The 56,370-nt window shown below is 72.7% G+C and carries 50 protein-coding genes and 1 pseudogene (1 of these 51 only partly in view); 29 read left to right on the forward strand and 22 right to left on the reverse strand.

What is annotated here, in order from left to right:
• Window positions 1–213: 213 nt before the first annotated feature.
• The gene (locus EMA17_RS39595; RefSeq protein ID WP_126642074.1) at window positions 214–852 is read right to left on the reverse strand and encodes a TetR/AcrR family transcriptional regulator; all 639 of its coding nucleotides are present in this window, start codon (window positions 850–852) and stop codon (window positions 214–216) included.
• A gap of 155 nt (window positions 853–1,007) precedes the next feature.
• Here EMA17_RS39595 and EMA17_RS39600 point away from each other — a divergent pair, with 155 nt between their 5' ends.
• The 7 genes from EMA17_RS39600 to EMA17_RS39630 all read left to right on the forward strand — a co-directional run bounded on the left by EMA17_RS39600 (window position 1,008) and on the right by EMA17_RS39630 (window position 9,417).
• Window positions 1,008–1,667, forward strand: a complete 660-nt coding sequence (locus tag EMA17_RS39600; protein ID WP_126642075.1) for an FMN-dependent NADH-azoreductase — start codon at window positions 1,008–1,010, stop codon at window positions 1,665–1,667.
• On the forward strand, window positions 1,667–1,987 hold the full coding sequence (locus EMA17_RS39605; protein WP_126642076.1) for a DMT family transporter: 321 nt from the start codon (window positions 1,667–1,669) through the stop codon (window positions 1,985–1,987). Before EMA17_RS39600 ends, EMA17_RS39605 begins: the two co-directional genes overlap by 1 nt.
• A gap of 142 nt (window positions 1,988–2,129) precedes the next feature.
• Window positions 2,130–2,966, forward strand: a complete 837-nt coding sequence (locus EMA17_RS39610) for an ABC transporter ATP-binding protein (protein ID WP_246127201.1) — start codon at window positions 2,130–2,132, stop codon at window positions 2,964–2,966.
• A gap of 9 nt (window positions 2,967–2,975) precedes the next feature.
• Window positions 2,976–5,540 (forward strand): ABC transporter permease, encoded by a 2,565-nt coding sequence (locus EMA17_RS39615; RefSeq protein ID WP_126642077.1) that lies wholly within the window; start codon window positions 2,976–2,978, stop codon window positions 5,538–5,540.
• Window positions 5,541–5,655: 115 nt separating this feature from the next.
• The gene (locus EMA17_RS39620) at window positions 5,656–6,792 is read left to right on the forward strand and encodes a sensor histidine kinase (protein ID WP_160161728.1); all 1,137 of its coding nucleotides are present in this window, start codon (window positions 5,656–5,658) and stop codon (window positions 6,790–6,792) included.
• Complete coding sequence (locus EMA17_RS39625) at window positions 6,789–7,439, forward strand: response regulator (RefSeq protein WP_126642079.1); 651 nt, start codon at window positions 6,789–6,791, stop codon at window positions 7,437–7,439. The genes EMA17_RS39620 and EMA17_RS39625 overlap by 4 nt, the downstream gene beginning before the upstream one ends.
• A 568-nt stretch (window positions 7,440–8,007) precedes the next feature.
• Window positions 8,008–9,417, forward strand: coding sequence for a TerD family protein (locus EMA17_RS39630; RefSeq protein WP_126642080.1), 1,410 nt, complete (start codon window positions 8,008–8,010; stop codon window positions 9,415–9,417).
• Window positions 9,418–9,439: 22 nt separating this feature from the next.
• Here the strand turns inward: EMA17_RS39630 and EMA17_RS39635 are convergent, their stop codons facing one another.
• On the reverse strand, window positions 9,440–10,165 hold the full coding sequence (locus tag EMA17_RS39635) for a hypothetical protein (protein WP_126642081.1): 726 nt from the start codon (window positions 10,163–10,165) through the stop codon (window positions 9,440–9,442).
• A 51-nt stretch (window positions 10,166–10,216) separates the two neighbouring features.
• Window positions 10,217–10,855 (reverse strand): TetR/AcrR family transcriptional regulator, encoded by a 639-nt coding sequence (locus tag EMA17_RS39640; RefSeq protein WP_126642082.1) that lies wholly within the window; start codon window positions 10,853–10,855, stop codon window positions 10,217–10,219.
• 179 nt (window positions 10,856–11,034) lie between these two features.
• On the opposite strand from EMA17_RS39640, the gene EMA17_RS39645 reads away from it, so the two are divergent.
• Complete coding sequence (locus EMA17_RS39645) at window positions 11,035–11,346, forward strand: 4a-hydroxytetrahydrobiopterin dehydratase (protein WP_126642083.1); 312 nt, start codon at window positions 11,035–11,037, stop codon at window positions 11,344–11,346.
• Window positions 11,347–11,575: 229 nt separating this feature from the next.
• On the forward strand, window positions 11,576–12,103 hold the full coding sequence (locus EMA17_RS39650) for a hypothetical protein (RefSeq protein ID WP_126642084.1): 528 nt from the start codon (window positions 11,576–11,578) through the stop codon (window positions 12,101–12,103).
• Between the two features lie 45 nt (window positions 12,104–12,148).
• On the opposite strand, the gene EMA17_RS39655 is transcribed toward EMA17_RS39650, so the two are convergent.
• The 4 genes from EMA17_RS39655 to EMA17_RS39670 all read right to left on the reverse strand — a co-directional run bounded on the left by EMA17_RS39655 (window position 12,149) and on the right by EMA17_RS39670 (window position 16,600).
• The gene (locus EMA17_RS39655) at window positions 12,149–13,183 is read right to left on the reverse strand and encodes an agmatine deiminase family protein (protein WP_126642085.1); all 1,035 of its coding nucleotides are present in this window, start codon (window positions 13,181–13,183) and stop codon (window positions 12,149–12,151) included.
• Window positions 13,184–13,269: 86 nt separating this feature from the next.
• On the reverse strand, window positions 13,270–14,943 hold the full coding sequence (locus EMA17_RS39660) for an urease subunit alpha (protein WP_126642086.1): 1,674 nt from the start codon (window positions 14,941–14,943) through the stop codon (window positions 13,270–13,272).
• 17 nt (window positions 14,944–14,960) lie between these two features.
• A complete protein-coding gene (gene ureA / locus EMA17_RS39665) occupies window positions 14,961–15,854 on the reverse strand; it encodes an urease subunit gamma (protein ID WP_126642087.1) in 894 nt (297 codons plus the stop codon).
• Window positions 15,855–15,982: 128 nt separating this feature from the next.
• Window positions 15,983–16,600, reverse strand: a complete 618-nt coding sequence (locus EMA17_RS39670; protein WP_126642088.1) for a TetR/AcrR family transcriptional regulator C-terminal domain-containing protein — start codon at window positions 16,598–16,600, stop codon at window positions 15,983–15,985.
• A gap of 153 nt (window positions 16,601–16,753) precedes the next feature.
• Here EMA17_RS39670 and EMA17_RS39675 point away from each other — a divergent pair, with 153 nt between their 5' ends.
• Together EMA17_RS39675 and EMA17_RS39680 are read left to right on the forward strand one after the other, a co-directional pair.
• Window positions 16,754–18,343 carry an APC family permease gene (locus EMA17_RS39675; protein WP_126642089.1) on the forward strand — a complete coding sequence of 530 codons (1,590 nt, stop codon included), beginning with the start codon at window positions 16,754–16,756 and terminating at the stop codon, window positions 18,341–18,343.
• Window positions 18,340–19,941: an amidohydrolase gene (locus EMA17_RS39680; RefSeq protein ID WP_126642090.1), complete on the forward strand. Its 1,602-nt coding sequence runs from the start codon at window positions 18,340–18,342 to the stop codon at window positions 19,939–19,941. The genes EMA17_RS39675 and EMA17_RS39680 overlap by 4 nt, the downstream gene beginning before the upstream one ends.
• Before the next feature lie 161 nt (window positions 19,942–20,102).
• Here EMA17_RS39680 and EMA17_RS39685 read toward each other — a convergent pair whose 3' ends face one another.
• Complete coding sequence (locus EMA17_RS39685) at window positions 20,103–20,612, reverse strand: inorganic diphosphatase (protein ID WP_126642091.1); 510 nt, start codon at window positions 20,610–20,612, stop codon at window positions 20,103–20,105.
• Window positions 20,613–20,854: 242 nt separating this feature from the next.
• Between EMA17_RS39685 and EMA17_RS39690 the strand changes: the two genes are divergently transcribed.
• Window positions 20,855–21,637 carry an enoyl-CoA hydratase/isomerase family protein gene (locus tag EMA17_RS39690; protein ID WP_126642092.1) on the forward strand — a complete coding sequence of 261 codons (783 nt, stop codon included), beginning with the start codon at window positions 20,855–20,857 and terminating at the stop codon, window positions 21,635–21,637.
• 125 nt (window positions 21,638–21,762) lie between these two features.
• Window positions 21,763–23,241 carry an amino acid permease gene (locus tag EMA17_RS39695; protein ID WP_126642093.1) on the forward strand — a complete coding sequence of 493 codons (1,479 nt, stop codon included), beginning with the start codon at window positions 21,763–21,765 and terminating at the stop codon, window positions 23,239–23,241.
• A 49-nt stretch (window positions 23,242–23,290) separates the two neighbouring features.
• On the opposite strand, the gene EMA17_RS39700 is transcribed toward EMA17_RS39695, so the two are convergent.
• Window positions 23,291–24,286 (reverse strand): DUF5996 family protein, encoded by a 996-nt coding sequence (locus tag EMA17_RS39700; RefSeq protein ID WP_126642094.1) that lies wholly within the window; start codon window positions 24,284–24,286, stop codon window positions 23,291–23,293.
• A 156-nt stretch (window positions 24,287–24,442) separates the two neighbouring features.
• On the opposite strand from EMA17_RS39700, the gene EMA17_RS39705 reads away from it, so the two are divergent.
• Window positions 24,443–25,669 carry an FAD-dependent monooxygenase gene (locus EMA17_RS39705; RefSeq protein ID WP_126642095.1) on the forward strand — a complete coding sequence of 409 codons (1,227 nt, stop codon included), beginning with the start codon at window positions 24,443–24,445 and terminating at the stop codon, window positions 25,667–25,669.
• 127 nt (window positions 25,670–25,796) lie between these two features.
• Here the strand turns inward: EMA17_RS39705 and EMA17_RS39710 are convergent, their stop codons facing one another.
• Window positions 25,797–26,777, reverse strand: a complete 981-nt coding sequence (locus tag EMA17_RS39710) for a zinc-binding dehydrogenase (RefSeq protein WP_126642096.1) — start codon at window positions 26,775–26,777, stop codon at window positions 25,797–25,799.
• Between the two features lie 193 nt (window positions 26,778–26,970).
• Here EMA17_RS39710 and EMA17_RS39715 point away from each other — a divergent pair, with 193 nt between their 5' ends.
• The 4 genes and pseudogenes from EMA17_RS39715 (at window position 26,971) to EMA17_RS53035 (ending at window position 29,452) form a co-directional block, all read left to right on the forward strand.
• Window positions 26,971–27,687, forward strand: a complete 717-nt coding sequence (locus EMA17_RS39715; RefSeq protein WP_160161729.1) for a DNA alkylation repair protein — start codon at window positions 26,971–26,973, stop codon at window positions 27,685–27,687.
• Between the two features lie 74 nt (window positions 27,688–27,761).
• A complete protein-coding gene (locus tag EMA17_RS39720; RefSeq protein WP_246127202.1) occupies window positions 27,762–28,463 on the forward strand; it encodes a Type 1 glutamine amidotransferase-like domain-containing protein in 702 nt (233 codons plus the stop codon).
• A gap of 154 nt (window positions 28,464–28,617) precedes the next feature.
• Window positions 28,618–28,665, forward strand: a pseudogene (locus EMA17_RS56150) (hypothetical protein); the annotation flags it as partial.
• Window positions 28,666–28,981: 316 nt separating this feature from the next.
• Window positions 28,982–29,452: an imine reductase family protein gene (locus EMA17_RS53035; protein ID WP_174861503.1), complete on the forward strand. Its 471-nt coding sequence runs from the start codon at window positions 28,982–28,984 to the stop codon at window positions 29,450–29,452.
• On the opposite strand, the gene lysA is transcribed toward EMA17_RS53035, so the two are convergent.
• The 4 genes from lysA to EMA17_RS39745 form a co-directional block, all read right to left on the reverse strand.
• Window positions 29,341–30,660, reverse strand: a complete 1,320-nt coding sequence (gene lysA / locus EMA17_RS39730; protein WP_126642098.1) for a diaminopimelate decarboxylase — start codon at window positions 30,658–30,660, stop codon at window positions 29,341–29,343. The two genes, EMA17_RS53035 and lysA, sit on opposite strands and share 112 nt — an antisense overlap.
• A 37-nt stretch (window positions 30,661–30,697) precedes the next feature.
• The gene (locus EMA17_RS53040) at window positions 30,698–31,444 is read right to left on the reverse strand and encodes an SAV_915 family protein (RefSeq protein ID WP_174861504.1); all 747 of its coding nucleotides are present in this window, start codon (window positions 31,442–31,444) and stop codon (window positions 30,698–30,700) included.
• Between the two features lie 164 nt (window positions 31,445–31,608).
• Window positions 31,609–32,421 (reverse strand): aldose epimerase family protein, encoded by an 813-nt coding sequence (locus EMA17_RS39740; RefSeq protein WP_126642099.1) that lies wholly within the window; start codon window positions 32,419–32,421, stop codon window positions 31,609–31,611.
• A gap of 57 nt (window positions 32,422–32,478) precedes the next feature.
• Complete coding sequence (locus tag EMA17_RS39745) at window positions 32,479–33,438, reverse strand: M48 family metalloprotease (RefSeq protein WP_126642100.1); 960 nt, start codon at window positions 33,436–33,438, stop codon at window positions 32,479–32,481.
• A gap of 260 nt (window positions 33,439–33,698) precedes the next feature.
• Between EMA17_RS39745 and EMA17_RS39750 the strand changes: the two genes are divergently transcribed.
• From EMA17_RS39750 to EMA17_RS39760, 3 genes are all read left to right on the forward strand, one after another.
• On the forward strand, window positions 33,699–34,127 hold the full coding sequence (locus EMA17_RS39750) for an SRPBCC family protein (protein WP_126642101.1): 429 nt from the start codon (window positions 33,699–33,701) through the stop codon (window positions 34,125–34,127).
• Window positions 34,128–34,298: 171 nt separating this feature from the next.
• On the forward strand, window positions 34,299–36,674 hold the full coding sequence (locus tag EMA17_RS39755) for a thiamine pyrophosphate-binding protein (protein WP_126642102.1): 2,376 nt from the start codon (window positions 34,299–34,301) through the stop codon (window positions 36,672–36,674).
• 103 nt (window positions 36,675–36,777) lie between these two features.
• Window positions 36,778–37,773 (forward strand): hypothetical protein, encoded by a 996-nt coding sequence (locus EMA17_RS39760; RefSeq protein WP_126642103.1) that lies wholly within the window; start codon window positions 36,778–36,780, stop codon window positions 37,771–37,773.
• Between the two features lie 72 nt (window positions 37,774–37,845).
• Here EMA17_RS39760 and idi read toward each other — a convergent pair whose 3' ends face one another.
• Window positions 37,846–38,397, reverse strand: coding sequence for an isopentenyl-diphosphate Delta-isomerase (gene idi, locus EMA17_RS39765; protein WP_126642187.1), 552 nt, complete (start codon window positions 38,395–38,397; stop codon window positions 37,846–37,848).
• Between the two features lie 250 nt (window positions 38,398–38,647).
• On the opposite strand from idi, the gene EMA17_RS39770 reads away from it, so the two are divergent.
• Complete coding sequence (locus EMA17_RS39770; RefSeq protein WP_126642104.1) at window positions 38,648–39,247, forward strand: hypothetical protein; 600 nt, start codon at window positions 38,648–38,650, stop codon at window positions 39,245–39,247.
• A 91-nt stretch (window positions 39,248–39,338) separates the two neighbouring features.
• Here EMA17_RS39770 and EMA17_RS56155 read toward each other — a convergent pair whose 3' ends face one another.
• Together EMA17_RS56155 and EMA17_RS39780 are read right to left on the reverse strand one after the other, a co-directional pair.
• Window positions 39,339–39,761 (reverse strand): chaplin, encoded by a 423-nt coding sequence (locus EMA17_RS56155; protein ID WP_126642105.1) that lies wholly within the window; start codon window positions 39,759–39,761, stop codon window positions 39,339–39,341.
• 204 nt (window positions 39,762–39,965) lie between these two features.
• The gene (locus EMA17_RS39780; RefSeq protein ID WP_126642106.1) at window positions 39,966–40,289 is read right to left on the reverse strand and encodes a chorismate mutase; all 324 of its coding nucleotides are present in this window, start codon (window positions 40,287–40,289) and stop codon (window positions 39,966–39,968) included.
• Window positions 40,290–40,561: 272 nt separating this feature from the next.
• Between EMA17_RS39780 and EMA17_RS39785 the strand changes: the two genes are divergently transcribed.
• Window positions 40,562–40,963, forward strand: a complete 402-nt coding sequence (locus EMA17_RS39785; protein WP_126642107.1) for a hypothetical protein — start codon at window positions 40,562–40,564, stop codon at window positions 40,961–40,963.
• An 18-nt stretch (window positions 40,964–40,981) separates the two neighbouring features.
• Here the strand turns inward: EMA17_RS39785 and EMA17_RS39790 are convergent, their stop codons facing one another.
• Window positions 40,982–41,269 carry a hypothetical protein gene (locus EMA17_RS39790; RefSeq protein ID WP_126642108.1) on the reverse strand — a complete coding sequence of 96 codons (288 nt, stop codon included), beginning with the start codon at window positions 41,267–41,269 and terminating at the stop codon, window positions 40,982–40,984.
• A gap of 134 nt (window positions 41,270–41,403) precedes the next feature.
• Between EMA17_RS39790 and EMA17_RS55615 the strand changes: the two genes are divergently transcribed.
• Window positions 41,404–41,535, forward strand: a complete 132-nt coding sequence (locus tag EMA17_RS55615; protein ID WP_281290587.1) for a hypothetical protein — start codon at window positions 41,404–41,406, stop codon at window positions 41,533–41,535.
• 234 nt (window positions 41,536–41,769) lie between these two features.
• Window positions 41,770–42,933, forward strand: a complete 1,164-nt coding sequence (locus EMA17_RS39795; RefSeq protein WP_126642109.1) for an NAD(P)/FAD-dependent oxidoreductase — start codon at window positions 41,770–41,772, stop codon at window positions 42,931–42,933.
• Here the strand turns inward: EMA17_RS39795 and EMA17_RS39800 are convergent.
• Window positions 42,914–43,342: a Zn-ribbon domain-containing OB-fold protein gene (locus tag EMA17_RS39800; RefSeq protein WP_246127203.1), complete on the reverse strand. Its 429-nt coding sequence runs from the start codon at window positions 43,340–43,342 to the stop codon at window positions 42,914–42,916. The genes EMA17_RS39795 and EMA17_RS39800 overlap by 20 nt on opposite strands.
• Window positions 43,343–43,698: 356 nt before the next feature.
• On the opposite strand from EMA17_RS39800, the gene EMA17_RS39805 reads away from it, so the two are divergent.
• Entirely contained in the window at window positions 43,699–46,575 is a 2,877-nt protein-coding gene (locus EMA17_RS39805) for an ATP-binding protein (protein WP_126642110.1), read from the forward strand.
• Window positions 46,576–46,761: 186 nt separating this feature from the next.
• On the forward strand, window positions 46,762–47,757 hold the full coding sequence (dapD, locus tag EMA17_RS39810; RefSeq protein WP_126642111.1) for a 2,3,4,5-tetrahydropyridine-2,6-dicarboxylate N-succinyltransferase: 996 nt from the start codon (window positions 46,762–46,764) through the stop codon (window positions 47,755–47,757).
• Between the two features lie 76 nt (window positions 47,758–47,833).
• Here dapD and casG read toward each other — a convergent pair whose 3' ends face one another.
• Both casG and EMA17_RS39820 read right to left on the reverse strand, forming a co-directional pair.
• A complete protein-coding gene (casG, locus tag EMA17_RS39815) occupies window positions 47,834–49,540 on the reverse strand; it encodes a steroid-24-oyl-CoA synthetase (protein ID WP_126642112.1) in 1,707 nt (568 codons plus the stop codon).
• 194 nt (window positions 49,541–49,734) lie between these two features.
• Window positions 49,735–50,634, reverse strand: a complete 900-nt coding sequence (locus EMA17_RS39820) for a hypothetical protein (protein ID WP_126642113.1) — start codon at window positions 50,632–50,634, stop codon at window positions 49,735–49,737.
• A gap of 236 nt (window positions 50,635–50,870) precedes the next feature.
• Between EMA17_RS39820 and EMA17_RS39825 the strand changes: the two genes are divergently transcribed.
• Window positions 50,871–52,817 (forward strand): N-6 DNA methylase, encoded by a 1,947-nt coding sequence (locus tag EMA17_RS39825; RefSeq protein WP_126642114.1) that lies wholly within the window; start codon window positions 50,871–50,873, stop codon window positions 52,815–52,817.
• Window positions 52,818–52,832: 15 nt separating this feature from the next.
• Here EMA17_RS39825 and EMA17_RS55620 read toward each other — a convergent pair whose 3' ends face one another.
• Window positions 52,833–54,806, reverse strand: a complete 1,974-nt coding sequence (locus tag EMA17_RS55620; protein WP_281290588.1) for a serine/threonine-protein kinase — start codon at window positions 54,804–54,806, stop codon at window positions 52,833–52,835.
• A 305-nt stretch (window positions 54,807–55,111) separates the two neighbouring features.
• Here EMA17_RS55620 and EMA17_RS39835 point away from each other — a divergent pair, with 305 nt between their 5' ends.
• Window positions 55,112–56,370, forward strand: the 5' portion of a protein-coding gene (locus tag EMA17_RS39835) for a citrate synthase (protein WP_126642115.1). The gene runs 31 nt beyond the window's last position; the window shows 1,259 of its 1,290 coding nt (coding positions 1–1,259); its start codon is at window positions 55,112–55,114; its stop codon lies beyond the right edge, outside the window.

The following is a 56,370-nucleotide window of genomic DNA, read 5'->3' on the forward strand; positions in this document are numbered from 1 at the left end:
ACCACTCTCCCTCCACGACTCCGGCTACCCAACTGGCCCGCACTCCGACTCCGACTCCCCCACACCCGCACCTTGCGACCCTGCTGCTCCACCCCGCTCACCTCGCTCCCCCGACGCCCGGGCCTGCCCCACCCACCTCCCTCACCTCACGACCCCACCACCCCCACCCAACCCCCTCGACCAACTCACCGCATCAGGCCCGGCCTCACCCCGTCACTCCCCCACCACCCCCTCCCCCACAGCCGCCGGCAACATCGCATACGCCAAGCCCGCCAGTGTCGCCGTGATTCGCCCCGGGTCGATGCCCTGGTCGCGTTGTCGCCGGTACAACTCCGGGGCCAGTGGGGCCAGAAGCACGTCGGCCAGGGTGGTCGGGTCGGCCGTGCCGGCGGCCAGGATCCGCACGTGCGTGTGCCAGAACGCGTACGCGCCGGTCCGGTAGCGGGCGCTGCCCGTCTCGGCGCCCAGGAGCAGGTGTACGTGCCGCTCCAGGAGGTCGACCATCGCCGCGTAGAAGGCCGCCAGGCGGGCCGCGGGATCCGGCTCGTCCGGGCCCAACGGCGGTGCGCCGCGCAGGATTTCGTGTTGCAGCGCGCGCTCGTGTTCGTCGAGGAGGGCGCGGGCGATGGAGGCCCGGTCCGGATAGCGGCGGTAGAGCGTGCCGCGGCCGATGCCGGCCGCCTTGGCGATGTCCTCCATCGTGACCTCGGCCGGATCGCCGGTCGCGAACAGCTCCTCGGCCGCGGCCAGCACGCGGGCCCGGTTGCGGGCGGCGTCCGCACGTTCCCGTGGCGGCGCCGCACCGTCCGCGGCGACCGGGAGACCGGTGAGCAAGTCGGTGCGTTTCGTCATGATCCCCACCCTAACCAGCAAGTGGACGGTGCGTCCATTTAATCCCGAGCAGTTCCGGACCGGCGCGATCGATTAAGTGGACGACCCGTCCGCTTACCTGTTACGGTCTCACCGATGAAGCGGACAGCCCGTCCACTTAGATCTCGGGAGTGACCATGCCTCGCCTGCTCCACCTCGACTCCAGCGCCCGCGCCGACTCGTTCTCGCGAACCCTGGGCGCCGCCTTCGCCGATGCCTGGCGCTCCTCGCGCTCGGACGCCGAGTACACCTACCGGGACCTCACCGCGCGGCCGGTCCCGCCGATCGACCAGGCGTGGACCGAGATCTGCGACACGATGTTGCGCGAGGGGATCACCGCGATCGCCGACTATCCGCAGGCCGTGCGTACGCCCGAGCAGCGCAAGGCGTGGGCCACGGTCGAGCCGCTGTTGGCCGAACTGGTCGCCGCCGACGTCGTGTTGATCGGCGCACCGATGTACAACTTCGGCGTGTCCGCGCAACTCAAGGCGTGGATCGACCAGGTCACCTTCCCGAAGATGTCGCTCGCGCCGCGTCGTTTCGTGGTCGCCTCCGCACGCGGCGGGTCCTACCTGCCGGGCACCCCTCGGGCGCCGTTCGACCACCAGACGCGCTATCTCCTGGACTTCTTCACCGGGCACTACGCCGTCACGGACGCGATCGTGCTCGGTACCGAACTGACCAACTCGCTCGTCGACCCGGCGCTGTCCGAGCGACTCGAGCAGCACCGTTCCTCGCACGCGGAGGCGCTGGAGCGCGCCGCGGAGCTGGGACGCTCACTCGTGGAGGGGTACTGATGGCCTGGTTGATCCTGCTCGCGGCGGGCCTCGTCGAGGTCGTGTGGTCGCAGAGCATCAAGCCGACCGAGGGATTCACCAAGCCGCTGCCGACCGTGATCTGCTTCCTGCTCGGCGCGACGGCGGTCTATCTGCTGTCCGTGGCCATGCGGGACCTGCCGGTGGGCACCGCGTACGCCGCGTTCACCGGGATCGGCACGGTCGGCGCGATCACCCTCGGCATCACGATCCAGCACGACGCGCCGAGCGCGGGACGGATCGCGGCGCTGGCGCTGATCGTGGGCGGGTTGGTGCTGGCCCGGCTGACGTCGACGGCGTGAGGGCGGGCGACTGTTCGACAACAAAGGCAATCTCGGATGCAACTTTAGTGACAGCGGTGGCCACGTTCGCGGCTATCGGGGGTACCCGCCCGGGGCGAAGGCTGGGGAGGTATCAGGACCCCCATCGCAAGGAGCACCCCGCATGTCTCCCGGAAACCGCCGGCGCCCCCCGACCCCGACCTCCCCGTCGGGTGGGCCCGCCGAACCCGACGCGTACCGGCGCATCGATCACGAGGATCGGGCCAAGGGCAGTGCGGCCAGTGCCCGAGGGCTGACCAAGTGGTACGGCGAGGGCGAGACCCGCGTGGTCGCGCTCGACGAGGTCGACGTGGAGATCGGTCGCGGCCGGTTCACCGCGATCATGGGCCCGTCCGGGTCCGGCAAGTCCACCCTCATGCACTGCCTGGCCGGCCTCGACTCGGTGACCTTCGGCCACAGCTGGATCGGGGACACCGAGATCACCGGGCTCAAGGACCGGGACCTGACCCGGTTGCGGCGGGATCGAATCGGCTTCATCTTCCAGGCGTTCAACCTGCTGCCCACGCTCACCGCGCTGGAGAACATCACGCTCCCGATGGACATCGCCGGGGTCAAGCCCGACAAGGGCTGGCTCGACACCGTCATCGAGACCGTCGGCCTGCGCGACCGGCTCAAGCACCGGCCGAGCGAGTTGTCCGGCGGCCAGCAGCAGCGGGTCGCGTGCGCCCGCGCGCTGGCGAGCAAACCGCAGATCATCTTCGGCGACGAGCCGACCGGCAACCTCGACTCGCGCTCCGGCGCCGAGGTGCTCGCCTTCCTCCGCAGCAGCGTCAACGACCTGGGCCAGACCATCGTGATGGTCACCCACGACCCGAACGCGGCCTCCTACGCGGATCGGGTGTTGTTCCTGGCCGACGGTCGGGTCGTGGACGAAATGTTGTCGCCGACCTCCGACACGGTGCTCGCGCGCATGCAGCGCTTCGCCCGCTCCGCGAACTGAGGCGCCGACATGCTCAAGGCGACGCTCCGCAGCTTCCTCGCCCACAAGGCACGGATGATCCTGTCCGCGCTGGCGATCCTGCTCTCGGTCGCGTTCGTGGCCGGGACGCTGATGTTCACGGACACGATCGGCAAGACGTTCAACGACCTCTCGCGCACCGCCGCGGCCGATGTCACGGTCAAACCGAAGAAGGAGTTCCGGGAGGACCGGCTCGGCAAGAGCGGCCAGCAGCCGACCGTGCCCGACTCGACCGTGGCCGCCGCCCGTTCGGTGCCGGGCGTGGCCGACGCGCATCCCGACATCACGGTCACCAACGTGATCGTGGTCGACGGGAAGGGCAAGAAGGTCGGGCTGACCTCGGATCCCCAGGTGCAGGCCGCCGACTGGTTCCCCACCAAGCAGTCCTCCGTCGTGCTCAAGCGCGGGAAGGCGCCACAGGGTCCCGGCGAGGTGATCCTGGACAGCGACTCGGCCGACCACAACAAGGTGCGGTTGGGCGACAAGGTGCACGTGGTCGCCGCGCCCGGCGCGTTCGACGCGACCGTGGTCGGCCTGGCCGACTTCAAGTCCATCAACCCCGGCACGACGATGTTGTTCCTGGACGGCGCCGCCGCCCGCGATCGGCTGCTCGGCAAGCCGGGCGTGGTGACCTCGGTATCGCTGACCGCCGAGCCCGGCGTGGACCAGAAGGAGCTGAAGGCGCGGGTCGTGGCCAAGCTGGGCGCGGGCGTCGACGTCAGGACCCGCGCGGAGGAGGCCGACGACGCCTCGGCCGATCTGAGCCAGGCGCTCGACGTGATCAAGTACGCGCTGCTCGGCTTCGCCGGTGTCTCGCTCCTGGTCGGCACGTTCCTGATCTTCAACACCTTCTCGATGCTGGTCGCCCAGCGCACGCGCGAGTTGGGCCTGATGCGCGCGATCGGCGCCGGTCGGGCCGACGTGAACCGTTCGGTACTGGTGGAGGCGACGCTGCTCGCGGTGGTCGGCTCCACGCTGGGTCTGCTCGGCGGACTCGGCCTGGCCCAGGGCCTGTTGACGCTGATGAAGTCGCTCGGAGTCGACCTCAAGGGCGCCCCGTTGGTGATCGAACCCGCGACGCCGATCATCGCCTACGCGGTGGGGGTCGTGGTGACCCTGGTCGCCGCCTACCTGCCCGCGCGCCGGGCGGCCCGGGTCAGCCCGATGGCGGCGCTGCGCGAGGCCGGCGCGCCACCCGTGAAGTCGCTGCGCGGGCGCGCCGTCGGCGGCACCGCGGTCACCGCTCTCGGCGCGATCGGCCTGGCGGTCGGCGCCTCCGCGACCAAGCTGGACGCGGCGCACGGGCTCGCCCTGGCCGGCGGCCTGGTCGGCACCCTCGTCGGCTTCATCGTGCTCGGGCCGGTGCTGGCCCGCGCAGTGATCCCGTGGCTGGCCGGCGCGTTCCCGCGCCTGTTCGGCGCGGTCGGCCGGCTCAGCCGGGAAAACGCGCTGCGCAATCCGCGCCGCACCGGCGCCACCGCCGCCGCGCTGATGATCGGCGTGGCGCTGGTCGCCTCGCTGTCCGTGGTGGCCACGTCGATGAAGGACTCGGTGGGCAAGCAGATCGACCAGCGCCTGGGCGCCGACTACACCCTCGAAAGCACCGGCGGGCTGAACTTCTCGCACGACGTGGCCGAGACGGTGCGCAAGGTGTCCGGCGTGAGCAATGTGGTGCGCCAGCGCGAGACCGAGGCGAAGGTCCTGTTCGACGGATCGTCCGAGACCATCACGGTGACCGGGGCCGATCCGGGCATCGACGCGATGCTGAAGCAGAAGTACACCGCCGGCACCGCCCCCGACGGGCTCGCCCCGGGTCGGATCGCGCTGCCCAAGTCCTATGTGAAGAAGCACGACCTGGGCGTCGGCGGCACGGTGACGCTGCGCACGCCCAACGGCCGGACCGCCGAGTTGCGGGTCGGCGCGGTGATCGACGACGAGGGCATCGGCATCGCGAGCGCCGGCTCCGGCGCGGTCGGCCTGGACACGCTGGCCAAGCTCGTCCCGGACCTGCTCGACTCGGTGATCATGGCCAACGTCGCCGACGGGGCGAAGAGTTCGACCGTGCGGGCCGCGCTGGAAGCCGCGCTCAAGCCCTACCCGCAGGTGCAACTGCGCGACCAGGCCGACTACAAGCAGACCGTGCAGGATCAGACCAACGTGATATTGCGACTCGTCTACGGCCTGCTCGGGCTGGCGATCATCATCGCGATCCTGGGGGTGGTGAACACCCTGGCGCTGTCCGTGATCGAGCGCACGCGCGAGATCGGACTGCTGCGCGCGATCGGCATGTCGCGAATCCAGCTGAGGCGGATGATCCGCCTGGAGTCGGCGGTGATCGCCGTGTTCGGCGCGGTCCTGGGGCTGGCGCTCGGGGTGGGCTGGGGTGTCGCGGCGCAGCGCATGCTCGCCTCGCAGGGCCTCGACGTGCTGACCGTCCCGTGGGGGACGATCGCCGCGGTGGTCGTCGGCGCCGGAGTGGTCGGCCTGCTCGCCGCCCTGCTGCCCGCGCTGCGGGCGTCGCGGATGAACGTGCTGGCCGCGATCTCCACGGAATGACCGCAGGCCGATGATCGACGGTCCCACGACCTGCGGCGGTGCGCCGGCCTCCTGTGCCGGCGCACCGCCGGTGCCGTTCGTGCGACCCGCGCCCGGGGCCGGTTACCGTGACCGGGTGAGCATTCGCGCCTGGTGGGCGAGTCGCCGCTCGTTCGGGTTCGACGTGCTGGTCGCGGCGATCGCCGTCGCCCTGGGACTGACGCTGCGCATGGGGCGCGACGCCGGCCTGGTCGACTGGCCGTACCTGCACCAGGCGAGCGCGGTGCTGAGCGGCGCGCTGCTGCTGTACCGCAGACGTGCGCCGTTCGGCTCGGGCGCCGCGATCTGTGCGGTGGGACTGGTGTATCCGACCCATGTGCTCTACTTCGCGGCCTATGCCGCGGGAGCCTGTATCGAGGACCGACGGCGCGCGTGGGGGCTGATCGGGGCGCTGGTGGTGACGACCACACAACCGTGGAGCTATCCGCGCCCGCTGAACATCGTCACCGGCGCGGGCCTCGCGCTGGTCCCGGTCCTGCTCGGCCTCTACGTCGCCGCGCGCCGCAGACTGCGCGCGGATCGGGCCGAACGGGTGGTTCGGGAGCGCGAGTTGGGTTTCGAGCGGGTGCGGATGGAGGAACGGGCCCGGATCGCGGGCGAGATGCACGACGTGATCACCCACCGGGTCAGCCTCATGGTGCTCCAGGCGGGCGCGCTGCGCACCCGCGCCCGGGACGAGGACGTACGGGCGTCGGCGGAGGAGTTGCGCCTGGTGGGTTGCAAGGCGTTGGAGGAGTTGCGCGGGCTGGTCGCGGTCACCCGATCGGAGCGGCAGATGGGCTCGGTGGTGGTCGGCCCGCGCGCGGTGCTCGACGTCTCGGATCTGGTGGCCGATTCGCGCTCGGCGGGCATCCCGGTCGACCTGGTCACCCTCGGCAAGCCGCACCCGACCTCGCCCGTGGTCGGCCGGGCCGCCTACCGGGTGGTCCAGGAGGCGCTGACCAACGTGCACAAACACGCGCCGGGGGCGGGGGTGGACATCCGCCTGCACTACGTGGGCGACGAGGTCCGGATCACCGTGCGAAACTCGGCTCCCACCCGGGCGGTGGACGTCGCCCTGGGTTCGGGCGGCAGCGGCCTGCTCGGTCTGCGCAAGCGGGTCGAGTTGGTGGCCGGGACGTTGCGCACCCGCCCGCTGCCCGACGGCGGATACGAATTGCTGGCCATACTGCCCGCCGGCGCCACGACCACGACCACCGGAGACCCCGCATGATCCGCGTCCTGCTCGTCGACGACGAACGTATGGTGTGTGCCCACCTGCGCACGATTCTCGGCGTGGCCGACGACATCGAGGTGATCGGCGAGGCGTACGACGGCGCCGAGGCGGTCGAGTCGGTCCTGCGCCATAAGCCCGACCTGGTCCTGATGGACCTGCACATGCCGGGGGTGGACGGCCTGACCGCCATCGAACAGATCGTCGACCTGCCGGGCGCCCCCAGGGTGATCGTGCTGACCACGTTCGGGTTGGAGCAGTACATCCTGCGCGTCCTGCACGCGGGCGCGGCCGGCTTCCTGCTCAAGGACACCCCGCCGGAGGACCTGATCGGCCTGGTCCGGGTGGCCATGGACGGCCACACCGTCCTGTCCCCGGCGGTGACCCGCGACCTGGTGACCGCCTCCTCCGGCCGCAACGCCGCCCGCGAACGCGCGGCCCTGGCCGTCGCGTCCCTGACCGAACGCGAAATCGAGGTACTGACCTGCATCGGAGAGGGCCTGTCCAACGCCCAGACAGCCGAGCGCCTGTTCCTCAGCGAAACCACCGTAAAGAGCTACGTCTCCCGAATGCTCACCAAACTCGCCTGCACCAACCGCACCCAGGCAGGACTGTTGGCATATGACGCGGGACTGATCCGCCGGTAGAGGCGGGGGCGACCGGCAGCGGGCGCGCGGGCGGCGAGCGGGCGGCCGACGGAGTCCCGAAGGCGGGTGAATGGGCGCCGGCGGTTGAGGGGGCTGCGAGCAAGTGGGCGGTCCGGCGTCCGGGTTGCGGGCCGGCGGATGTGGGTGCCGGGCGCCGGAGGGTGGGCGGGGTGGGCCGGCAGCAAGGTGAACCGGCGGCAGGCAAGCGGGCGGCCGGGCGGCAAGCAGGCGGGCGGGCGGGCGGGCGGGCGGCGGAGTGTCGGCAGGTGAACGGGCGCCGGACGCCGCCGGTTGAGGGGCTGCGGGTGAGTGGGCGGTCCGGCGGGCGGGTTGTGGAGCCGGCAGACGTGGATGGCGGGCGCCGGAGGGTTGACGGGGAAGGCCGGCAGCGGAAGCGGGTCGGCGGTAGAGGCCGACCGGCGGCGGAGGGAGTGGGGGTGGTTGGGGGTTCGGGGTGTGGGGTTGTGGGTGGGGCGGGGGTCGTGGGCTGGTTCGCTGCGGTGGGGGCTTGGCGTCGGTAATCTCGTACCGGCCGGCCCGGTGGGGTCCGTGAACCGGAGGGGTGCGCATGTCGGTGACGCTCTCGAAGGGCGGCAACTGCCCACTGGCGGTGGCCGCCGTGGTGGTGGAGGTCGCCTTCACGGCACCGGTGGACGTCTCGGCGCTGCTGCTCGCCGGGACCGGAAAGGTGCGCTCCGACGCCGACTTCGTCTTCTACAACCAGCCGAACGGAACCGGCGTCCGATATCTGGCGGCCGGCCCCGGTCGACCGGCCGCGGTGCACGTGGACACCACCGCCGTGCCGGCCGACGTACAGACGATCATGGTGACGCTGAGCCTGGACGGCGGCCCGGGCGCACCGGTCACCTTCGGCGGCACCGCCCCGCCCACCGCGACCGTGCGCGACCCGTCCGGCGAGGCGCTGGTCACGTTCACCCCGCACGGCCTGGGCCGCGAGACCGCGCTGGTGCTGCTCGAGCTGTACCGGCGCGGCGGCGCGTGGAAGGTGCGCGCGGTCGGCCAGGGCTACGCCAACGGACTCGCGGGCATCGCCACCGACTTCGGCGTCTCCGTCGACGACGAACCCACCCCGCCGCCCACCCGCCCGCAGCCGCCGACGCCGACGCCGAGCCGCCCCGAGCCGGCCGGATACGCGGACGTGCCACCCACCCACCCCGAGCCCTCGGCGTACGACGACACTCCGACCACGCCGGTCGCCCCGCTGCTTCCGCACGAGCCGCCCAGGCCCGCGCCGATCCCGCCGCCGATCCCACGCCGCCCGGTGCAGGCGCAGCCCGTGCAACCCCCGCCGCCGCCCCCGGCCCCGACGCCGGCTACCGTCGAGGCCCGTACCGCCCCCCTGCCCACCGGCACCGGCACCGCCAACCGCACCGACACGCCGATCAACCTCGACAAGGGCCGGGTCAGCCTGCGCAAGGGCCAGTCGGTGTCACTGGTCAAGACCGGCGCGCCGGCGCTGACCCGAGTCCGCATGGGACTGGGCTGGGACCCGGCCAAGTCCGGCGGCAGCATCGACCTGGACGCCTCCTGCATCGCCTTCGACGCGCACGGCAGGAAGGTGGTCACGGTCTGGTTCATGAAACTGTCCGGCCTCGACGGCGCGATCAGGCACACCGGCGACAACCTGACCGGCGAGGGCGAAGGCGACGACGAGTCGATCGTGGTCCGCCTCGACGCACTCCCGCCGCACGTCACCGGCCTCGTCTTCACCGTGAACTCGTTCCTGGGCCAGAAGTTCACCGAGGTCTCCCGCGCCTTCTGCCGCCTCGTCGACGACACCACCGACGCCGAACTGGTGCGCTTCGAGTTGTCCGGCTCCGAACCCCGCACCGGTGTGCTGATGTGCAAGCTGGTCCGCGAGGGGCCGATCTGGACGATGACCGCGCTGGGCCGGTTCGCCGACGGCCGCACGGTACGCAAGCTGGTCGACCCGGCCCGCGAGGCGCTGGAGCACTGACGACGGCGGCCGGGCCCGGGCGTCAACCCGGGCAGTGTTCGCCGTACTTCACCACACCCACCCCCACCGTGTCCGGCACCGGCTGCCCCTCGGCCGGGCGCTGGGTACAGACGACCCAGTGCGTCTCGATGAGCACCGGCCGCCCGCCGCCGAGGTCGTCCACGTCGATGTGCGCGTCACCGCGCAGGCCGCGCCGCACGACGATGACGCTGCGCCCCACCAGGTTCGGCATCCGACCGTCGACCACCTTGGGCTCGCTGGTCGGCGCCGCGCCGGTGGGGCACTTCTCGTCGTGCCGGACCACGCCCAGCTCGACCCGGAGTTCCCTGTCCAGCGGCCCCGGATCGGGACTCTGGTCGCACACCTTCCAACTGCTGAAGATGAACTGCCGCCGCCCCCGCCCGCTCGCGTCGTGCGAGGTGACGAACCGGTAGCCGGCCCGGCGGGCGCCGTCCCACGCCTCCTGCAGGTCCGCGCCGACCAGGTCGGGCAGCACATTCCTCGGCACGGACGCGAGCTTCGTCGCCCGAGGGCTCGCGGGCGACGCGGGCGTCGAAGCGGTCGGAGCAGCCGAGGTGTTCGGGGACGCCTGAGGGGACGCCGCCGCGACCGCGCCGACCGGCGCCCCCTCGGCCGTCGCCGGACCGCTCTCGGCGAGGCCGTCGCGATGGGCCAGACCGACGGCCACCAACACGGCCAACACCGTGCCGAGCACCGCGAGCAGTTTCGGGTTCTGCCACCACTTCATCCGTCCACGATGCGACCGGGCCGCGCCGGGCGGGCGGGATTCGGCCCGCGATCACCTGTCCGTGTGGTTCGTACGGGGGTCCGCACCCGGCTCGGCGACCGGCTCGACGGCCGGAGCGACGCCCGCCTCGCGTACCGCGAACTCGGTCGCCTGCCGAACCATCTCGGCCCGGGACGGACCGGGCGCGCCGATCACGATCCGGGTGGCCAGTCCGTCGAGCAGCGCGTGCAGGCGCAACACGTAGCCGTCGGGGTCCGGGTGCGGCGCGATCATCGCCCGCAGGTCCGCGACCCACGGGCCCTCGATCTCCGCGCTCGCGGCCGACACGTCCGGGTCGGCCAGGGAGCGGGTCCACACCTCCAGCCACAACGTCCAGCGAGGGTCGGCACGCTCGTCGGGCAGATACAGGTCGATGTAGCCGGCCAGCCGCTCGGCGCGCGGCACCTCGGTCGCGCCCAGCAGGGCCCGGCGCCGCTCGGCGAATCCCTGTTCGCTCCAGCGCAGCGTCTCGACCAGGAGTTGCTCCTTGGACCCGAAGTAGTAGGCGACGTGGCCGCCGCTGATCCCGATCCGCTTGCCCAGGCCCGCCATCGTCAACCGTGCCAGCCCGTGTTCGGCGATCGCGTCCATCGCCGCCTGGAGCACCACCTCCCTGGGCTGCTCCAGCCGTTTGCGCCGTGTCCCCGTCATGCTCGGCACCCCTGGTTCGTTGGACGGCGGACCTCGCCTGCCACCATGTTAGAACGTCGTTCAATACCGCGCCCGGCGAACCGACGCCGCCATACTGGCAAAAGCCGGTGACGCGACCGGAGCCATCCGCCGGCTCGCGATCCCGGCGTCCGCGCCCACCTCCGACGAGAGGATCCACCGTGGCACCCCAGCCGCTCACCGACGCCGAGCTGACCAAGGCCCTCGCCGACCTCCCGGGCTGGCAGGTCACCGACGGCGAACTGACCGCGACGTACACCTGCGCCCGCGCCGATGTACCCGCCTTCTACGCGACCGTCGCCGCCGCCGAGGACCAGGCGAACCACCATGCCCGGATCACCATCCTCTACGGCACCCTGACCTTCGCCCTGACCACCCACGACGCCGGCGACCGAATCACGGCCACCGACACGGATTTCGCCGCCCGAATCGCCGCCTTCGCGACCGCACACGGCGCAACGCTCAAGACCTGACCCGACCGCCCGGCGGGAGCGGGAGGCCGAGGGCCGAGGGGCCGGGATCGACCCACCGTCGGCCCGGAACCCCGAACCGCTCCCTTCCGATCCGACCCCGCCCCGTCCCCGCCCTTTCCCGGTCCCATTCGCCCCCATCCGGTCCGCCCGCCCGCCGGGCCACGCAGCCTTCACTCCACGCTTCCTGGCCGTTCATCCGCGCGTCCCGCGCGCCGCCTAGCCTCCGACCATGAGCACCGACGCACCGGCGTCCCACCCCGTCCCGGCCTCCCTTCGCGGTTGGCTCCTCCCGTTCGCCGGAGCGACCTCGGCGGGCTGGCTGATCGGGACATACGCGATCCGCGCCGCCGCCCTGGGCTCGTGCGACGAATTCGGACAACGCGGCTGCACCGGGGACGACTTCGGGCCGTCCCTGATCGGCCTGTCCGGCTTGCTGCTGCTGCTCGCGCTGATCGCGGGCGCGGTCGCCGCCGGCGCCGGTCGGCGCGGCATGCCCGCCTTCGCGGGCGCCCTCCTCTACGCGGGTGGGATAGCGACGCTGGCCGCGCTCATCGAACCCGCGACCGACGCCGGCTGGTACATACCGGCCGTCACCACCGTCGCCCTGGCCGTACTCCTGCTCGCCCTGGCCGCGTTCGGCGCCGGCGAGCGCGGTCGAGCCGTCACCGCCCCGACCCCGAAGCCCGCCGAACCACCCACCGCTCCGGGCGAACCCGCAGCCGCCCCCGGCGACGCGTCGGCGCGACCACGACACTGACCGCCGGCCGGCCGCGCGCCGGCCGGACACTCGCCGCCGTGCCCGTCAGACCCTCGGCTGCTGCTGCGTGATGCAGTGGATGCCGCCGCCGTTGGCGAAGATGTCGCGGGCGTCCACGAGTTCGATGGCGCGGCCCGGGAAGAGCTTGCCGAAGGTCGCGGCGTTCTCCTCGTCGCGCGGGTCGTCGAACGCGCACAGGATCACCGCGCCGTTGGCCACATAGTGGTTGATGTAGCTGAAGTCGACCCAGTCGTCGTGGGCTTCGAGCACGGTCGGCGCCGGGATCTCGACCACCTCGAGCGAACGCCCCTCGGCGTCGGTGGCCGCGCGCAGCAGAGCCGCGTTCTCCTTGCCCACCTCGTGGTCCGGGTGTGCCGGATCGGGCTGTACGTGGACGAGGACCAGGCCCGGTCGAGCGAACGACGCGACGATGTCGATGTGGCCCCGGGTGCCGTACAGGCCATAGTCGCGGGTGAGTCCGCGCGGCAGCCAAATCACCTTCCGCACACCGAGGAACGCCTTCAACTCGGCCTCGACCCGCTCCTTGGTCCACCCGGGGTTGCGGCCCTCGTCGAGTTGCACGGTCTCGGTGATCAACACCGTTCCCTCGCCGTCGACGTGGATGCCGCCACCCTCGTTGACCATCCGCGACACGTACCGACGTACGCCGGCCGCCTCGATCACATGCTCCGCGATGTGCCGGTCGTGCTCCCACGAGGCCCACTCCTGGGCGCCCCACCCGTTGAACACCCAGTCGGCGGCGGCGATGCCACCCCGGCCGTCGGTCAGGAAGGTCGGCCCGATGTCGCGCATCCACGCGTCGTCGAGCGGCTTCTCCAGCACGGTGAGCGGCCGGTCGACGTAGCGCGCCACGGTGTCCGACTCGCCCAGGTCGGTGACCAGCGTGACCGGCTCGTAGCGGGCGATCGTCCCGGCGACCCGGCCCCACGCGGCGCGCGCGGTGTGCAGGTCCTCCTCGGCGAATGTCTCGTTGCGGCTGGGCCAGGCCATCCAGGTGCGCTCGTGCGGCACCCACTCCGCCGGCATCGAAAAACCGTCGGCGACGGGGGTGTTCGTCATCTCGTCACTTCTTTCATCGGGAGCCGCTGGCACCACGGGTGCTCCGGGCGCCAAGGGCATCACGGGCATCACTGGCATCACGGTCACTACAGGAAATACAGCCGGTTCAACGACACCGATTCGGCGGCCTCCGACATCACGGGCTCGCCGTCCATCGTCACCAGACCGGTGTCCGCGGCGACCCGGACCTCCGCCAGGCGGTTGTTGTGGATCATCGCCGCGGGACCGATGCCCCGGGTGCCCCGCACACCCACCCGGCGACGCCGCGTCGGCATCAGGTCGCCGCCCGTCGCCGCGGCGGCCTGCGAGGTGAACGCCACCGACAATTCGGCCGGCGCCGCCCCGTGCGCGCCGAACTGCGGTCCCAGGACCAGCGGTTCGCAGTTGTCGGTGGAGGCGTTCGGATCGCCCACCACGCCGTACGCCGGGAATCCGCTCTTCAGCACCAACTGCGGCTTCGCGCCGAACCACTGCGGCTGCCACAGCACGATGTCGGCCATCTTGCCCACCTCGATCGAGCCGACCTCGTGCGCGAGACCGTGCGCGATCGCCGGGTTGATGGTGAGCTTGGCGATGTAGCGCTTGACCCGTGCGTTGTCGTGCCGTTCGTGCTCGGCGCCGCGCTCCGACTTCATCTTCCCGGCCATCGCGAACGTCCGCCGCACGGTCTCCCCCGCACGCCCCATGCCCTGCGCGTCCGACGAGGTGATCGGGATGACCCCGAGGTCGTGCAGTACGTCCTCGGCGCCCATCGTCCCGGCCCGAATCCGGTCCCGGGCCATCGCGGCGTCGCCCGGCAGGTCGGTCTTGAGCCCGTGCGCGGAGACGATCATGCCGAAGTGCTCGCCGAGCGCGTCCCGCCCGAACGGCAGCGTCGGATTGGTCGAGGAGCCGATCACGTTGGCCACTCCGGCCATCCGCATCACGTTCGGCACGTGGCCGCCGCCGCAACCCTCGATGTGGTACGCGTGGATCGTCCGCCCGTCCAGCACGGAGAGCGTGTCGTCCACGGACAGGCACTCGTTGAGGCCGTCGGTGTGCAACGCGACCTGTACGTCGTGGTCTTCGGCCACCCGCAACGCGGTGTCCAGGGCCCGGGCGTGCGCGCCCATGTCCTCGTGCACCTTGAAACCGGACGCCCCGCCCTCGATCAACGCCTCGTCCAGCGGCCCCCGACCCGACGACGAACCGCGGGCCAGGAAGGCGATGTTGACCGGCCAGGCGTCGAACGCCGCGAACGCGTTCCGCAGCGCCCAGGGCGAGTTCACCCCGACCCCCCAGACCGGCCCGAACTCCTGACCGACCAGCGTGGTCACCCCGGACGCCAGCGACGCCTCCATGATCCGCGGCGAAAGCAGGTGCACGTGCGTGTCGATCGCGCCGGCGGTGGCGATCAGCCCCTCACCGCTGACGATCGTGGTGCCGGTGCCGACGACCACCTCCACGCCGTCCTGGGTATCCGGGTTGCCGGCTCGCCCGATCGAGGCGATCCGCCCCTCGCGAATGCCGATCGAGACCTTGCGAATGCCCTGGATCGCGTCGATCACCACGACGTTGGAGATCACCACGTCGCAGGTGTCGCGCACCGCGACCGCCCGCAGATGCAACCCGTCACGGGCGGTCTTCCCGAAGCCCGCGAGAAACTCGTCCCCCGGCAGCGCCGAGTCGTGCTCGACCTCGATCACCAGCCCGGAATCCCCGAGCCGCACACGATCCCCGGCCCGCGGCCCGTACGTGGACGCGTAGTCACGCGGATCCATCGGATCACCACCGCCACTCACCGGGCACCCCGCTCCCCACCATCGCCGAAACCCCGGACCGCGTCGGAGCCCGCCGCCGTCCCGGAACCCGCCGCCGGATCGGAACCGGAGCCCGAATCCGCACCGCCGGCCGGCTCCGCACCCAGATACCCGCACGCGTACGCCCGACGCAGCGCCTCCTCGCGCGCGCCCGGCGCGTCCAACGGCCCGTCCACCAAACCCGCGAAGCCGATCGCGACCCGCGCGCCGCCGATCGGCACCAGCCGTACCTCGACCGTCGCGCCCGGATCGAACCGCACGGTGGAGCCGGCCGGGATGGCCAACCGACGTCCGTACCCCGCCGCCCGGTCGAAGCGCAGGCGCGGGTTGGTCTCGAAGAAGTGGAAGTGCGAGGTGACGCTGATCGGCACCTCGGACGTATTGGTCACCGGCACCGGGACCGGATCGGCATCCGCGTACGGGTCGACCGCGGGCCCGCCGGGAATCACCGCCCCCGGCGCGTCGTCTCCGAGCGAACCGGGTCCGGACACCGGCGCCGCGACCGCCCCCGAACGCGAACCGTGCCCGTGACAGTGCACCTCGCCCGCACCGACCGGCGGGCGCTCGCCGGAGCGGAACGGGTCGGTCACCACGGCCAGTCGCGTCGCGTCGTCGAACACCGCCTCGACCTTGACGTCGGCCACCACGTCCACCACCCCGGGCAACACGTCGACGACACCCAGAACCGAACGCCCGGCCTCGATCGCGTCGGCCAGCCGCGCCCCGTCCCGAGCCGCCTCACACACCGTGTCCGCGATCAACGCGGTGGCCTCGGGCACGTTCAAGAGCAGCCCGCGAGCCCGCCGCGCCCGGGCCAGCTCGGCGGCGGTGAAGATCAGCAACCGATCCCGCTCCGTGGGCGTCAGCCGCATGCGAACCTCCGTATTGAATGCCGTTCAATTCAGATTGAACGGCATTCAATACGACACTGTCAACGTCCCTCGCCCGGCGCCGACACCGCGGCCGGCGCCCCGTGCGCCTCGACCGGCGGCCCGCGGGGTCAGTTCCCCAGACGCGACGCCAGGCCGTCCAGGAGGAGTCCCAGGCCCGTCTCGAAGCCGCGGGCGTTGAGGGTGTCGCGATCACCCGCGGCCAGGGAGTCGGCCAGTGACGGGTACTCGGCCCGATACTCCTCGGCCGGCCGGGTGAAACCCTCCTCGTACGTCTCGATCACCGACCCGACCACCAGGTAGTCGAGTGCCGCCGAGAATTCGGCCGCCTCGGCCGGGGGCAGGCCGATGCGGGTCAGCGTGCGGGCGACGGCGTCGTAGGCCGACAGGGCCTGCTCCGTGGACACCGGTCGGCGGGCGATCACCGGGAGCGCGTCGGGATGGCGCAGGTACGCGGCGCGGTAGCCGCGGGCGAAGGCGGCGATGCCGACCCGCCAGTCCGGGTCGTCCAGCGGGGCGCGGTCTATCTCCCTCGTGATCACCACGGTGATCGCGTCGAGCAGTTCCTCCTTGGACGACACGTGGTTGTACAGGGACGGCCCCCGCACGTCCAACCGGGTGGCCAGCGCCCGCATGGTCAGCGCGCCCATGCCGTGTTCGTCGACGAGATCCACCGCCGCGCGGGCGATCAGTTCCCGGTCGAGTTTGGGGCGGTTGGGTCGACCCATCGTGCGCTCACCTCGTGCCGTTCGCGAGCGCCGTCGTCGGTCACTCCGCGTCGCCAACCTAGCCGGAATTCACCTCTTCCCCTACATCCGGTCGGGGGCTATGGTCCTCAAACTAACTAAGTAAGTTTTATTCGTTCCCGCTGCGAGGTCCCGATGAACCACGGCACTTCTCGCCCACCGACGGCCGGCTCGTCGGCCGCTCCACCGACCGCCCCGTCGGCGCCGGCCACCACCGGCAAGGCGCCCGACCACGACGCCGCACGGCTCGGCGAGCTGGGATACGAGCAGGAGCTCAAGCGCAGCCTCGGCGTGCTGGGCAACCTCGCCATCGGCTTCGCGACGGTCTCCCCCGTGGTGGGCCTGTACGCGGTCGTCCAGGTCGGCGCCACCGTCGCCGGCCCCGCGTGGGTGTGGGTGCTCCTGGTCGCGCTGCTCGGCCAGGCGCTGCTGATGTGCGTGTACTCCGAGTTGGCCTCGCAGTATCCGATCGCCGGCGGCGCCTACCAGTGGGCCCGCCGCCTGCTCGGGCCGACCTACGCCTGGCTCGCGGGATGGGTGGCGCTGTGCGCGGTGGTGTTCGCCAACACCACGATCGTCTATCTGGGCGCACCCTGGTTCTTCGCGCTGTTCGACGCCGAGCCCACACCCGGCCGGATCGTCGCGGTGGCCGCGATCTTCCTGCTCTGCTGTACCGCCGTCAACGCGCTCGGCATCGACGTGCTGCGCCTGGTCCTCGCCGCCGGCATCGCGGCCGAGGCGGTGGCCTCGCTCGGGGTGGGTCTGGCGCTGCTCCTGCTCTTCCGGGAGAACGGCTTCGGCATCCTCACCGAGACGATGGGCGCACAGGCACTGTCCGGGGGCTCGACCCCGTCGGCCCTGTTGACCGTGCTCGCGGTCGGTGGCTGGGCGTTCATCGGCTTCGACGCGTGCGTGGCCTCCTCCGAGGAGACCAGGGACGCGGCCCGCCAGGTGCCCCGCGCGATCTGGTGGACGCTGACCAGCGTCGGCGGCCTGGTCGTACTCAACGCCGTCGCCGTGCAGTTGGCCCACCCCGACCCGGCCGCGGTGGTGCACGGCGAGGACCTGGACCCGGTCACCACCGCGGTGGTGAACTCGTTCGGCTCGTGGTCGGCCAAACCCTTCGTGGTGGTGGTGATCATCGCCTTCATCGCGTGTGCGCTCGCCTCCCAGGCGTCCGCCGCGCGCGCGGTGTACTCGGTCTCCCGCGACGACGTATTGCCCGCCTCCCGCGCGCTGCGAAGGATCAACCGGCGGCAGGCCCCCGTGGGCGCGCTGCTGATCACCTCCGCGATCAGCTGCTCGGCCCTGCTGCTCGCGCTGGACACCTCCGCGATCGGCAGCCTGATCACCTTCGGCAGCGCCGCGATCTATCTCCAGTTCCTGCTGATCGCGCTGGCCGCGCTGATCGCCCGACTGCGCGGCACCTGGACGCCCGCCGGCCTGGTCCGGCTCGGCCGGTGGGGCACCCCGCTGAACGTGCTCGCCGTCGCCTGGCTGGCCTTCGAATTCGTCAACATCGCCTGGCCGCGCAAGATCCTCGCGCCGCCGGACGCCCCCGCCTACCAGGTGTGGGCCGCCGTCATCGGCATCGCCATCGTGGTCGGCAGCGGCGTGCTGTACCTGCTGATCAAGCGCCCCCAGGACAAGGTGCGGGTCGGCGCGAGCTTCGCCGACGGCGGCACCGACCCCGAACCCTCGACCCCCGTGGAGAGCACCGCATGACCACCGCCGACCTCGTCGTCCCTCACGCGCACGTACTGACCATGGATCGGAACCAACCGGTCACGGACGCGATCGCCGTCCGCGACGGGGTGATCGTCGCGCTCGGCGCCGACGCCCGGGCGCTGATCGGCCCGCGTACCGAGGTGGTCGAGGCGATCGGACACACCGTCACACCCGGCCTGACGGATTGTCACCAGCACTCCGTGATGGGCGCCGGCAGCACTCGCGGGGCCGACCTGGTCGGCGCCGTCACCCTGGCCGAGGTACAGCGCCGCCTCGCCGAACAGGCCGCGCCGTGCGGTCCGGACGACTGGGTGCTCGGTTTCGGGGGCGAGTACGCGGCGTTCGCCGGCCGGGCCATCCACCGCGACCTGATCGACGCCGCCGTGGACGGTCGGCCCGCGTTCGTCTGGATGTCGGACAGCCACACCGCGCTGCTGAGCACGGCCGCACTGCGCCTGGCCGGACTGACCGGGCCGCGCGAGTTCGCCGACCGGAGCGAGATCGTCTGCGACGAGCGCGGTCCGACCGGCGAGTTGCACGAGATGACCGCGTGCTTCCTGGGCCACCGTGCGGTACCGCCGATGCCGCGCGGCGAAATGCTGTCCCGGGTCGAGGAGTTGTTCGCCGAGCAGAACCGACACGGGGTCACCGGCGTACACATCCTGGACGACGCGCCGGGCACCGTCGACACGCTGGCCGGGCTGGACGCCGAGCGGCGGTTGAGTATGCGGGTCCACCTCGCGCCGTGGTGTCCGCCGGGCGAGGTGGACAACCTGGCCCAGCGCATCAGCGAACTGCGCTCCCTGGGCGGGCCGGACGGGCTGGTCGAGCTCGCCGCGATCAAGTTCTTCGCCGACGGCGCGATCGACGGCGGCGGCGCGTGGCTGCACGAGCCGGACTGCTGCGGCCAGTCGCACCGGTCCCAGTGGAAGGACTTCGACCGCTACGCCGAGGCGGTCGCCATCGCCGCCCACGCGGGCCTGCCGGCGTGGACGCACGCGATCGGCGACCGGGCGGTGGCCCGCGCCCTGGACGTGTACGCCAAGCACGCCGCGCCGTTCGGCACCCGGCATCGCATCGAGCACGCCGAGGTGTTGAGCGACGCCGACGTACCGCGCTTCGCCGCGCTGGACGTGGTGGCGTCGATGCAGCCGACACACATGGACTGGTCGTTGCCCGACCAGTCCGACAACTGGTCGCGCCGGGTGGGACCGGAGCGGGCGGCCAGGGCCTGGCGGTGCGCGGACATCCTGGCCGCCGGCGGGCACGTCGCGCTCGGCTCGGACTGGCCGGTGGCCGCGTTCGACCCGCGACGCACCCTGGCCGGCGCCCAGCTGCGCCGCCCGGCGGGCGAGATCGACCGAGCGGCGTACGGGGCCGCGGTCGGCCTCACCGCCCGCCAGGCCCTGGCCGGCTACACCACGCAGGCGGCCTACGCGGCGGGCGAGGAGACGACGGCCGGCCGGATCGCCGTCGGCTGCCGGGCCGACCTGACCGTATTCGGCGGCGACCCGCTGACCTGCCCACCCGACGACCTGCCGGAACTCCCGGTCACCGCGACGGTGGTCGCGGGCCGAGTCGTATACCGGGCCTAGCCCTCCGACGCGTCCGAAACACCCACCGCGGCCGCCGCACCCCGCGCACCCGGCCCGGCCCGACCCGGCTCGACCGCTCCCGGTCGGGCCGGGTCGCCCGCACCTCGACCCGACCCGTCCGGACCGGCCCCGCCGCCGGCCGGCGCCGCGCCGGCCGGCCCTCAACGCCCCTCGAACGCCCAATCCCCCGTGTCCAGTTCGCGCCGCTCATACGCCGCCACGATCTCCTTCTCCGCGGCGTCCCGCCCCTCCCAGTGCGAACCCTCCACCGATTTGCCGCGTTCGAGGTCCTTGTACACCTCGAAGAAGTGCGCGATCTCGTTCAATTGGAAGGCCGGGACATCGGCGATGTCCTGTATCGCGTGTCGCCGCGGATCGCGGGCGGGTACACACAACACCTTCTCGTCCGGACCCTTCTCGTCGCTCATCACGAACATCCCGACCGTGCGGCAGCGAATCAAACAGCCCGGAAAGGTCGGCTCGTCCAGCAGCACCAGCACGTCGAGCGGGCCGCCGTCGCCGCCCAGGGTGCGATGCACGAAGCCGTAATCGGCGGGATAGGCGGTGGACGTGAACAACATGCGGTCGAGCCTGATGCGTCCCGTGCGGCGATCCATCTCGTACTTGTTCCGACTGCCCGCAGGAATTTCCACAACGACGTCGAACTCCACGACGGCTCCTTAGCGGCTATGGATCAAGACCCGATATGCGCGGCATTCCGTATTCCCGACGTACCGTCCGAGGACTTTCCCACGTCACCGGGCCGTTACGCACGTGAAGCACGGGACAACCGACCCATTCGAAGTGCCCCGACCACCCGATCGCCGCGACCCTTGACTCGGTCAACTAAGTAAGGTTTCCTGTCCATCGAACCGAGACCGCACCCACCCGACCCCCATCACCAGGAGCAGCCGTGATCCGGATCGAGGACGCCGACCGCGTCCGGACCCTCACCCTCGACCGCCCCGAGGCGCTGAACGCGTTCAACGAGGCGCTGTACGACGCGACCGCCGACGCGCTGATCGACGCCGCCGCCGACCCCGCGGTGGCCGTCGTGGTGCTCACCGGCGCGGGTCGGGCCTTCTCGGCGGGGACCGACCTGATCGAGATGGCGCAGCTCAACAGCGGCACCAAGGTCAAGGGCCGACACGGCTTCGGCGGCATGGTCGATCGTGTCCAGGCGTTTCCCAAGCCGTTCCTGGTCGCGGTCAACGGACTCGGGCTCGGCATCGGGGCGACCGTCCTGGGCTTCGCCGATCTCGCCTTCATGGCCGACACCGCCCGGCTCAAGTGCCCGTTCACCTCGCTCGCGGTCGCGCCGGAGGCGGGCAGCAGCGTGACCTTCCCGCGGCTGATCGGCCGGCAGAACGCGATGTGGGCACTGCTGAGCAGCGAATGGCTGAGCGCGGCGGAGTGCCTGGAGATGGGTCTGGTGTTCAAGGTCTGCCCGGCCGACGAGTTGATGGCGGTGACCATGCGGCATGCCCGGATCCTGGCCGCCAAGTCGATCCCGTCGCTGATCGAGGCCAAGCGCACCGTCCTGGACGGCCTCGGGGACACGATCGACCGGGCCCGCCGCCGCGAGGACGCGGCCTTCGGCCGACTGCTCGGCCGCCCCGCCAACGTGGAGGCGCTGACCGCCTTCGCCGAGCGCCGCGAGCCCGACTTCGCCGCGATCGACGCCCGGGAGGCGTGAGGGCGACGCCGAGCCGGGGACGGGCGCTCGAACATCGAGGTTGTCCGGGTTTGCCGGGAGTGATGTGGGCTGCGCCATACTGACCGTCCGCACGCCCGTTCCCGTCCCCAGGATCAGCGCCACCCATGAGCAACCCAGACACCCCGGACACCCCGGCCACCTCGGGCACCCCAGGCATCGCGGGCACCCGGGGCAAGGCCGGTCCCGCCCCGGCCCACCCCGCCCCCGCCGGTACCCATCACCTCGGCCACGCCCTCAAGCCCCGCCACATGACCATGCTCGCGCTCGGCGGCGCGATCGGCGCGGGCCTGTTCGTCGGCACCGGCGCCGGCATCCACACCGCCGGCCCCGGCATCCTGATCTCCTACGCGCTGGCCTCGGTGCTGGTGTTGCTCGTGATGCGGATGCTCGGCGAGATGGCCGCGGCCGTCCCCCGCAGCGGCTCGTTCTCCGAGTACGCCGGCGCCGCGTTCGGGCGGTGGGCCGGCTTCACCGTCGGCTGGCTGTACTGGTGGATGGTCACCATCGTGCTCGCCGTCGAGGCGTCGGGAGCGGCGGCGATCGCGCACGGGTGGGTGCCGGGCGTACCGATCTGGGTGTTCTCGCTGGTGATCATGCTGGTGTTCACCGGCGCGAACCTGCTCACGGTGCGCTCGTTCGGCGAGAGCGAGTTCTGGTTCGCGACGGTCAAGGTCGTGGCCATCGTCGGCTTCCTGGTACTGGGCGTGCTGGCCATCATGGGGTGGCTGCCGGACACCGACGCGCCGGGCCTCGACAACCTCACCGGCAACGGCGGCTTCCTGCCCAACGGCTGGGACGGGGTGATCGCCGGGCTGCTCGCGGTCGCCTTCTCCTTCGGCGGCCTGGAGATCGTCACCATCGCCGCCGCCGAGTCGGACGACCCCGCCCGCAACGTGGCCCGCGCGGTGCGCACCGCGGTCTGGCGCATCCTGCTCTTCTACATCGGCTCGGTGGCCGTCATCGCCACACTGCTCCCGTGGGACTCGGACCGGCTGGGCAGCCCGTACGTGTCCGTCCTGGAGGACATCGGCATCCCGGGCGCGGCCCACGTGATGGACGTCGTGGTGTTCACCGCGCTGCTGTCCGCGCTGAACTCGATGTTGTACGGCGCGTCCCGGATGGCCTTCTCGCTGTCCCGGCGCGGCGAGGGCCCGCGCGGGTTGTCCCGGGTGGCCGGCAACGGGGTGCCGCGGACGGCGGTGCTGGCCTCCTCGGCGTTCGGCTTCCTCGCCGCGCTGCTCAACGTGTGGTGGCCCGAGCAGGTGTTCAAGCACCTGCTGAACTCGGTCGGCGCGATGTTGCTCTTCGTCTGGTTCGCCATCGCCGCCGCTCAACTGGTGTTGCGCCGGCGGATGGAGCGGGAGGATCCGGACCGGCTGCTCATCCGGATGTGGGGTTTCCCGTATCTGACCTGGTTCGTGATGCTCGCGCTCGCGGCCGTGTCGATCCTGATGTTGTTCGACGCCGACGCCCGGCCGCAGCTGTTGTCCTCGGTCGTGGTGGTGGCCGTGGTCCTCGGCTTCGCCCTGGTCCGCGAGGCGCGTCGGCGCGATCTGCGCAGGCGGGCCGAGAGTCGCTTCTGAGGCGACCCGAGTCGCCGCCGAGGCGGCGCGAGGCGACCCGTGACTCGGCTCAGAGGCCGGCTCGCGCCAACGCGCGCAGTTGCTCGCCGCTGGGGCACCAGTTGGAGCTCAGTTCGTCGGTCGGCCAGCCGGCCAGGGTCGCGCTCGCGGCGAAGTTGGACTGGAGGTAGCCGAGCAGGGTGCGGCGCGGGTCCTCGGCCCGGCGGACCACGTCGTACTCCAGCGTGGAGCGCGAGCCGTCCGGCAGCCAGACCGCCTCGCGGGGGGACAGCGGCTGCCGCTCGACGCCGGCGGGCCTGGGCGCGGCGTACGAGTAGTAGGCGGGGTAGGTGACGGCCGGATCCCCGGCCCAGAAGCCGAACGAGATCACCTCGTGCGAGTACGCCTCGGCGGTGACCGGGTCCACCCCGCTCGCCGGCGGGTCGACCCGCTTGCCGGAGAACCGGGTGAGCGCGAGGTCGAAGGAGTGCCAGAACAGCTGGACCGGCGAACTCTTGCCGTCGAACCAGCCCATGAACTCCTCGAACACGTCCGCCGACCAGGTCAGGATCCGCCAGAACCGCGACGCGTACTCGGCCCGATAGGTGGCGTGCCCGGTGTCCTCGCGAAACGGCGTGGTCAGGTGCGCCACGCCGAAGGGCTTCTCCAGCAGCGGTACGTCGATCCCGAGGTCGGCGAGCACGCCGTGTACGGCGAGGTCGAACGCGGCCACGCTCAGCCCGTCCACGAGGGCGATCTCGCGCACCTCGCCGCGCTCGGTGCGAAAGACCACGCGGTGGTCGATGAAGTCGAACGCGATGTCGAACGCGATCCCGGCCACGCGCAACCGGCGGGTGGTCAGCCCCCGGGCGTCCACCGTGAAGGTGATGTTCCACCAGTGGTTCTGCGGGTGGCTCGCGGCCAGCTTCACCTTGCCCACGATCTGCGCGAACAGGTGCAGGGTGTCCAGAGTGTCCGCCCACGCCGCATAAGGGAGTTCGGGAAGCTCGGGACGGGGTTCGGGGGATCCGGCGGAATTCACGCGGTTGCTCGAAGCGATGGCCATGAGTCGATTCTCGCCGCCCGACACCCCCTGCGTCCCGTTATGTTCCGCCGTCCGGGCCGGTGAACACGGTTCGGTGTCACACCCCCCGAACGGACGAGTGCGGTCGACGCGTACCCTGCGTGCGACAACATCCCTTCCACCTGTACAGGGGCACTCGTGCGCGTTGTCGTCGCCGGAGCCGGCATCGGTGGGCTGGCCACCGCTCTGAGTCTGCACGCGGCGGGTATCGCCGACGTGACCGTGTACGAGGCGGTCGAGGAGATCCGCCCGCACGGGGTCGGGATCGACCTGCCGCCGCCCGCCGTTCGCGAACTGGCCGTGCTGGGCCTGTACGACGACCTCGCCGAGATCTCGGTGGCCACCACCGAGCTGGTCCACCACAACCGCCTCGGCGACCGGATCCACACCGAGCCGCGCGGCCTGGCCGCCAACTACGCCTGGCCACACCTGTCGGTGCATCGGGGCGAGTTGCAGATGCTCCTGGTGCGCGCCCAACTGGCCTGGCTGGGCGCCGAGTCGCTGCGCACCGGCCTGCGGCTGAGCGGATACGCGCAGACCGCGGCCGGGGTCACGGTCGAACTGACCGACGGGGACGGGAACATCGTCACCGACGAGGCCGACGTGCTGATCGCGGCCGACGGGATCGACTCGGCCGGGCGCGCGCTGATGTATCCGGGCGAGGGGCCGCCGTCCTGGCACGGTCGGGTGCAGTGGCGCGGGATCTCGCCCGCGCCGGACCTGCTCACCGGCCACACCATGATCGTCGCCGGGGACGGCGTGCAGACCTTCGTCGCGCACCCGCTGCGGGCGGCCGAGGGCGACCGGCCCGCGCTGCTGAACTGGGTCGCCGAGCGCCCGTCGGCCGGGCCGCCGCCCGAGCGCGGCGACTGGCAGCGGCCGGCCGAACCGGACACGGTGGTGGGCTATTTCGCCGACTGGGAGTTCGACTGGCTGGACGTGCCGGCGGTGATCGCCGACGCGGACGTGGCGTACGAGTACCCGCTGATCGACCGCGAGCCGCTGCCGAGTTGGTCGGACGGGCGGGTGACCCTGCTCGGCGACGCCGCGCACGCGACCTTCCCCAGGGGTTCCCACGGCGCGGCGCAGGCGATCCTGGACGCGGCGGTACTCGCGCACGAACTGGCCGCACACGCGGACCCGATCGACGCGCTCGCCCGGTACGAGGAGCAGCGCCGACCGGCGACGACGGCGCTCCAGGCGGCGAATCGCGCACCCGGTCCGGGCATCATGCTCGCGCTCGCGCACGAGCGGGAGCCCGAGGGATTCGCCGACCTCGACGAGGTGATCCCGCCGCACGAGCAGGCGGAACTCGCGGCGCTGGAGCGGGAGATCGGCGCGGACAACCGGGACGCGTCGAGCTGACCCGACAGTCGCGCCGGCCCGCCGCTCGATCGTGGAACGGCGGGCCGGCGGCGAGGCGCGGCCGATGGGCCGTCGTCGGCGTCGGCGGACCCGCGCCCGGGGTCGGCCGTGCGACGATCGCGCGGCGTCAGGGGATCAGGACGACCTTCCCGACCGTCCGCCGCTCGCTCAGCGCGGTGTGCGCGGCGGCGGCCTCGGCCAGCGGGAACGTGGTGACCGCCGGGACGAGCTCACCCGCCGCGGCGGCGGCCAGGGCCCGCTCGGCGAGGGCCTTGATGCCGCCCGGACGGTTCATCATGCGCGGGCCCAGCGGGTTCTCCACGCCCACCCCGGCCGCCGCGGCGACCTCGTCCAGGTCGGCGACGGCCGCGCCCGAGGACCAACCGTAGGTCACCACGCGACCGCCTCGGCGGACCAGGTCGAGCCCGGTGCGGCCGATCTCGCCGCCGACGCTCTCCAGCAGCACCGTCACCGGCCCGGCGCCGAAGCCCTCGCGCACCCGGTCGGCCCAGTCGGCGGCGTTGTAGTCCACCGCGAGGTCGACGCCGGCCTTCGCCACCGCCTCGACCTTGGCCGGCCCGCCGGCCGCCCCGATCACCACCGCGCCGAGCCGGTGCGCCGCCTGGACCAGCAGGGTGCCGAGGCCGCCCGCCGCGGCGGTGACCAGCACCACGTCCTCGGGCCCGATCGCGGCCACCTCCAGGATGCCCATCGCGGTGCGCCCAGTGCCGACCATCGCCACCGCGATCTCGGCCCGGAGGTCGTCGGGCAGGGGCAGCAGCGCCTGGTCGTCGACGATCGCGAACTCCGCGTAGCCGCCGCCCCGGTTGCCCAGGTGCGCCGTCACGCGGCGCCCGACCAGGGTCGGATCCACCCCGACGCCGACCGCGTCCACCGTGCCGGCCACCTCGCGCCCGAGCGTGGTGGGCAACTCCGGCTCCGGGAAGGGTCCTTCCACCCGCCCCGTGCGCAGCATCACGTCGACCAGGTGCACCCCGGCCGCGGCGACCGCGATGCGCACCTCGCCGGGGCCCGGCTCCGGCGTCGCCACCTCTTCGGAACGCAGGTTCTCGGCCGGACCGAACTCGTTCAATCGCATCGCGCGCATCGTGCACTCCTGGGTTTGGTGACGGACCGTCCGGGACGGTCCGGCTGTGGCGGGGCCGACGGAGACCGGACCGGAGCGCGAGCGCCCCGATCGCGACGCGAGAATTCTCGAACTTCAAGTCGACTTCATGTCAAGCGGACCGACCCGCCTCGCGCCCCCGCGCACCGTGACCCACACCACCTACGGTGGGCCCATGTTCGATCCCGACGAAGCCACCGCGGTCCTGCTCGCCGATCTCGCCGCCCTCGGCACACCGGCGCGCGCCGTGGCCGAGAAGGCGTATCTCAAGAGCGATCTCGACTTCCTCGGCGTCACGGTCCCGGTGCTGCGCAAGACGGTGACCGCCGCGACGCGTGCCCGGCCCGCGCCGACCCGGCCCGAACTGCTCGCCTGGATCGAGGTGTTGTGGTCCCGGCGGCTGCACGAGAGCCGCTTCGCGGCGATCGAACTGCTACGGATCCGGCTGCGGGTGCTCACCCGCGCCGACCTGCCGCTGATCGAGCGGCTGATCCGGGAGGCGGCCGGCTGGGTGTACGTGGACATGCTCGCGGAGAAGGTCGCGGGCCCGCTGATGGGCCGTGCGCCCGCCGATTTCGGCACCGCCGACGCCTGGGCCGGCGACGCCGACTTCTGGCTCCGCCGCTCGGCGCTGCTCGCGCTGCTGCCCGGGATCCGGGCCGGCGCGCCCGACGCCGTCCGGTTCGACCGCTACGCGGATTCGATGCTGGAGGAGAAGGAGTTCTTCGTCCGGAAGGCGATCGGCTGGGTGCTTCGGGAGATCTCCAGGCGGGATCCGGCCTACGTGATCGCGTGGACCGAGGCGCACCGGTCCCGGATGTCCGGGGTGACGTTCCGCGAGGCGGTGCGCCGGCTCCCCGAGGCGGACGCCGCCCGGCTGCGGGCCGGGTGATCGGCGCTCGGCTCCCTGCCCACACCGGCGAAAATGCCTCGTCGCGGGCGATGCGCACCCGGCAGGATGAGCCGATGACGACACACCTGGTGGCCATGGGCGGCGGCGGATTCTCGATGAACGACGGGGCGACGGCGCTCGACCGCTACGTCCTCGACCTGACCGGCCGCCCCCGCCCCAACGTGTGCTTCGTCCCGACCGCCTCCGGTGACGCCGACAGCTACGTCGAGCGATTTCGCGGCGCGTTCGCCTCGTGGGACTGTTCGGTCGACCACCTGAGCCTGTTCAAGCGCACCGACGCCGAACTCGCCGACGTCCTGGCCGAGTCGGACGTGATCTACGTGGGCGGCGGCTCCACCCTCAACCTGCTCGCGCTGTGGCGCCTGCACGGTCTCGACGCCGCGCTCTCCGCCCGGGCCGCCCGGCGCGACCTGGTGGTGTGCGGGTTGAGCGCGGGCGCGCTGTGCTGGTTCGAGGGCGGGATCACCGACTCCTACGGACCTCGGCTGCGCCCGCTCGCGGACGGACTCGGCTGGGCCCGGGGCAGCGTGTGTCCGCACTACGACGGCGAGCCCGGCCGCCGTCCGGCCTACCACGCGGCCGTGGCGGCGGGCACCCTCGCACCCGGCTACGCGCTGGACGACGGCGCGGCGATCCACCTCGTCGACGGTGAGCCGCACCGGTTCGTGGCCGAACTCCCGAAGGCGCGGGCGTACCGCATCGAGGCGGGTCCGAGCGGCGTCCGGGAGTCGGAGTTGCCGATGGTCGGGCTCTGACCCGGCCGCGGCAGCAGGTGTCGAAGCACCATCGGGAACGCGCGGCGAGCTTCCCGGGGCGGTGACCACGGTCCTCGGACGGTCTCACCGCGCGCTCCCGTCACCGCCCTGGAACGAGACCGCCACGCCCGCGACCGTCCTCGGCTTCGGTGCGATGGGCACCGCGCTCGCCGGCGCGCTGCCGAGCGCCGGGCACGCGGTCACCGTCCGCAACCGCTCCCCCGCCCGCGCCGATCCCCCGGTCGGGCGCGGCGCCGACGTGTGGGCGGGCCGCACGCTGGTAGACCTGACCTCGGACACCCCCGAGCGGCCCCGGCACACCGCCCCGTGGGCCGCGGGCGTGGGCGTCCCCCATCTCGACGGCGCGGCCATGGTGCCGACCTCCGTCGTGGGTACCCCGGGCGGCTTCCCGCTGTACGGCGGGACGCGGGCCGGGTACGACGAGCACGCGGCGACGCTGCGCGTACTCGGCCCGAACTCCTCGTTCCTGGGCGGGGATCACGGCCTTCTTCCACACCATGATGGCCGGCCTGGCGCACTTCTTCGCGCCGGTCGGCGCCGATCGGGTGTCGGCGGGCGAGTTCCTGCCGTTCGCCCGGGGCATGCTCGGCATCCTGCCCGACATCAGGACCCGGGTGGCCGGCGCGATCGACGCGGGCGAGTACCCCGGGGACCAGGGCAACCCGGCGATCGAGGCGACCGGCATCGAACACGCCGTCGACGCCGCGACGTCGCGTGGCCTCGACGTCGGCGTGCTCGAAGCGGTCGCCTCGGTGGTCGGCCGGGCGATCTCCCGAGGCCACGGCGCCGACGACTTCGCGAGCACGATCGAGGCGATCCGAAACCCGGCTCGAGGTCTACGAGCCGTCGCGCCGGCCTACTCGGCGACGTCGCGGGCGAGCAGGTCGGCGATGCCCTCGCGGCGCAGCAGGACGCGGGCCCGGCCGTCACGGACGGCCACCACCGGCGGGCGGCCGACCAGGTTGTAGGTCGAGGCCATGGACTGCTGGTACGCCCCGGCGGCCGGCATCGCGAGCAGGTCGCCCGGACGCACGTCCTCGGGCAGTTCGACATCGGCGGCCAACACGTCGCCCGACTCGCAGTAGCGACCCACCACGGTGACCCGCCGGGTGCCGGGCGCGCCGGCCCGGCCGACCAGGCGCACGGTGGTACGCGCGCCGTACAGGGCCGGCCGGGGATTGTCCGCCATGCCGCCGTCCACCGCGACGAACACCCGGTGCGCGGTGCGCTTGACCACCAGCACGCGGTACAGCGCCACCCCGGCCGGCCCGGTGATCGCCCGGCCCGGCTCGACGATCAGGCGCGGCACGGGCAGTTCGTACAGCGCGCACTGCCGGGCCAGCCGGCGGCGCACGTCGGTCGCGAACGACTCGATGTCCAGTGGGTGTTCGCCGCTCCGGTAGGCGATTCCGTGGCCACCGCCCAGGTTCAGCTCGGGCAGTACGATCCCGTGCCGGTCGCGCAGCCCGGCCAGGAACGCGGTGAGCGTGCCGATGGCCGCCAGCCAGGGTCGTACCGAGCCGATCTGCGAACCCAGGTGGCAGTGCAGGCCGGTGAGTTCGAGGTGCGGCTGGGCCACCGCCCGCAGCACCGCGTCCTCGGCGTCGCCCCGGGCGATGGACAGGCCGAACTTCTGGTCCTCGCCGCCGGTGCGGATCGCATGGTGCGCGCCGGCCTCGATCCCGGGCACCACGCGCACCATCACCCGCTGCCGCTGCCGGGGCGCCACCAGCGCGGCCAAGCGGGCGATCTCGACCGGGTTGTCCAGCACGATCCGCCCCACGCCCAGGCGCAGCGCGGCGCGCAGTTCGTCACCGGACTTGGCGTTGCCGTGCAGGATGATCCGCTCCCCGGGCATCCCGGCGAGGGCGGCCAGCTCCAACTCCCCGGCGGAGCAGACGTCGAGCCCGAAGCCCTCCTCGCGCAGCCAGGCGACCACGCCGCGGCACAGGAACGCCTTGGCCGCGTAGGCGATCTCGACGCCGGGCAGCGCGCGGCGATAGGCCCGGCAGGTGTCCCGCACGTGCTGTTCGTCCAGCAGGTACAGCGGCGTCCCGAATCGCTCGGCGAGTTCGGCCGCGGGCAACCCGCCGACCGCGAGATCCGCCCCTCGCGCCCGCGTCGAACGAGGCCACACGCCCGCGTCGAGGATCGGCTCGGCAAGCGATATGGACATGGCAACTCCCTTGTGCGCGTACATGGGTGGCGAAGGATCAGGCGAAGAGGGAAAACACGACGGACAACACCGCGACGACCAGGATCACCCGCAACACGCCGAGCGCCTGCGGATCCCAGGTCCCCGCGCCCGGAGCCGACACGGAGACGGCCGACGCCGACGTGGAAACCGTCGCGGCCGTACGCGGACCGCCCCCATCGCTCCGCGAACGAAGCGTCCTCGAACCGGACTTCACCGCCCCGGGCCGCGTCGGCGCGAGCGGCGTCACCGAGTGGCCGCACTCCACGTCGGCGACCCGGTCCGGCCCGCCGCCCCGGGCGACCTCGGCGGCCCGGGCGACCCGGGCGATCTGCGCGACATACGGGGCGGGCGCGACCGGCACGGCCCGGGCGACCCGCGCGTCGCCCGCGACCGGAGCGGCCTCGGCGACCCCGGCGGCCGGCACGGCCCGGGCATCCGGCCCGCTCTCCTCGGCCGCCTGCCCCGCCTCGCCCCACGCCCGGTGCACCGGCGGCGCGGACAGGCCCGGGTCGACCAGCATCCGCTCGACGCCGATCTCGTCCGCGAGCGAGCGGGCCGCGCCGGCGCCGAGTCGGATCCACTCCTGCTCGACGCCCAACACCGCCCGCAGCCGCGCCACCGAGGTGAAGGCCACCAGGACCCGGGCGCCCAGGGGGTCGCGGCACAACCGCACCACCCGAGCCCCGGCATCGGCCCGCACCGGCACGATCAACACGCGCCGAGCGGTGGTCGTAGCAGCAGGTTCCTCATCGGTGATCAACACGTCCGACACGACAGCCTCCGAAGTCCGGCCCCGCCACCATTCGCGGGCCCTGAATCCGACGCTACGACCACCGCATACCGGGCAACCCCGCCCCTACCGCACCCTTGATCATCGATGCGCCCATGTTGACGCCCCGTTGACACAGGACGCCCGCCGGCGCCCCCTCACGCCCCGACGGAGGTCCACGTCCAGGTCGTCGTGGCGATCAGCGGCTCCCCCGGGCGGACCAGGTGGGTGGCGGGCGCGGTCAGCCCGTTCGGCGGGCCGGTCTCCGGCTCCACGCACACGTGGTCCACGGGCATGTCGTACACCACCGTGTATGCGCAGTCCGACGTCATCCGCAACCGCAGCGCGCCCGGCCAGAGCAGTGTCGCGTCCAGGCCGCCGGGGGTTCCGTAGCAGTCGTCCCGGGGCCCCGGGGCGACCGGTATCCGCCGGCCGGTGGGCAGGTGATCCGGGCCGCGCTCCTCCTGCCAGGCGGGCTCGAAGGACAACTCCAGCGGCTCGCCGACCGCCAACCGTCGCCGAAACCACGGATGCCAACCGGCCTGGGCCGGAAACGCCTCCGCGTCGGACTCGATCCGCAGCACCGTGGTCAGCCCGTCGGGCCGGATCGTGAAGGTCTGCTCGACCCGTCCCGCGAACGGCCACGGATCGGCCAGCGCGAGCTCGAAGGCCGCCGACCCGGCGTCCCCGGCGACCTGCTTCCACGCCGCCCGGTAGCCGAGCCCGTGCAGCGCGTGCGGAGGCGCGTCGGCGGGGAACTCGTGGACCGCGCCGGCGAATTCGAACCGGGCCCCGCCCATCCGGCCCACCCACGGCACCATCGGATAGCTGCCCCATTCCTCGGGCCGCTCCCCCTCGGTCCGCAGCAGTTCGAGCCCACGCGCCCGCAGCGAGCCGAGCCGACACCCGGCGTCCGGCAGAATCCGCGCCTCGGCGCCTTCGGAACGCAACCACACTTCGCCGTCGATCATGGTCGGCAGATTACGCGCAGCGGCGCCGACCCCACCCCGCCCGCCCGGGCGCCGGCCTCAGATGTACAGGAAGTGCGGCGACAACACGATCACCGACGGTACGAGCAGCGCCGCCGCCGTGAGCACCCGCAACCCCGCCGACGCGACCGGAGCGCCCACCCGGACACCCGCGACGGCCACCTCGGGGTGTGCCGCGGCGTGCGTCTGATGCACGATCAGCTCCTCCTGGCGCTGCTGCGGCCAGGCGAAGCACGGGCAGAACGGCCCGCCCGCCTGGCCCGGCCCGGACAGCTTGACGATGGCCCGGCGCAGATTGGCCCGCGCGATGGACCCGCGCACGTCGGCGTCGGCGGCCTTCTCCGACAGCTCGGCCGCGTGATCGGCCCATTCGGCGAAGAAGCGCACCCCCGGGTACGCGTCGGCCAACGTGTCGGCGCAGACCATCCACTGCGCGTCGCGCCGGCGCAGGTGCCCGGCCATGTGGGTCAGGACCGCGTTCAACTCCTCGGGGCGCAGCAGGTCCAACGCCCGCGTGGTGGCCTCCACGCGCGGCGGCCGGGACGGCAGCAGCACCAGGCGCGGCGCCTCGTCCTCGACGATCACCAGGCGCGGCCGGCCGCCGTCCTCCTCGTCGAGCAGCGGTGCCGAGTTCTCCAGTCGGTCCAGCTGCACCCGCAGCGCGCGCCGATAGTCGCGCGTCGCGCCCGCGCCCCGATGCCAGCCGAACGCCACGAGCAGCAGCGCGAGGATCGCGACGGTGATCTGCGCGGGCAGCGGCACGTGCGGCATGCCGATCCGCGGGTCGAATCCGGCCGCGCGCATGGGCGCCTGCCACAGGTCGGGGGTGTAGACGGGGACGGCGAGCGCGAACGAGGCGAGCACCCCGCCCGCGGCGGCCCGCCAGGCACGCTGCACGTGTCGGGGGCTGAAGCCGCTGCGCTCGGCCCGGCGCAGTACGCGCGGGGCGGTCACCAGGATGGCCGCCGCGAAAGCCGTCAGCACAAGTCCGTACAACACGTCCCCGCCGCCCCTTTCCGGCCTCGTCCGTTCGGTGACCCGTCCGGCCCTGCAACGGTTCTAGGCGCCAAGTGGTTTCCGCGTCCAGGAGACAGGCCACATCGGGCGGGTGATTTATTCGGTCGACACCAACCACCCGGTGGTATTGCGGACCCGCCACGGACCCGGATCGAATCGTGGCCGAAACCGCGTCCGAAAGCGCGCCGAATTGCATCGTCGCACCTCCACGCGCGTAATTCCGAACCGACAGGAGTTCGTTCATGCACGAGTTTTCGCGTTCCGCTGTGATCGCCGCCACACCGGACGAGATCTGGGCGGTGATCGGCGACTTCGGCGCCCTGGGCGACTGGCACCCGGTGGTGCCGCCGAGCACGATCGAGGGCGGCGGCGACGCCAACACCCCGGGCGCGGTACGGGCGTTCGCGATCGACGGCGAGGTGCTCTCGCGCGAGGAACTGCTCAGCCACGACGACGCCGCGCACCGGATGAGCTACCGGTTGATCCAGGTACCGCTGGCTGTGACGGACTACGTCGGCACGCTGGCCGTGCACCCGCACGCGGACGGCGGCGAGGTGGTCTGGTCGGCGACCTACGAGGGCGAGCCGGACGTGGTGGAGACGGTGGACGCGGTCTTCGCCGAGGGCACGTACGGAGCGGGCCTGGCCGCACTCCGGGAGCGCTTCGCCTAGCGTGTGTCCGGCCCCGGCGGACGCCGGGGCGAAGGGCCGTGCCGGTCGCCCCGACCCCGGTCGCCGGGCGGCCGGCGGTCCGGTCGCGCCCACCCGCCGCCCCGGCGCGCGTATCGCATGGTGAGACGATCGCCGTATGCTTCGGCCACCCCGACCGATCTTGAGGTGACCATGCACCGCAGCGACACGGACCACGCCGCGTCCGCTCTCGGCATCGACCTGTCCGTCCTCGAAGCCGTCCAGCGCCGCGTCCTGTGGCTCGCGACGCGCATCGTCGACTCGGCCAACCACGACCGGCCGAACGCCGACGGCATCAAGGTCGGCGGCCACCAGGCGTCCTCCGCGTCGCTGGTCTCGGCGATGACCGCGCTGTGGTTCGCCCACCTCGACGGCCCCGACCGGATCAGCGTCAAGCCGCACGCCTCGCCGGTCTTCCACGCGATCCAGTACCTCCTCGGCAACCTGGACCGGTCCTACCTGACCACGCTGCGCGCCAAGGGCGGCCTCCAGTCGTACCCCTCCCGGACCAAGGACCCGGACCGCGAATGGGTGGACTTCTCCACCGGCTCGGTCGGTCTGGGCGCGGCGGCGCCGCTGTTCGGCGCGGCCGCCCGCCGCTACGTCGACGCGCACTTCGGCGCGCGCCCCGCCTCCCGCTTCGTCGCGCTGCTCGGCGACGCCGAGCTGGACGAGGGCAACATCTGGGAGGCCATCGCCGACCCGGCCGGCCAGGGTTTGGGCAACGTGATGTGGCTGGTCGACTTCAACCGGCAGTCGCTCGACCGGGTGGTCCCCGGGGTCCGGATCGACCAGTGGCGCGGCCAGTTCGAGGCGGCCGGCTGGCATGTGGTGGAGGTCAAGTACGGACGCCGGCTCCAGGCCGCGTTCGACCGGCCCGGCGGCGCGGCGCTGCGGGCCTGGCTGGACGCGATGCCCAACGAGCAGTACCAGGCGCTGTTCGGCCTCGCCGACGCGGACGTGCGCGCGCACTTCCTGGACGGCGCGCCGGCCGACGTCGCGGACACCGTCGCCGACGTGCCGGACGCCGAGCTGCACACGCTGGTCACCGACCTCGGCGGGCACGACATCGCGGCGCTGCTCGACGCCTACCGGCGCTGCGACGCGGTCACCGACCGGCCCAGCGTGGTCTTCGCCTACACGGTCAAGGGCTGGGGCCTGCCGCTCGCGGGCAACCCCCGCAACCACTCCGCGCTGCTGACCACCGAGCAGGTCGCGGCCCTGCGCGCGGAGTTCGGCCTGAGCGAGCGCACCGAGTGGGACCGCTTCGACGCCGCCACGCCCGAGGGCATCCTGGCCGGGCAGCGCCGCGAGCACCTGGCCCGCGCGCCCAAGCCGGGCCCGCTGGGCGTCCCGGTCGCCGCCTCGACGAATCAGCGCATGGGCAAGCCGGTGTCCACCCAGGAGACCTTCGGCCGGGTCCTGGTCGACCTGTCCCGCGATCCGGCGCTCGCGCCGTACCTGGTCACCACCGCCCCCGACGTGGCCACCTCGACCAACCTGGCCGGCTTCATCAACCGCACCGGGGTGTTCTCCCCCACCGAGCGCCGGGCCTGGTCCGGCGACGGCGCGCTGAAGTGGATCGAGGGCCCGAGCGGGCAGCACATCGAACTGGGCATCTCCGAGATGAACCTGTTCCTGCTGCTCGAACAGCTCGGCCTGGCGGGCGACCTGTCCGGCCAGCCGCTGATCCCGATCGGTACGGTCTACGACCCGTTCGTCTGCCGCGGCTTGGACGCGTTCATCCACGCCGTCTACTCCGGCTCGCGCTTCATCGTGGCCGGCACCCCCTCCGGGGTCACCCTGGCCCCCGAGGGCGGCGCGCACCAGTCCACCATCACCGCCTCGATCGGCCTGGAGCTGCCCGGCACCACGCTGATCGAGCCCGCCTACGGCTCCGCCCTCGACTGGCTGCTGTGCGACGCGGTGGGGCGGATCGCGGGCGGCCCGGACCACGGGGTCGAACCGGACAACGGCGCCTACTACTTCCGGCTCACCACCCGGCCGATCGACCAGGCGCCGTTCGAGGCCGCCCGGACCCGGCTGGGCGACGCGGTGTTGCGCCGCCAGGTGCTCGCGGGCGGCTACCGGCTCCTGGAGGCGCCCGACCTGCCCGGGGCGCCGAGCGTGTACCTGGCCGCGTCCGGCGCGGTGTTGCCCGAGGTGCTGACCGCCGCCCACGAGCTGCGCGACGAGGGCATCGCCGCGCACGTCGTGGACATCACCTCGGCGGACCGGCTCTACGCCGCCTGGCAGCGCACGCTGCGCCAGGGGGTGCGCACCGCGACCACGCCGTCCGCGCCCGGCGCGCTGCGTACCGCGTTCCCGTACCGCGCGCCGGTGGTCACCGTGCACGACTCGTCCTCGCACACCCTGGCCTGGCTCGGCTCGGCGCTGGGCGTGCCGTGTGTACCGCTGGGTGTGGACCAGTTCGGCCAGACCGGCCGGATCGAGGACCTGTACGAACTGCACGACCTCCTGCCGGGCTCGATCGTCAACGCGGCGCTGGCCGCGCTGTCCCTGGCCTGAGCACCTCCGCCGGGCGGGGTCGCCTCCGCTCCGCCCGGCTCGCTCACGCGTACGGTATGCGTGCTGACGCAGCGTTCGGTGAGACCGAGACGAGGAGTGGTGGATGCGACACGGGGGCGTGGGACGACGGTGGAGCGCGTGGGCGGCGGCGGGCCTGACCGCGGTCGTCGTGCTGACGGGGTGCTCGTCCGACTCCGGCGGCGGCAAGGACGACAAGGGCGGGGACAAGGCGGGCGGCACCGGGGGGCCGTCGGCCGGCGCCCCGGCGTCCGGCGGTGCCGGTGACAAGGACCCCAAGGCGGTCTGGGCCGCGCTCGTCGCCGCGACCACCACGCAGCGGGTGGTCGAGTACCGCGGGGTGCGCACCGCGGCCGGCGACACCGCCAAGGAGGCGACGGTCAAGGAGGAGTTGTGGTCCTGGTACGACGCGGGCGCGGGGTCCGCGTTCACCGACCGCGCCTACCAGGTCGCCGCCGACGCGCCGATCAAGCGCTCCCAGTGCGAGGCGGGCCGGGAGTGGAGCTACAACAACGCGCTCAAGCAGTGGAGCGACACCAAGCGCACATGTGTCGTGGACATGTCCCACGAGGGCAAGTACGTCGGCGACGGCATCCTGCCGACCGGGCTGACCACCGAGCAGGCGAAGACCTTCGCCACCCGACTCGAGGCCACCCCGGGCTGGTTGACCCCCTCGACGGTGGAACCGGCGCAGCAGGACGGCAAGTCCTGGCTGCGGCTGACGGTGGATCTCAAGCCGCAGCAGAACGGCGGCGCGGCGGCCAACACCGATCTGTTGCTCCGGGCGTTCCGGGCCACGATCCCCGACTTCACCAAGGGGCCGTACCAGATCGAGAACTTCGGTCGGCAAAGCGGCTCGCCGGTGCGCGCGGTGTTCTGGCTGGACCCGGCCACCCACCTGCCCGCGTACTCCGAGGTGAGCACGACGGTGGTGGACAACGGTGTGGCCACCGGCGCGACGCGGCGTCTGCGCACCGAGTACGTCTTCGGCGCCGCCGCGCCCAAGCCGGATCGCGCCACGCTCGTCCCGGCGCCCGCGCCGAGCTGGCCGGACCAGGGCACCAAGCCGCCCCAGGCCTGACGGAGCGGGACGCACGACGGCGGGAGGGCGGGCCCGGTGTCCCGGACCCGCCCTTTCCGCTCGGGTGTTCGCTCAGCGTGCGGCCAGCGCCGCCAGCGGTGCGCGCACCGGTTCGAGCACCGCGCTCAGCCACGCGGTGTGATCGTGCTCGGCCAGCCACGCGTCGAGTTCGTCGAGCGGCACGTACGCGACGTCGTCGACCTCCTCGGCGTTGAGCCCGAGTTCGCCGCCGACCAGGCCGACGAAGAGGTGGTTGAACTCCTTCTCGACCAGACCCGAGACCTCGTCGGTGACGTCGTAGGTCACCAGACCGGCCGGTTCGAGGACGGTGGGCTTGGCGCCCAGTTCCTCGGTCAGCCGGCGCAGCACCGCGTCCCGGGGCTCCTCGCCCGGGAACGGGTGGCTGCAACACGTGTTGGACCAGCGTCCCGGCGAGTGATATTTCGTCAGTGCCCGGCGCTGCATCAGTACCCGGCCCTGCTCGTCGAGGAGGAAAACCGAGAACGCCCGGTGCAGCAGACCCGGCGGCTGGTGTGCCTCCAGTTTCTCCGCGAGGCCGATGGTGTTCCCCTGCGGGTCCACCAGTTCGACCATGACCCGACCGTCCGGCTGCTCCTGCGCCATGTGCTCTCCCTGCTGTTCGGCCTTGCTCAGCACACTATCCGGCACGCCCCGCGCGGATCCCCCGATCCCGGGCCGGGCCCACCACAACGTGTCGTGCGCCGACTACATCGTTGTCTGTACGGCGGGATCCGCCCTGCCGACGATCCGCCGCGAGCGCGCCCGGGAGACGCTGGTGGGGTCCGTTCGAGATCGCCGTCGCCCATCCGGGCGCGGGGTCGGGCGGGCCCGAGCCGCCGAGGGAGGGATCACCGTGGTCGTCGCCATGATCGTGGCCTGCGAGGTGGGCTTCTGGGTGCTGATCGCCCTGGGCCTGCTCAGCCGCTACGCGCTGCACCGCCGGCGGCTGAGCAACGTGTTCCTGTACAGCACACCGCTGTTGGAGGTGATCCTGCTCGTGGTCGCCGTGGTGGACCTGCGCGGCGGCGCCACCGCCGGGTCCCGGCACGGGATCGCCGCGCTGTACATCGGGACGACCGTGGTCTTCGGGCACCGGGCGATCCGCTGGGTGGACCAGCGGGTGGGCTACCACTTCCTGGGCGGCCCGCCGCCCTGGCGACCGCCGCGGCGCGGCCCGGAGCGGATCCGCTACGAGGTCGTCGAGTTCGGCCGCACGGTGGCCGCGATGGCGATCGCCGGGGCGCTGCTCGGCGTGCTGATCCTGATCACCGGCGATGCCGACCGTACCGAGGCGCTGCGCGGCTTCTTCGGGGTGCTGGGCGGGTTCACCCTGATCTGTCTGGTGATCTGCGTGTACGGCGTCTGCGAGGCGTTCGGGAAGCCCCCGAAGGACAAGCCCGCGCCGCGTCGGCTGCGCGAGCGCGACCCGGCGGAGCGCACTCCGGTGGGCTGACCCGGACGCGGCTCCGGCCGGAAACCGGCCGCGGCCCCGGCACACCTGGGAGGTGTGCCGGGGCCGCGGCCGTTACGGCCGTGACGTGGGCTCAGCCCTTCATCGCGCCGGTGGCACCGCTCGCCAGGGCGGCCAGGCCGGTCGGGTCCTGACAGTCGTCGCTCGGCGGGGCGTGCGGCGGCGGAGGCAGCTCCGGCGGGCAGTCGTCGGCCGGCGGGGCCTGGTGGCCCGGGTGACCCGGAGCGGGGTGACCCGGCATCGGCGTCTCCACGCCGTCGCCGTTGACGCAGGTGTTGCCGAACGTCGGGTTGATCGCCGCGATGACGTTCACGGTGTTGCCACAGACGTTGACCGGAACGTGCACCGGCACCTGAATGTTGTTGCCCGAGAGCACGCCGGGCGAGTCGACGGCGGCGCCGTCGGCCTGGGCGGACGCGAACGCCTGGCCCCCAACCGTAACCGAACCGCCGAGAATGGCGGCGGTGACGACCGCACCCTTGGTGAGCTTGTTCACTGGTAGTTATTCCCATCGATCGATAGACGGTGGAACCGGGGTTCCGCGACGTCCAACGCGCGAGGGGGATGCCGGTGACGGGGGGCGCGTGATCTTCCCCCGTAAGTACCAAGCCGCGCAGGGGAGAACGCCGGACGGCACCGACGCGGGAACGGCGCACGTCCGCGATCGATTCAACGAGCCGGACGGCGATCGATCACGCGCTCACGCGCCGGCGATCGCCTTGTGGTGGTGAATCACCTCGGCGACCAGGAAGTTGAGGAATTTCTCCGCGAAGTCCGGGTCCAGCTTGGCGCTCTCGGCCAGCGCGCGCAGCCGGCGGATCTGTACCGCCTCGCGTGCCGGGTCGGCCGGCGGCAGTCGGTGCTCGGCCTTGAGCACGCCGACCCGCTGGGTGCATTTGAACCGCTCGGCCAGCAGGTGGATCAGGGCCGCGTCGATGTTGTCGATGCTGTCCCGCAGGTCCAGTAGCTCGGCGGGCTTGTCGGGCGCCTCGCCCGACCTTTCGTCAGTGGTTCCGTTGGCCATAACGGGTGACCCTACCCGGCGGCCTCGCGGGCACGGCGGGACGCACGCCGACGGGCCCGCGCCGGCTCCCCCGAACCCCCCGCCCCCGGGCCCACCGAGCGATCCGAGGAAATGTCACCACCTGTCATCTCTCGTTCTGCCAGGTGTCACATCGCCACCTGCGGGGGACCCTCTGAGTACGGTCCGCGCCATCGGCTGTCCCTGCCGTGTCGCGACGACCGTTCGGCCGTACTCGTGGGATGCGGGCGGAACTGCGGTAGGGGGCGAACGACATGATGGAGGAAGTGCGTCTGACGCCGAACGAGCGGCGGATGCTGGAGGAGATCGAGTACGAGCTGCGCAAGGACGAGGAGTTGGACCTCGCGCTGCGCACGATGCGTCCGTCCCGCAACCGTCGGCGCGGCGGTGCGCGCGGCCGGGTGGTCCCGGGCGCGGGCTCGATGCCGGCCTCGGGGCGCGCCCGCCGAAGGATGCGTCGACCGACACTCTCCGGCACCTGGCACGTGCTGTTGCTCGTCGTGTTGTTCGCGGCGGTGTTCGCGGCGCTGATCACCACGTCCGGCGCCTACCTGGTGGTGATCGCGTTCGCGCTGATCATCATGGGCTGCACCACCACGCTGGTCTGGCTGTGTGTGTCCTTCCTCCTGCGTCGTGGTGGCGGCGGCCGGACCTGATCGGTCGCGGGAGGCGGATCACCGGGCACGATGGTCGCGACCCGCGGCCGTGCGGCCGAGGCCGCGACCGCGGGCCGCGACCGTCAGCGTGCCCGCCGGAGCGGCCACACCGAGCAGCAGCGCGGCGTCCAGCGCGCCCATTCCGCCCTTGCCGATCGAGTAGAACACCAGCGCGAGCGACGCGAACATGCACATCAGCACCGCGGCCGTCATGCGCTCGGCGCGGCGCGCCCGGGTGAGCAGCCACAGGCAGCCGGCGAGGCCGACGAACAGCGTCGCCAGAGCGGCGATCGCGGTGGTGGTCATCGCGTCTCCTGTCTTCCTGCTGCGTTCGAACGGGTCCTGTCCGGCGGTCTACCCGAGGCGACCGCGATGATGCGCGACCCCACCGGAATCGAATCCTAACCGCCATGTACCCCCATGGGGTATACGATCAGGGCATGACACCCACCACTCCCTCCTGCGGCGGCACCGCGCGCCTGGATCTGCTCCGACGCGCGGGGTCCGCGACCGTTCGGGTGACGCTCGCCGTCGAACGTTGCCGACGCGCCTGTGCCCGGCGTCGCGCGTGATACCGCCCGACCGGGACCCGCCCGGGATCGACCGGGCCCGCACCGGCCACCGCGCGTAACACCGTCGTTACGCTCGCGTCGAAAGCCGGAAACGGTCGGGCTGTTCACTCCGGGCGACATCGGTTCCATCCCGGGACCGGGCCCTCGACCCAGGTGACGGCGCGAGATGACGACACAGGACCGTACGACGGCGCCCCCGCGCCCCGGCCGACCGCCGCACCCGGGGGTGATCCGATGACGCCGGACTCGCCGGTGGCCGACGTGGTGATCGTCGGGTCCGGCCCCGTGGCCATGGCGATCGGGTACGCGTTCACCCGGCGCGGGATGCGCGACGTGCTGGTGTGCCCGGCCGGAAACGAGGACGCGGCGGCGCTCGGGGCCTTCCGGGCACGCGGCACGATCGGCGGCCCCGGGCCGGGCGGCGGCGCCGTGTACCGCCCCACGACCGCGCCCGCGCTCGCGGCGATGGCCGCGGCGGGCGTCCGGCTGTTCGAGAACGCCTCGGACGAGCTCGGCGAGGATGTCGGATTCCGTCGCTGCGGCCGACTGGTCGCGGTGGCCGCGGCCGATCCGGACGCGGCCGACACGGGTGCCGGGACGCGCCGTGCCCCCGGCATCGGCGTCCGGCGGGTGTCGCCCGAGGAGGCCGGTACACACTGGCCCGAACTGATCGTCGACGCGTCCACCGGGTTCACCCACGACCCGGGCGCCGGATACGCCGACGCCCGCCGCACCGCCCGCGCCCTCGCCCGCGCGGCCCGACGCGCCGGCGCCGCGTTCCTGCCCCGGACGCCGGCGGTGGGCCTGTCGGCGCGCCGGGACCGGGTCACCGGGGTGCGCCTGGGCGACGGCCGCGAGGTGGCCTGCGGCACGGTCGTGGTGGCCGCCGGGGTCGACGCGCCCGCGTTGCTCGCGCCGCTCGGGGTGAGCCTGCCGCTGCGCGCCGCCCGGGAGGTCGCGGTCCGGATCCGGGTCGGCCGGGCGCTCGGCGAACGACCGATCCTGGTCGACCCGACCGGCCGTTGGCTGCGCCCGGACGGCCCGGATCGACTGCTCGTCGGCACCCCCGACCCGGGCACGGCCGGCGCCGATCCGGCCGCGCACGCCCTCGCCCACCTGGCGGCGCGGCTACCGAGCCTGCCCGACCCCGTCCCGGACGCCGCGTTCGACATCCGGTACGACGCCGGGCCCGATCACCTGCCGCTGATCGGATCGACCGGCCCCGACGGGCTGTTCGTCGCGGCCGGCTGCGACGAGCACGGACTCGGCGTGGCGCCGGGGGTCGGCATGCTGGTAGCCGATCTGCTGTGCGACGGCGCGAGCGGTCGACCGGACATCCCGGGCACCGACTTCCGCCCGGGCCGCTCGTCGGGAATCCTCAACCCCGGTCGGGCGTGAAGAACGGCAACACCCGCTCCTCTCCCGTCGGTCGCAGGTCCACCCGCACCCGCATCCCCGAATGGATCTCCGCCGGTTCGACCTCGACCAGGTTGGTGAGCATGCGATAGCCCTCGTCCAGATCCACGATCGCCACCGCGTACGCGCCGCCGAACGGGCGCGCCTCCGGCCGGCGCACCACGGTCCAGCTGTACACGCTCCCGCGCCCGGCGCTGGTGGCCCACTGGAGCGCGCGCGACGAGCAGCCCCGGCACATCTCGGTGGGGGCGAAGTTCGCCGTATCGCACGCACCGCACCGCTGATAGCGCAACTCGCCCGATTCGGGCGGGATCCGCACCGACGCGGCAGGAGTGACGGGTACACCGATCTGCGGTCCCAACACGGGGTCACGGCCTTTCTGGTCGAACATGCCTCGACGCGTTCCACGGGCCCGTCGGCGGTCGAACACGAGCCCTGGCTGCATGCTCGCGCACCAAGCGCCCGGTTGCCGAATCGACCGCACATCCGTTCCCGTTCCGGAATCGGGCCACCCGAAGAGAGGACGTCGACAGGACTTCTCGGCCAAGTCAAAGACACGGCTTGCGTGATTGGCGCAGGATGGGTAGCGCAAGTGATCCGCCACGGCGCGTAATCGATCCGCGCGGGCTCGGGGTGGGAACGCACGGCAGAGAGGTTGCGCGATGACGGCAGGACGCACGGCAGCGCCCGGAAGACACGGGGCGCGAGCACACACCCGATCCGGCCTCCGTCCCGGAGCCTACGCCTCTGGTCGAGCGCGACCTCCTGCAACGCGAACTCCGCGCACAACTGGCCGCGGTGCGCGAAACCGGCACGGGCCGCGTCGCGGTCGTCAAGGGCGTGGCCGGCATGGGCAAGTCGGCCGTGCTGGAGTGGGCGAAGCTCACCGCGCGGGCCGACGGCTTCGACACGCTCGTGGTGACCGGCTATCCACTGGAGCGGGTTCGTGTCTACGGCCTCGTGAAGCGGCTGTTCCAGGACCTGAACGGGATCGCCGAACCCGCCGCGAGGGAACGACTCGGCGAGTGGTACGGGATCATCGCGCCGATCTTCGGCATCATCCCGCGCCAACCCGCGGAACCACCGGACCCGGAGAACGTCCTCAACGGCCTCGACGCGGTCATGCGCGGCTACCTGACGTCGGATCGCGGGCCGCTGCTCATGGTGGTGGACGACGCGCACTGGGCCGATCCCTCCTCGCTCGCCTGGCTGGCCAACTTCGCCGCGCAGATCACCGAGTTGCCGATCCTGATCATCGTTTCGTATCGGCACGACGAGGTCGACGAGCGGCTGTGCGAATCGCTGGACGCGCTGGACCGGATCGCGGTCGCCGGGCTCGGCAAGCTCGAACCGCTCACCCTCGAAGGCGTCGCCCCGCTGATCCGGCACCGCTTCGCCGACCGCCGGGTCGACCCCGAGTTCGTCGAGCACTGCCACCGCTGCTCCGAGGGTCTGCCCCAGACCCTGCGCGAACTGCTGCGCTTCGTCGAGGAGAAGCGGATCCCGCCGACCTCCGACGCCCTCGCGCGACACGGCCGGGCGATGCGGCAACACGCCGTCTACGCCTACCACAAGGGTCAGTTCGACGAGCGGTTCGACCGCCTCGCGCCCGATTCCCGCAAGGTGGCGCTGGCCGCGGCGATCCTGACCCCACACCTGACCGTCGAGCGGGTCGCGCAGTTGGCCGGACTGAGCGGCGACGCCACCCGCGCCGCGGCCGCGGACCTGCGCAGGCGGGAGATCCTGACCGCCGTCGACGACCGGGATCTGCCCTGGGGCTTCACCCACTCGCTGGTGTTGCACGCGGTGTACGACCACTGCTTCGAGCCGAACGACCGCTGTGCGATGCACGCCCGGGCGGCCCGGATGTTGCGCGAGGACGGCTTCTCCGCGCAGACCGCCGCCACCCACGTGCTGAACATGTTCGCCGTCCCCGACGAGTGGGCCGCGGGCATCGCGGTGGACGCGGCACGGGAATGTCTCGCGTCCGGTGTCCCGAAGGCCGGTGTGACGTATCTCGAACACGCCCTCGCCGAGGTCGCGCCGAGGGAGATGCGCCCGCTGATCCTCTACAACATCGGCCGCGCGCACTTCGTCAACGATCCTCCGGCGAGTCTCGAACCGCTGCAGCGGGCCCTCGAAGGGTGCCCGCCCGGGGAGCTGCGCACCAACATCATCTGTGAGCTGGGCCGTTCGCTGGCCTTTTCCGGTCAACTCGACAAGAGCATCGAACTCCTGGACCGGGAGATCAGGAAGACCCCGGTCGGCCAGACCCGACAGCGGCTCTACGCCGACCTGTTCATGTGGGCCGCGTTCTGGGAGAACGACGCCAGTTTCGCGTCGCGGGCGCACGACCTCCAGCGGTTGACCGTGCGGCTGAACACCGAGAGCGCCACGACGCGCACGAACTACTCGCTGTTCGCGCTGGTCGCCTGGTACGGCGTGCTCAGCGGACGCCGGCTCCAGACCACCACCAAGTTCGCCCGGGCGGCGCTGGGACCAGAGCTGCCGAACAAGGAGCGCAACGGCTTCAGTTGGGTCGAGGACGGTTGGGGTTTCGAGATCCCGATGGTGCTGACCCTGACGTTCATCTACTGCGACCTGTTCAAGGAGGCCCGCGAACTCCTGGAACGCGGTATGGCCGAACTGCGGGCCAACGGCCGCCAGCGCTCGCACCTTTCCTACGGCCACGCGTTCCGCGCGATGCTGCACTACCGGATGGGCCGGCTCAAGGAAGCGCGTCAGGAGGCCGAGACCGGCCTGGCCATGGCGATGGAACTCGGCGAGAACACACCGTCGAAGTGGTATGCGGCGGGTGTGCTGATCCAGACCCTGATCGCCCAGGGCGACCTCGAACTGGCCGAACACACCTGCCGTCGGATCGGTTTCGACGATCCCGCCAAGGCCGAGCAGGCGGCCCGTGTACTGCCGGTGCCCGCGATCGTGCTCGCCGAGTTGCGGATCGCCCAGGGCAGGCACCACGAGGTGATCCGGCCGCTCACCGAACTCGGCGAGCGGCTGCGCGCCCAGGGCATGGACAACCCGGCGTGGTGCCCGTGGGGCCTGCTGCTCGCGGAGGCGTTGAACGCCGAGGGCCCGCAGCAGAACCAGGAACTGGCCAAGAAGGTGGCGAAGCAGGCGGTCGCTCGCGCGGACACCTTCTACGCCCCGGTGGCCGCCGGCCAGGCCAAGCGCGTGGCCGGGGAGGTCGAGGACAACGTCAACGCGCAGCAGGCGTTGTGGGACGCGGCGGTCGCCCTGGAGGGCGTCGGCGCCGACTACGAATACGCCAAGGCGCTGCTCGCGTACGGCGATCGGCTGCGCAAGGACGGCCACAAGCCGGACGCGATCGGCGAGTTGGAGCGGGCCCGGATCACCGCGCTGAACTGCGGCGCGATCCCGCTGCAGACCCGGGCGACGAAGATGATCGAGGCCCTGGTCGGCGGCAACGCGCTGCCGGCCGACCACGAACGGGCCGAGTCCGACGAGTGGATCGAGGAGTACACCGGCGGCTACAGCCCGTTCGGCATCCCGCACCACGGCGAGTCCCGCCCGGACGCGGACGCGGATCGCAGCGAGACCTGGCCCTTCCGCGGCGGCCCGACGCGCGGATCGGAGCTGTAGCGGGGACCACGAGCGGGGCGGGCGGGCGGCGATCCGGGCCGCCGGGAGCCCGGCGCGCGACCCGCTCCGGGCCGGGGCGATGCCCGGTCCGAGCCCGGCTCGACGCGTCTTCGGGCCCGGCTCGACGCGTCGGGGCGCGGTCGACCGGCGCTCGGTGTCGGCTCGGGCCTTCGGTACGGTAGCGGGGTGATCGACACTGCTGCTTCCTCCCCCGTTGGTGCCGTCGCCGCCGGCCTCGCCACGATCGCCGCCGACGGCACCGTCCTGGACACCTGGTACCCCGCGCCCGAGCTGACCTCGGGCGATGCCGACGGCAAGGCCGAGACGGTGCGGCTGTCGGCCGACGAGGCCCTGGCCGCGCTCGGCCCCGACGCGATCGCGGGCCTCGGCGCCGACGCGGTGCGCGGGGTCGAGGTCGTCGCCGTGCGCACGGTGATCGCCTCGCTGGCCGCCGCGCCGGTGGACACCCACGACGCGTACCTGCGCCTGCACCTGCTCAGCCACTGCCTGGTCCGCCCGCACGGGCAGAGCCTGGAGGGCCTGTTCGGTCTGCTCCCGAACATCGCCTGGACCAACCTGGGCGCGGTCCCGGTGGACGGCCTCGCCGCGGCCCGGCTGCGCGCCCGCGCCGCGCGCGTGCCGTTCGAGGTGGCCGGGGTGGACAAGTTCCCCCGGATGACCGAGTTCGTGGTGCCCGCCGGTGTCCGGATCGCCGACGCCACCCGGGTCCGCCTGGGCGCGCACCTGGCGCCCGGCACCACGGTGATGCACGAGGGCTTCTGCAACTTCAACGCGGGCACCCTCGGCGCGTCCATGGTCGAGGGCCGGATCAGCGCCGGCGTCGTGGTCGGCGACCACAGCGACATCGGTGGCGGCTCGTCGATCATGGGCACGCTGTCCGGCGGCGGCAAGGAGACCATCTCGGTCGGCGAGCGCTGCCTGCTCGGCGCCAACGCGGGCATCGGCATCTCGCTCGGCGACGACTGCGTGGTGGAGGCGGGCTGCTACGTCACCGCCGGCACCCGGGTGACCACCCCGGACGGCACGGTCGTCAAGGCCGCCGAACTCTCCGGTCGCGACGGCCTGCTCTTCCGCCGCAACTCGGTCACCGGCACGATCGAGGCGATCGCCCGGACCAAGTCGTGGGGCGCGCTGAACGAGGACCTGCACAAGAACGACTGACCCGGCGCCGCGTTTCGCGGTGACGGTCCCGAACGGGGCCGGTGGCGACCACTGCCACCGGCCCCGTTCGTTTCGCTCACTCCTCGACGAGGTCGGCGGGTCGGCCGCCCGTGGCCACCGCGCGGATCACCTTGCCGGTCGGCGTCCGGGGCAGCGGCTCGGCGCGCAACTCCCAGTGCGCGGGCACCTTGAAGTGGGCCAGCCGCTCGGCCACATAGGCGCCCAGTTCGGCCGCGGTGATCGGGCTGCCCTGGGCCGGGACCACGATCGCCTTGACCTCCTCGCCCCATTCCGGGTGCGGTACGCCGACCACCACCGATTCGGCGACGTCCGGGTGCGCGTCCAGGCAGTGCTCGATTTCGGCCGGGTAGACGTTCTCGCCGCCGCGCAGGATCAGGTCGCTGCGCCGGGTGGCGAGGTGGAAGCGGCCGGCGCGGGCGAAGCCGAGGTCGCCGGTGCGCAACCACCGGTCCGGCGTGAGCGCCTTCGCGGTGGCCTCCTCGTTGCGCCAGTAGCCGCGCATCACCAGCGGACTGCGGATCCACAACTCGCCCTCGACGCCGTCGGGCCGTTCGGTGCCGTCCTCGTGCCGGATCGTCACCTCCACCGTCGGCACCGCCGTCCCGATCGCCCCCGGCACGCCCTCCAGTTGCGCGGCGCCCGCCGTGGTGGCCACCCCGCCGGACTCGGTCAGCCCGTACCCGACGCCGAGCGCGCCCTTGGCGCCCGGGAACACCTCCTGGAGTCGGCGCACCAGTTCGGGCGAGAACGCCGCGCTGCCGCCGCCGAGGCGCACGATCGACGACAGGTCGTGGCGCGCGGTGTCGGGATGGTTGACCACCCGCCAGCCGAGCGTGGGCACGAGCGACCACGTGGTGCACCGCTCGCGCTCGATCAGTTCCAGCAGCCGGGGCACCTCGAACCGCCCGGCGTAGAGCACCATCGTCTGCCCGCCGGCCAGCGCCGCCACGGCGCCCGCCAGCAGGCCCGAGACGTGGAAGAAGGGGCTGTTGACCAGCCACCTCCCGGGCGGCGCCTGAGCCGGGGCGGCGGGCGAGTGCGCGCTCGCCCGGGCGGCGAGCAGCGCCTGGAGGTTCTGCATGGCCACCACGTTGCGATGGGTGAGCACGGCTCCCTTGGGCCGGCCGGTGGTGCCGGAGGTGTACAGGATCAGCGCGGGGTCGTCCTCGTCGGCGGCGCCCGGCGGCAGGTCGGCGTCGGGGGCGTACTCGGTCAGCGCGGCGAAGTCGCCCTCCATCTCCACCACGGGCAGGCCCAGTTCGTCCGCGGCGGCGGCCGCGCCGCCCAGCCGCTCCAGCCGGCGCCGGTCGGCGATCAGCACGGTGGGCGCGCAGTCCGCGACGGCGTAGCGGATCTCGTCGGCGGCCCACCACCCGTTCATGCCCACCGCGATCGCGCCGAGCGCCGCGGCGGCCTGGAAGGCGGTCAACCACTCGGGCCGATTCGCCGCCAGGATCGCCACCCGGTCCCCCGGCCCGACCCCGTACCGCTCGCGCAACGCGTGCGCGGTCGAGGCGACGTCACGCACGTGTCGGGTGAAGGTGATCCGCCGGTCCTCGTGGACCAGATACTCGCGATCCCCGAACCCGCGCGCCCGCTCGACGAAGGTGGTGATCGAGCGGGGCCGTTCGGCCAGGACGCGCAGCGGGACGCCGAGCACGTCCTCCTCGACGAGCGCGAACGGGCCGTCGGGGGCGGTCAGGGCGGCGAGTACGGGATCGGGCGCGGCTGCCGGGGACCCGGTGGAACTGGAGGTGGCCATGGCGGGGACCCTAGGATCCTTGACCGAGTCATTCAAGCGATCCGCGATGTGATCTCGCATGGAAGCGAGGAGTCCCGACAACGCACGAGGGCGACCCGCCCTTCGGCGGATCGCCCTCGTGGCCCCCCTCATCCCCCCCGGATGAAAGTTTCGTCGGCCCGAAAGACCCGGAAGACCGGATCCGGGCCCGGGCCTCAGCCCACGTTCTCGATCCCGGCCATGCCCTTCTCCACGTCCAGCACCTCGACGGAGGAGACCTTGCGGCCGGTGTTGCTCTGCGCCCACTGCTTCGCCTCGTTGGCGAGCTTGCCCGCCTTGTCCATCCGGGCACTCTCGGCGGTGAGGTTCTCGGTGAGCGAGACCTCGGCGGGCAGCGTGGTCATGACGGCGATGTCGTAGCCGGAGTAGGTCTTGGCGATCCGGACCTTGGTGACCAGCGAGCCGTAGGTGGTGGTCTTCAACTCGGCCAGCATGTCGGCGGCGTACTTCTCCGAGCCGGCCCTGTCGCCGTCCTTCTCCGCGCCGTTCTCGATCCCGGCGGTGCCCTTCTCCTTGTCGAGCACCGACACCGACGAGATCGTCAAAGCGGCCGAGTCCTGGGTCCATTGCAACGCCTCGACGGCGAGCTTCCGGCCCTTGTCCATCCGGGCATTGGCGCCCTTGACGTCCTCGGTGATCGAGACCTCGGCGGGCAGCGTGGTGTTGACGGTGACCTCGTACCGCTCGTACTGCTTCGCGATCCGCACCTCGGACACCACCCCGCCGTGCCTGGTGGTCTTCAGGTAGGCGAGCAGATCCTGCGCGACCTTGTCGGTGCCGCCCTTCGCCTCGCCCTTGTCGCTCTTCTCCGGCTTGGCCGGCTCGGCGCCGGGCGCCGCGCTCGTGTCCGCCGCGCCGGTGGTCTTCGGCGACTCGACCGTCGCGCTCGACGCCTTGCCCTCGTCCTTCTTCGGGCCGCACGCGGCGAGCGAACCGGTCAGGGCGATCGTCGCGGCGACCGCCACGGTGGTGACCAGGCCCCGGCGCCGGCCCCGCGGGGTCGCGGTCGAAGCGGACTGCCGGCGAACGGTCGGCCGGGGAGCGATCGGGGACATGGGGTTTCCCTTCGGAAGCACTGCTTGGAGTCACTGCTCTGACGCTTGGAGTCACTGCTCCGACACACGGCGCAGACAGGCGGACGGTGCGGGTGTTTCCGGGGTTGCACCGTGCTGCCGAGGTCAATGGAAACAGTAGCTGTGAACTCTGTCAACACAACTTCCACGTCGACATTACGTTGCTTCTCTATGATTGACTTCTCGTGGTTCACACCCCAGGTCATGAGGAGGAGACGGTGTCCACCAGCCCCCAGGTCACCGCTGCCGAGATCGCCCGCATCGCGGGTGTCGGGCGCGCCGCCGTGAGCAACTGGCGTCGGCGCTTCGACGACTTCCCGCGACCCGTGGGCGGCAGCGACGCGAGCCCCACCTTCGCGCTGGCCGACGTGGAGGGCTGGTTGCGCGCCCAGGGCAAGATCGCCGAGGTCGCGCCCGAGGAACGGCTGTGGCGCCTGATCGCGGCCGGCGGCGACGTGGCCGACCGGCTCGCCGACATCGGCGAATACCTGCTCGCGGGCGCGCCCGCCCCGGTCGGCCCGCACGCCGATCGGCTCCGCGCCGCCGGCGACCTCGCCGCGACCCGGGGGGCGCCCGCCGTGTTCGCCGACCTGTACGCCCGCTTCGCCGAGTCGCCCGCGAGCCCCGGTGGCGCCACACCCGCGACCACCGTCGCGCTGATCGCCGAACTCGCGGGCGCCGGACGGGAGAAGCCGGTCACCGTACTCGACCCCGCGACCACCCACGGTGACCTGCTGCTCGGCTTCGTGCGCTCCGCACGCACGCTGCGCGGGCAGACCGAGGCGCCGGCCCTGGCCCGGTTGATCCGGGTCCGCCTCGCGCTGCACCCGGACGCCGCGCCGGACACCGACGTCGCCGTCGCCGAGGGCGACGGGCTGCGCGCCGACGCGTGGCCCGCCGCCCGCTTCGCCGCCGTCGTGGGCAACCCGCCGTTCAACGACCGCAACTGGGGACACGACGAACTGGCCTACGACCAGCGCTGGGAGTACGGCCTGCCGCCGCGCACCGAATCCGAGCTGGCCTGGGTGCAGCACGCGCTCGGGCACGCCGAGGCGGGCGGCCGGGTGGTGCTGTTGATGCCGCCGGCGGTGGCGGCCCGCGGCTCGGGGCGCCGCATCCGGGCCGAACTGCTGCGCCGGGGCGCGCTGCGCGCGGTGTTCGGCCTGCCCGCCGGCGCCGCGCCGCCGTTCGGCGTGGCGCTGCACCTGTGGATCCTGGAGCAGCCCACCGGCGAGCGCATGCCCTCACACGTGTTGTTCGCCGAGCTCGACGACCTGGCGAACCCCGTCACGGCGGACACCGCGCTGCGCGCCTGGCGCGACTTCCGCGCCGACCCGGCGGGCCTGGCCGAGATCCCGGGCCGACACCGCGCGGTACCGCTGATCGAACTCCTCGACGACAACGTCGACCTGACCCCGGCGCACAACCTGCCCGCGCAGACCGACCTGAACGTGGCCGAGCGGGTGCAGGACACCCGCGCCCGGCTGCTCGCCCTGCTGGCCCGCCTGCCGCACCTGGTACCCGCCGTGCCGGCCGCCGAGGAGGGCGCCGGGACGTGGCGCTCGGTCGCGCTCGCCGACCTGGCCCGCGCCGGCGCGGTCACCCTGTACCGCAGCGCCTCCCGGGCCGGGCGGGTCGGCCACGAGACACCCCCCGGCCCGACCGTGCCGATGCTCACCACCACCGACCTGGCCGCCGCCGTGCCGCCGAGCGCACGCCTGTCCGCGGCCGAGGCGGACGAGGCGCAACACCCCCGGATCCACGCCGGCGACGTGATCGTGCCGACCCTGCTCGGCGGCGACGAGCACGGCTGGGCGAGCGCGGTCCGCGTCGCCGGTTCCGCCGAGCGGGACGCGGTCCTCGGGCCCAACCTGCACCTGCTGCGCCCCGACCCGGCCGCGCTCGATCCGTGGTTCCTGGCCGGGTTCCTGACCGACCCGGCACACGCGCGGCGGGCCGGCTACGGCTCCAGCATCGTGCGGGTCGACGTGCGGCGGATCGAGATCCCGTTGCTGCCGCCGGACCGGCAGCGCGCGTACGGCGAGACCTTCCGGGCGCTGCGGACGTTCGTGACCGACCTGCGCGGCGCCGCCGCGCTCGGCGAGGACCTGGGCCGGGGCCTGCTGGAGGGCCTGACCGCGGGGCTGCTCCGACCACCGGGATAGCCGGGACGACGGCTCTCAGCGCCCCTCCAGGGCCCGCAGCACGCCCCGGGAGCGGTCGGCGGGCGCGGCGGCGCGGAGCGGGCCCGTCCGGGTCAGCCCGGCCGCCGCGGCGGTCCAGTCGGGGCCGGTGTAGCAGCGCACCAGGGCCTCGGCGGCGGTGCGGTGCACGTCGCCCATCGAGTACAGCTCCTCGCCCGGGACGATCCGATGCCGCCCCCGTCCGGCCGGCCGCGCCTCCCGCTCCGGCCAGTGCGCGTGCACCACCACGCGCGGCTCCTCGACCGGCTCCGGCGCGGCCAGCGTGGAAAAGGACAGCGTGTACGGGAGCAGCGGGCCGACCAGGTCGCACAGGCCCCACAGGACCGCCTCCGGGTCCGGCACGCCGTCCGCCTCGGAGAGCGCGAAGGTCTCGTCGGGCCGGGCGAGCACCGCCGCGACCACGTCCGCCAGCACGTCGGCGTGTTCGCCGGCACGGGCCCGCAGGCGGGGTGCGCAGCGGGCCAGTTCGGCGTCGAGCACCTTCGGGTCGATCCGGGGCGCGGGCCGACCGGTGGGCTGCTCCAGGCCCGCCGGATCCTCCCCGGCGGCGCCGAGGGCGAGCGCGTGGCGGGGCCCGGCGAGCGAGACCGCCGCGGGGTCGGAGCGGGCCGGCGCCATCAGCACCAGGGCCCGGCCGGGGGTGCGCCGGATCAGCGTGGGCCGACCGCCGAGCGGACCGAACCGGACCGCGGGCCGGCCGGCCGCGCGCCCGCCGCCCGGTTCGGGGTCGATCATCGGCGCCAGCACCGGGTGCCATCGGCGCAGGTCGGCGTCGGCCAGGGACGAGGCGAGCACGCCGGCCGGTCCCGGTCCGGGCAGGTCGTACAGGATCCGGTCCAGCATCGGGGCCCGCGCCGACCGGTACGGCTCGCGCGTGTAGGGCCGGGTGGGGGCGGGCGCGGGCATCGGCCGGGTCGGCTCGGCGGGCGGCGGGCGATCCGGTCCGCTGCGGTGGGCCCCGCCCGGGCGCGGGCGCTCGGGCGTGGGCGCGCGCACCGCCTCGGGCTCCGGCGCGGGGCGCGGGGGACGCGGCCGGGGCGCCTCAGCGCCGGGCCGGATCCGCCGCTCGTGCTCGTACAGCAGGTCCAGCACCGGCCGGGGCAACCACGCGGCGGCCTCGTACGGACGCCGGCGGCCGGTCAGCAGCTCGGCGAAGTCGGCCACCACCCGCTCCGGGGTCGGCCGCCGATCGGCCCGCCGGCGCAGGCACGACTCGACCAGCGGCAGCAGTTCCGGCGGCAGCCCGCTCAGGTCCGGGTCGCGATTGCGCACGGCGCTCATCACCCGCATCGCGCTGCCCTGGTACGGCGCGTGCCCGGCGCCCGCGAACAGCAGCGTGGCACCCATCGCGTACACGTCGGAGCGGACCGTGCCGGATTCGCCCTCGACCTGCTCGGGGGCCATGTAGGCGATCGTGCCGACCAGGTTGACGGTGTCCTGGTCCTGGGCGAGGGCGAGCCCGAAGTCGATCACCTTCGGGCCGTCCAGGGTGACCAGGATGTTGCCCGGGGCCAGGTCGCGGTGCACCAGGCCCGCCCCGTGGATCGCGCCCAGCGCCTCGGCCACCCCGGCGGCCAGCCAGCGCACCGCGTCCGGCGGCAGCGGGCCGCACTCGTCGACCACCTCGCGCAGCGACGGCGCCGGCACGTACGCCGTGGCCAGCCAGGGCCGCGCGGCCGCCGGGTCGGCGGCCACCACCGCGGCCGTGAACACCCCGCTCACCAGCCGCGCCGCCTGCACCTCGCGGGCGAATCGCCGCCGGAAGTCCTCGTCGTGGTCCGACTCGGCCAGGATCGTCTTGATCGCCACCAGCCGACCCGCCGGGGACAGGCCCAGGAAGACCCGGGCCATGCCGCCGCGGCCGAGCCGGGACAACACCCGGTAGGGTCCGATCCGGCGTGGATCGTAGGCGTCCAGGGGCGCCGGCCCCCGTCGTCCGTCGTCGGTCACGCAACGTCCCCCCGGCTGCCCGATCGTGTGCCCCTCATCATGACGCCGCATGGGTGACCCCCGAAGCGGGAAGCCGAAACACAGGGCACCGTCGCGCCCCGAGGCGGCGGTGACCAAGGGCGTTGCGACCCGACACCCTGGGTCAGGTGACGCGGCTCACGGTTTGTCGCCCAGGTGGGAGGTGGCTGCGAGGCCGCCTCGTGCGCCTGCTATTCGTACTGATGCACACATGTCACAAAGACCGGAACCGCACGGACACGATCCGGGTGGCTGCCGGAGCCTGAGCCGAGAAGTAGGGGACCCCCATGAGCGAGGACTCGGTAGTACTGCGCCACCAAGGAAACGAGCACACCTTCCCGCTGATCGAGGGCACCATCGGCGACACCGCCGTGGACATCTCGACGCTGCGCGCAAAGACGGGGCTGGTGACCTACGACGGAGGGTTCGTCAACACCGCCGCGTGTAAATCGGCGATCACCTTCATCGACGGCGAGGAGGGCATCCTCCGCTATCGCGGCTACCCGATCGAGCAGATCGCGGAGCAGGGGACCTTCCTGGAGACGGCGTATCTGCTGATCTACGGCGAGTTGCCGTCGGTGGGCGCGCTGGACAACTTCCGCGACGAGATAACCCAGCACACGCTGCTGCACGAGGACGTCAAGCGGTTCTACGACGGCTTCCCGCGCGACGCGCACCCGATGGCGATGTTGTCGTCCGTGGTGTCCGCGCTGTCGACGTTCTACCAGGACAGCCACAACCCGTTCGACGAGGAGCAGGTCCGGCTCTCGGCGATAAGGCTGCTGGCGAAGCTGCCGACGATCGCGGCCTACGCGTTCAAGAAGTCGGTCGGCCAGCCGATGCTCTACCCGGACAACTCGCTCGGCTACGTCGAGAACTTCCTGCGGATGACCTTCGCCGTCCCGGCCGAGTCCTACAAGGCGGACCCGGTCGTGGTGGACGCGCTGGACAAGCTGCTCATCCTGCACGGCGACCACGAGCAGAACTGCTCGACCTCGACGGTGCGCCTCGTCGGCTCCAGCCAGGCGAACATGTTCGCGTCCATCTCGGCCGGCATCAACGCGCTGTGGGGCCCGCTGCACGGCGGCGCCAACCAGCAGGTGCTGGAGATGCTGGAGCAGATCAAGAACGATGGCGGCGACATCGACGCCTTCGTGAACAAGGTGAAGAACAAGGAGGACGGCGTCCGCCTGATGGGCTTCGGCCACCGGGTGTACAAGAGCCGCGACCCGCGCGCGACGATCATCAAGAAGGCCGCCGACGACGTCCTGTCCCGGATGGGCAAGAAGGACGAACTGCTCGACCTCGCGATGCAGTTGGAGGAGCGCGCGCTGGCCGACGACTACTTCGTCGAGCGCAAGCTCTACCCGAACGTGGACTTCTACACCGGGCTGATCTACCGGGCGATGGGCTTCCCCACCGAGATGTTCACGGTGCTGTTCGCGATCGGCCGGCTGCCGGGCTGGATCGCGCACTGGCAGGAGATGATCGCCGACCCGAAGGCCAAGATCGGCCGTCCGCGCCAGGTGTACACCGGCGTCGCGCT

This window comes from Embleya hyalina (assembly GCF_003967355.1).
GTDB classification, from domain to species: Bacteria; Actinomycetota; Actinomycetes; order Streptomycetales; family Streptomycetaceae; genus Embleya; species Embleya hyalina.

What these genes read in the sequence shown, in the direction of transcription:
- EMA17_RS39595 (WP_126642074.1), bottom strand. Translation starts at nt 852, where the DNA reads ATGACGAAACGCACCGACTTGCTCACCGGTCTCCCGGTCGCCGCGGAC.
- EMA17_RS39600 (WP_126642075.1), top strand. Translation starts at nt 1,008, where the DNA reads ATGCCTCGCCTGCTCCACCTCGACTCCAGCGCCCGCGCCGACTCGTTC.
- EMA17_RS39605 (WP_126642076.1), top strand. Translation starts at nt 1,667, where the DNA reads ATGGCCTGGTTGATCCTGCTCGCGGCGGGCCTCGTCGAGGTCGTGTGG.
- EMA17_RS39610 (WP_246127201.1), top strand. Translation starts at nt 2,130, where the DNA reads ATGTCTCCCGGAAACCGCCGGCGCCCCCCGACCCCGACCTCCCCGTCG.
- EMA17_RS39615 (WP_126642077.1), top strand. Translation starts at nt 2,976, where the DNA reads ATGCTCAAGGCGACGCTCCGCAGCTTCCTCGCCCACAAGGCACGGATG.
- EMA17_RS39625 (WP_126642079.1), top strand. Translation starts at nt 6,789, where the DNA reads ATGATCCGCGTCCTGCTCGTCGACGACGAACGTATGGTGTGTGCCCAC.
- EMA17_RS39630 (WP_126642080.1), top strand. Translation starts at nt 8,008, where the DNA reads ATGTCGGTGACGCTCTCGAAGGGCGGCAACTGCCCACTGGCGGTGGCC.
- EMA17_RS39635 (WP_126642081.1), bottom strand. Translation starts at nt 10,165, where the DNA reads ATGAAGTGGTGGCAGAACCCGAAACTGCTCGCGGTGCTCGGCACGGTG.
- EMA17_RS39640 (WP_126642082.1), bottom strand. Translation starts at nt 10,855, where the DNA reads ATGACGGGGACACGGCGCAAACGGCTGGAGCAGCCCAGGGAGGTGGTG.
- EMA17_RS39650 (WP_126642084.1), top strand. Translation starts at nt 11,576, where the DNA reads ATGAGCACCGACGCACCGGCGTCCCACCCCGTCCCGGCCTCCCTTCGC.
- EMA17_RS39655 (WP_126642085.1), bottom strand. Translation starts at nt 13,183, where the DNA reads ATGACGAACACCCCCGTCGCCGACGGTTTTTCGATGCCGGCGGAGTGG.
- EMA17_RS39660 (WP_126642086.1), bottom strand. Translation starts at nt 14,943, where the DNA reads ATGGATCCGCGTGACTACGCGTCCACGTACGGGCCGCGGGCCGGGGAT.
- ureA (WP_126642087.1), bottom strand. Translation starts at nt 15,854, where the DNA reads ATGCGGCTGACGCCCACGGAGCGGGATCGGTTGCTGATCTTCACCGCC.
- EMA17_RS39670 (WP_126642088.1), bottom strand. Translation starts at nt 16,600, where the DNA reads ATGGGTCGACCCAACCGCCCCAAACTCGACCGGGAACTGATCGCCCGC.
- EMA17_RS39675 (WP_126642089.1), top strand. Translation starts at nt 16,754, where the DNA reads ATGAACCACGGCACTTCTCGCCCACCGACGGCCGGCTCGTCGGCCGCT.
- EMA17_RS39680 (WP_126642090.1), top strand. Translation starts at nt 18,340, where the DNA reads ATGACCACCGCCGACCTCGTCGTCCCTCACGCGCACGTACTGACCATG.
- EMA17_RS39695 (WP_126642093.1), top strand. Translation starts at nt 21,763, where the DNA reads ATGAGCAACCCAGACACCCCGGACACCCCGGCCACCTCGGGCACCCCA.
- EMA17_RS39700 (WP_126642094.1), bottom strand. Translation starts at nt 24,286, where the DNA reads ATGGCCATCGCTTCGAGCAACCGCGTGAATTCCGCCGGATCCCCCGAA.
- EMA17_RS39710 (WP_126642096.1), bottom strand. Translation starts at nt 26,777, where the DNA reads ATGCGCGCGATGCGATTGAACGAGTTCGGTCCGGCCGAGAACCTGCGT.
- EMA17_RS39715 (WP_160161729.1), top strand. Translation starts at nt 26,971, where the DNA reads ATGTTCGATCCCGACGAAGCCACCGCGGTCCTGCTCGCCGATCTCGCC.
- EMA17_RS39720 (WP_246127202.1), top strand. Translation starts at nt 27,762, where the DNA reads ATGACGACACACCTGGTGGCCATGGGCGGCGGCGGATTCTCGATGAAC.
- EMA17_RS53035 (WP_174861503.1), top strand. Translation starts at nt 28,982, where the DNA reads ATGATGGCCGGCCTGGCGCACTTCTTCGCGCCGGTCGGCGCCGATCGG.
- lysA (WP_126642098.1), bottom strand. Translation starts at nt 30,660, where the DNA reads ATGTCCATATCGCTTGCCGAGCCGATCCTCGACGCGGGCGTGTGGCCT.
- EMA17_RS39740 (WP_126642099.1), bottom strand. Translation starts at nt 32,421, where the DNA reads ATGATCGACGGCGAAGTGTGGTTGCGTTCCGAAGGCGCCGAGGCGCGG.
- EMA17_RS39750 (WP_126642101.1), top strand. Translation starts at nt 33,699, where the DNA reads ATGCACGAGTTTTCGCGTTCCGCTGTGATCGCCGCCACACCGGACGAG.
- EMA17_RS39755 (WP_126642102.1), top strand. Translation starts at nt 34,299, where the DNA reads ATGCACCGCAGCGACACGGACCACGCCGCGTCCGCTCTCGGCATCGAC.
- EMA17_RS39760 (WP_126642103.1), top strand. Translation starts at nt 36,778, where the DNA reads ATGCGACACGGGGGCGTGGGACGACGGTGGAGCGCGTGGGCGGCGGCG.
- idi (WP_126642187.1), bottom strand. Translation starts at nt 38,397, where the DNA reads ATGGCGCAGGAGCAGCCGGACGGTCGGGTCATGGTCGAACTGGTGGAC.
- EMA17_RS39780 (WP_126642106.1), bottom strand. Translation starts at nt 40,289, where the DNA reads ATGGCCAACGGAACCACTGACGAAAGGTCGGGCGAGGCGCCCGACAAG.
- EMA17_RS39785 (WP_126642107.1), top strand. Translation starts at nt 40,562, where the DNA reads ATGATGGAGGAAGTGCGTCTGACGCCGAACGAGCGGCGGATGCTGGAG.
- EMA17_RS39790 (WP_126642108.1), bottom strand. Translation starts at nt 41,269, where the DNA reads ATGACCACCACCGCGATCGCCGCTCTGGCGACGCTGTTCGTCGGCCTC.
- EMA17_RS55615 (WP_281290587.1), top strand. Translation starts at nt 41,404, where the DNA reads ATGACACCCACCACTCCCTCCTGCGGCGGCACCGCGCGCCTGGATCTG.
- EMA17_RS39795 (WP_126642109.1), top strand. Translation starts at nt 41,770, where the DNA reads ATGACGCCGGACTCGCCGGTGGCCGACGTGGTGATCGTCGGGTCCGGC.
- EMA17_RS39800 (WP_246127203.1), bottom strand. Translation starts at nt 43,342, where the DNA reads ATGTTCGACCAGAAAGGCCGTGACCCCGTGTTGGGACCGCAGATCGGT.
- casG (WP_126642112.1), bottom strand. Translation starts at nt 49,540, where the DNA reads ATGGCCACCTCCAGTTCCACCGGGTCCCCGGCAGCCGCGCCCGATCCC.
- EMA17_RS39820 (WP_126642113.1), bottom strand. Translation starts at nt 50,634, where the DNA reads ATGTCCCCGATCGCTCCCCGGCCGACCGTTCGCCGGCAGTCCGCTTCG.